This window comes from Pacificoceanicola algae (genome assembly GCF_049341065.1).
In the GTDB taxonomy this organism is placed as follows: domain Bacteria; phylum Pseudomonadota; class Alphaproteobacteria; order Rhodobacterales; family Rhodobacteraceae; genus Pacificoceanicola.
The window spans coordinates 1-51,722 of sequence record NZ_JBMPIX010000028.1 but is presented as its reverse complement, the minus strand read 5'-3'; the positions used below and the strand labels follow the sequence as shown (position 1 = coordinate 51,722).

Annotated in this window: 51 protein-coding genes and 1 pseudogene; 28 read left to right on the top strand and 24 right to left on the bottom strand. The window is 58.1% G+C overall.

Going from position 1 to position 51,722, the window contains the following annotated elements; translation table 11 throughout:
* Positions 1 to 99 precede the first annotated feature (99 nt).
* The 3 genes from ACOYQJ_RS23275 (at position 100) to ACOYQJ_RS23265 (ending at position 2,868) form a co-directional block, all read left to right on the top strand.
* On the top strand, positions 100 to 759 hold the full coding sequence (locus ACOYQJ_RS23275; protein WP_037239049.1) for a plasmid pRiA4b ORF-3 family protein: 660 nt from the start codon (positions 100 to 102) through the stop codon (positions 757 to 759).
* 120 nt (positions 760 to 879) lie between these two features.
* Positions 880 to 1,461, top strand: coding sequence for a recombinase family protein (locus ACOYQJ_RS23270; protein WP_037239051.1), 582 nt, complete (start codon positions 880 to 882; stop codon positions 1,459 to 1,461).
* A gap of 21 nt (positions 1,462 to 1,482) precedes the next feature.
* Positions 1,483 to 2,868, top strand: a complete 1,386-nt coding sequence (locus tag ACOYQJ_RS23265) for an ISKra4 family transposase (RefSeq protein WP_037239053.1) — start codon at positions 1,483 to 1,485, stop codon at positions 2,866 to 2,868.
* Between the two features lie 12 nt (positions 2,869 to 2,880).
* On the opposite strand, the gene ACOYQJ_RS23260 is transcribed toward ACOYQJ_RS23265, so the two are convergent.
* Both ACOYQJ_RS23260 and ACOYQJ_RS23255 read right to left on the bottom strand, forming a co-directional pair.
* Positions 2,881 to 3,414, bottom strand: coding sequence for an FAD:protein FMN transferase (locus ACOYQJ_RS23260; RefSeq protein ID WP_422908299.1), 534 nt, complete (start codon positions 3,412 to 3,414; stop codon positions 2,881 to 2,883).
* Entirely contained in the window at positions 3,411 to 5,474 is a 2,064-nt protein-coding gene (locus ACOYQJ_RS23255) for a 4Fe-4S binding protein (protein ID WP_422908298.1), read from the bottom strand. Before ACOYQJ_RS23255 ends, ACOYQJ_RS23260 begins: the two co-directional genes overlap by 4 nt.
* A 199-nt stretch (positions 5,475 to 5,673) precedes the next feature.
* On the opposite strand from ACOYQJ_RS23255, the gene pqqA (ACOYQJ_RS23250) reads away from it, so the two are divergent.
* The 8 genes from pqqA (ACOYQJ_RS23250) to ACOYQJ_RS23215 all read left to right on the top strand — a co-directional run bounded on the left by pqqA (ACOYQJ_RS23250) (position 5,674) and on the right by ACOYQJ_RS23215 (position 13,037).
* Complete coding sequence (gene pqqA / locus ACOYQJ_RS23250; RefSeq protein ID WP_170537497.1) at positions 5,674 to 5,781, top strand: pyrroloquinoline quinone precursor peptide PqqA; 108 nt, start codon at positions 5,674 to 5,676, stop codon at positions 5,779 to 5,781.
* Between the two features lie 26 nt (positions 5,782 to 5,807).
* Positions 5,808 to 6,695: a pyrroloquinoline quinone biosynthesis protein PqqB gene (gene pqqB, locus ACOYQJ_RS23245; RefSeq protein ID WP_303958681.1), complete on the top strand. Its 888-nt coding sequence runs from the start codon at positions 5,808 to 5,810 to the stop codon at positions 6,693 to 6,695.
* On the top strand, positions 6,692 to 7,420 hold the full coding sequence (pqqC, locus tag ACOYQJ_RS23240) for a pyrroloquinoline-quinone synthase PqqC (protein ID WP_303958683.1): 729 nt from the start codon (positions 6,692 to 6,694) through the stop codon (positions 7,418 to 7,420). Before pqqB ends, pqqC begins: the two co-directional genes overlap by 4 nt.
* A complete protein-coding gene (gene pqqD / locus ACOYQJ_RS23235; protein ID WP_303958685.1) occupies positions 7,417 to 7,704 on the top strand; it encodes a pyrroloquinoline quinone biosynthesis peptide chaperone PqqD in 288 nt (95 codons plus the stop codon). The genes pqqC and pqqD overlap by 4 nt, the downstream gene beginning before the upstream one ends.
* The gene (pqqE, locus tag ACOYQJ_RS23230; protein ID WP_303958687.1) at positions 7,701 to 8,777 is read left to right on the top strand and encodes a pyrroloquinoline quinone biosynthesis protein PqqE; all 1,077 of its coding nucleotides are present in this window, start codon (positions 7,701 to 7,703) and stop codon (positions 8,775 to 8,777) included. The genes pqqD and pqqE overlap by 4 nt, the downstream gene beginning before the upstream one ends.
* 115 nt (positions 8,778 to 8,892) lie before the next feature.
* Complete coding sequence (locus ACOYQJ_RS23225) at positions 8,893 to 10,959, top strand: 4Fe-4S binding protein (protein ID WP_303958689.1); 2,067 nt, start codon at positions 8,893 to 8,895, stop codon at positions 10,957 to 10,959.
* Positions 10,956 to 11,795, top strand: a complete 840-nt coding sequence (locus ACOYQJ_RS23220; RefSeq protein WP_303958691.1) for an FAD:protein FMN transferase — start codon at positions 10,956 to 10,958, stop codon at positions 11,793 to 11,795. The genes ACOYQJ_RS23225 and ACOYQJ_RS23220 overlap by 4 nt, the downstream gene beginning before the upstream one ends.
* A 315-nt stretch (positions 11,796 to 12,110) precedes the next feature.
* Positions 12,111 to 13,037 (top strand): LysR family transcriptional regulator, encoded by a 927-nt coding sequence (locus ACOYQJ_RS23215; protein WP_303958693.1) that lies wholly within the window; start codon positions 12,111 to 12,113, stop codon positions 13,035 to 13,037.
* 155 nt (positions 13,038 to 13,192) lie between these two features.
* Here the strand turns inward: ACOYQJ_RS23215 and pqqA (ACOYQJ_RS23210) are convergent, their stop codons facing one another.
* On the bottom strand, positions 13,193 to 13,294 hold the full coding sequence (gene pqqA / locus ACOYQJ_RS23210) for a pyrroloquinoline quinone precursor peptide PqqA (RefSeq protein ID WP_303958695.1): 102 nt from the start codon (positions 13,292 to 13,294) through the stop codon (positions 13,193 to 13,195).
* A gap of 395 nt (positions 13,295 to 13,689) precedes the next feature.
* On the opposite strand from pqqA (ACOYQJ_RS23210), the gene ACOYQJ_RS23205 reads away from it, so the two are divergent.
* The 11 genes from ACOYQJ_RS23205 to ACOYQJ_RS23155 all read left to right on the top strand — a co-directional run bounded on the left by ACOYQJ_RS23205 (position 13,690) and on the right by ACOYQJ_RS23155 (position 22,978).
* The gene (locus ACOYQJ_RS23205) at positions 13,690 to 14,142 is read left to right on the top strand and encodes a (2Fe-2S)-binding protein (RefSeq protein ID WP_422908297.1); all 453 of its coding nucleotides are present in this window, start codon (positions 13,690 to 13,692) and stop codon (positions 14,140 to 14,142) included.
* A gap of 4 nt (positions 14,143 to 14,146) precedes the next feature.
* Positions 14,147 to 16,447, top strand: coding sequence for a xanthine dehydrogenase family protein molybdopterin-binding subunit (locus ACOYQJ_RS23200; RefSeq protein ID WP_303958699.1), 2,301 nt, complete (start codon positions 14,147 to 14,149; stop codon positions 16,445 to 16,447).
* 76 nt (positions 16,448 to 16,523) lie between these two features.
* A complete protein-coding gene (locus ACOYQJ_RS23195; protein WP_303958701.1) occupies positions 16,524 to 18,185 on the top strand; it encodes a PQQ-dependent dehydrogenase, methanol/ethanol family in 1,662 nt (553 codons plus the stop codon).
* Positions 18,185 to 18,568 (top strand): c-type cytochrome, encoded by a 384-nt coding sequence (locus ACOYQJ_RS23190; protein ID WP_303958703.1) that lies wholly within the window; start codon positions 18,185 to 18,187, stop codon positions 18,566 to 18,568. The genes ACOYQJ_RS23195 and ACOYQJ_RS23190 overlap by 1 nt, the downstream gene beginning before the upstream one ends.
* Positions 18,489 to 19,448: a substrate-binding periplasmic protein gene (locus tag ACOYQJ_RS23185; RefSeq protein WP_303958704.1), complete on the top strand. Its 960-nt coding sequence runs from the start codon at positions 18,489 to 18,491 to the stop codon at positions 19,446 to 19,448. The genes ACOYQJ_RS23190 and ACOYQJ_RS23185 overlap by 80 nt, the downstream gene beginning before the upstream one ends.
* 61 nt (positions 19,449 to 19,509) lie before the next feature.
* Positions 19,510 to 20,070, top strand: a complete 561-nt coding sequence (locus ACOYQJ_RS23180) for a type 1 periplasmic-binding domain-containing protein (RefSeq protein ID WP_422908296.1) — start codon at positions 19,510 to 19,512, stop codon at positions 20,068 to 20,070.
* A 9-nt stretch (positions 20,071 to 20,079) separates the two neighbouring features.
* A complete protein-coding gene (locus ACOYQJ_RS23175) occupies positions 20,080 to 21,051 on the top strand; it encodes a YVTN family beta-propeller repeat protein (RefSeq protein WP_303958707.1) in 972 nt (323 codons plus the stop codon).
* Positions 21,052 to 21,072: 21 nt separating this feature from the next.
* On the top strand, positions 21,073 to 21,519 hold the full coding sequence (locus tag ACOYQJ_RS23170; protein WP_303958708.1) for a cupredoxin domain-containing protein: 447 nt from the start codon (positions 21,073 to 21,075) through the stop codon (positions 21,517 to 21,519).
* Positions 21,516 to 21,842, top strand: a complete 327-nt coding sequence (locus ACOYQJ_RS23165) for an ATP-binding cassette domain-containing protein (RefSeq protein WP_303958709.1) — start codon at positions 21,516 to 21,518, stop codon at positions 21,840 to 21,842. Before ACOYQJ_RS23170 ends, ACOYQJ_RS23165 begins: the two co-directional genes overlap by 4 nt.
* The gene (locus ACOYQJ_RS23160; protein ID WP_303958711.1) at positions 21,755 to 21,979 is read left to right on the top strand and encodes an ABC transporter permease subunit; all 225 of its coding nucleotides are present in this window, start codon (positions 21,755 to 21,757) and stop codon (positions 21,977 to 21,979) included. Before ACOYQJ_RS23165 ends, ACOYQJ_RS23160 begins: the two co-directional genes overlap by 88 nt.
* A gap of 177 nt (positions 21,980 to 22,156) precedes the next feature.
* A complete protein-coding gene (locus ACOYQJ_RS23155) occupies positions 22,157 to 22,978 on the top strand; it encodes a thiosulfate oxidation carrier protein SoxY (protein ID WP_303958713.1) in 822 nt (273 codons plus the stop codon).
* Positions 22,979 to 23,249: 271 nt separating this feature from the next.
* Here ACOYQJ_RS23155 and ACOYQJ_RS23150 read toward each other — a convergent pair whose 3' ends face one another.
* The 4 genes from ACOYQJ_RS23150 to argE form a co-directional block, all read right to left on the bottom strand.
* Positions 23,250 to 24,560, bottom strand: a complete 1,311-nt coding sequence (locus ACOYQJ_RS23150) for a TRAP transporter large permease (protein WP_422908295.1) — start codon at positions 24,558 to 24,560, stop codon at positions 23,250 to 23,252.
* Positions 24,557 to 25,054, bottom strand: coding sequence for a TRAP transporter small permease (locus tag ACOYQJ_RS23145; RefSeq protein WP_422908294.1), 498 nt, complete (start codon positions 25,052 to 25,054; stop codon positions 24,557 to 24,559). Before ACOYQJ_RS23145 ends, ACOYQJ_RS23150 begins: the two co-directional genes overlap by 4 nt.
* 127 nt (positions 25,055 to 25,181) lie before the next feature.
* Positions 25,182 to 26,219, bottom strand: coding sequence for a TRAP transporter substrate-binding protein (locus ACOYQJ_RS23140; protein ID WP_422908293.1), 1,038 nt, complete (start codon positions 26,217 to 26,219; stop codon positions 25,182 to 25,184).
* A gap of 40 nt (positions 26,220 to 26,259) precedes the next feature.
* Positions 26,260 to 27,405 (bottom strand): acetylornithine deacetylase, encoded by a 1,146-nt coding sequence (gene argE, locus ACOYQJ_RS23135; RefSeq protein ID WP_422908292.1) that lies wholly within the window; start codon positions 27,403 to 27,405, stop codon positions 26,260 to 26,262.
* A gap of 104 nt (positions 27,406 to 27,509) precedes the next feature.
* Here argE and ACOYQJ_RS23130 point away from each other — a divergent pair, with 104 nt between their 5' ends.
* On the top strand, positions 27,510 to 28,466 hold the full coding sequence (locus ACOYQJ_RS23130) for a LysR family transcriptional regulator (protein ID WP_422908291.1): 957 nt from the start codon (positions 27,510 to 27,512) through the stop codon (positions 28,464 to 28,466).
* Positions 28,467 to 28,779: 313 nt separating this feature from the next.
* Here ACOYQJ_RS23130 and ACOYQJ_RS23125 read toward each other — a convergent pair whose 3' ends face one another.
* Both ACOYQJ_RS23125 and ACOYQJ_RS23120 read right to left on the bottom strand, forming a co-directional pair.
* Entirely contained in the window at positions 28,780 to 29,733 is a 954-nt protein-coding gene (locus tag ACOYQJ_RS23125; RefSeq protein WP_422908290.1) for an arginase family protein, read from the bottom strand.
* A 15-nt stretch (positions 29,734 to 29,748) separates the two neighbouring features.
* Positions 29,749 to 30,519 carry a carbon-nitrogen hydrolase family protein gene (locus tag ACOYQJ_RS23120; RefSeq protein ID WP_422908289.1) on the bottom strand — a complete coding sequence of 257 codons (771 nt, stop codon included), beginning with the start codon at positions 30,517 to 30,519 and terminating at the stop codon, positions 29,749 to 29,751.
* Positions 30,520 to 30,666: 147 nt separating this feature from the next.
* Here ACOYQJ_RS23120 and ACOYQJ_RS23115 point away from each other — a divergent pair.
* Positions 30,667 to 31,180, top strand: a pseudogene (locus ACOYQJ_RS23115) (transposase domain-containing protein).
* Between the two features lie 69 nt (positions 31,181 to 31,249).
* Here ACOYQJ_RS23115 and ACOYQJ_RS23110 read toward each other — a convergent pair.
* From ACOYQJ_RS23110 to ACOYQJ_RS23050, 13 genes are all read right to left on the bottom strand, one after another.
* Complete coding sequence (locus ACOYQJ_RS23110; protein WP_422908288.1) at positions 31,250 to 32,866, bottom strand: ISL3 family transposase; 1,617 nt, start codon at positions 32,864 to 32,866, stop codon at positions 31,250 to 31,252.
* Entirely contained in the window at positions 32,811 to 33,356 is a 546-nt protein-coding gene (locus ACOYQJ_RS23105) for a nitroreductase family protein (protein ID WP_422908287.1), read from the bottom strand. The genes ACOYQJ_RS23110 and ACOYQJ_RS23105 overlap by 56 nt, the downstream gene beginning before the upstream one ends.
* Entirely contained in the window at positions 33,353 to 34,609 is a 1,257-nt protein-coding gene (locus ACOYQJ_RS23100) for a molybdopterin molybdotransferase MoeA (protein ID WP_422908286.1), read from the bottom strand. The genes ACOYQJ_RS23105 and ACOYQJ_RS23100 overlap by 4 nt, the downstream gene beginning before the upstream one ends.
* Before the next feature lie 66 nt (positions 34,610 to 34,675).
* Positions 34,676 to 37,141, bottom strand: a complete 2,466-nt coding sequence (locus tag ACOYQJ_RS23095; RefSeq protein WP_422908285.1) for an arsenate reductase (azurin) large subunit — start codon at positions 37,139 to 37,141, stop codon at positions 34,676 to 34,678.
* Between the two features lie 13 nt (positions 37,142 to 37,154).
* Positions 37,155 to 37,676: an arsenate reductase (azurin) small subunit gene (locus ACOYQJ_RS23090; protein ID WP_422908284.1), complete on the bottom strand. Its 522-nt coding sequence runs from the start codon at positions 37,674 to 37,676 to the stop codon at positions 37,155 to 37,157.
* Between the two features lie 168 nt (positions 37,677 to 37,844).
* Positions 37,845 to 39,092, bottom strand: coding sequence for a sigma-54-dependent transcriptional regulator (locus ACOYQJ_RS23085; protein ID WP_422908283.1), 1,248 nt, complete (start codon positions 39,090 to 39,092; stop codon positions 37,845 to 37,847).
* Entirely contained in the window at positions 39,079 to 40,509 is a 1,431-nt protein-coding gene (locus tag ACOYQJ_RS23080) for a sensor histidine kinase (protein ID WP_422908282.1), read from the bottom strand. Before ACOYQJ_RS23080 ends, ACOYQJ_RS23085 begins: the two co-directional genes overlap by 14 nt.
* Positions 40,510 to 40,512: 3 nt before the next feature.
* A complete protein-coding gene (locus ACOYQJ_RS23075) occupies positions 40,513 to 41,361 on the bottom strand; it encodes a substrate-binding domain-containing protein (protein ID WP_422908281.1) in 849 nt (282 codons plus the stop codon).
* 46 nt (positions 41,362 to 41,407) lie between these two features.
* A complete protein-coding gene (gene arsH, locus ACOYQJ_RS23070; RefSeq protein WP_422908280.1) occupies positions 41,408 to 42,139 on the bottom strand; it encodes an arsenical resistance protein ArsH in 732 nt (243 codons plus the stop codon).
* Positions 42,132 to 42,554 carry an arsenate reductase (glutaredoxin) gene (gene arsC / locus ACOYQJ_RS23065; protein WP_422908279.1) on the bottom strand — a complete coding sequence of 141 codons (423 nt, stop codon included), beginning with the start codon at positions 42,552 to 42,554 and terminating at the stop codon, positions 42,132 to 42,134. Before arsC ends, arsH begins: the two co-directional genes overlap by 8 nt.
* Positions 42,551 to 43,570 (bottom strand): ACR3 family arsenite efflux transporter, encoded by a 1,020-nt coding sequence (gene arsB / locus ACOYQJ_RS23060; RefSeq protein WP_422908278.1) that lies wholly within the window; start codon positions 43,568 to 43,570, stop codon positions 42,551 to 42,553. The genes arsC and arsB overlap by 4 nt, the downstream gene beginning before the upstream one ends.
* 3 nt (positions 43,571 to 43,573) lie before the next feature.
* A complete protein-coding gene (locus ACOYQJ_RS23055) occupies positions 43,574 to 43,915 on the bottom strand; it encodes an ArsR/SmtB family transcription factor (RefSeq protein WP_422908277.1) in 342 nt (113 codons plus the stop codon).
* 262 nt (positions 43,916 to 44,177) lie between these two features.
* Positions 44,178 to 45,137, bottom strand: a complete 960-nt coding sequence (locus tag ACOYQJ_RS23050) for a hypothetical protein (protein ID WP_244297780.1) — start codon at positions 45,135 to 45,137, stop codon at positions 44,178 to 44,180.
* A gap of 199 nt (positions 45,138 to 45,336) precedes the next feature.
* Here ACOYQJ_RS23050 and ACOYQJ_RS23045 point away from each other — a divergent pair, with 199 nt between their 5' ends.
* Genes ACOYQJ_RS23045 through ACOYQJ_RS23035 form a run of 3 tightly spaced genes read left to right on the top strand, consistent with a single transcriptional unit; the run spans position 45,337 to position 48,888 of the window.
* On the top strand, positions 45,337 to 46,971 hold the full coding sequence (locus ACOYQJ_RS23045) for a TnsB C-terminal domain-containing protein (RefSeq protein ID WP_422908276.1): 1,635 nt from the start codon (positions 45,337 to 45,339) through the stop codon (positions 46,969 to 46,971).
* A gap of 1 nt (position 46,972) precedes the next feature.
* Positions 46,973 to 47,854 carry a TniB family NTP-binding protein gene (locus ACOYQJ_RS23040; protein ID WP_422908275.1) on the top strand — a complete coding sequence of 294 codons (882 nt, stop codon included), beginning with the start codon at positions 46,973 to 46,975 and terminating at the stop codon, positions 47,852 to 47,854.
* Entirely contained in the window at positions 47,851 to 48,888 is a 1,038-nt protein-coding gene (locus tag ACOYQJ_RS23035) for a TniQ family protein (RefSeq protein WP_422908274.1), read from the top strand. Before ACOYQJ_RS23040 ends, ACOYQJ_RS23035 begins: the two co-directional genes overlap by 4 nt.
* On the opposite strand, the gene scpB is transcribed toward ACOYQJ_RS23035, so the two are convergent.
* Together scpB and ACOYQJ_RS23025 are read right to left on the bottom strand one after the other, a co-directional pair.
* Positions 48,869 to 49,468, bottom strand: coding sequence for an SMC-Scp complex subunit ScpB (gene scpB / locus ACOYQJ_RS23030; protein ID WP_422908273.1), 600 nt, complete (start codon positions 49,466 to 49,468; stop codon positions 48,869 to 48,871). The two genes, ACOYQJ_RS23035 and scpB, sit on opposite strands and share 20 nt — an antisense overlap.
* Before the next feature lie 3 nt (positions 49,469 to 49,471).
* The gene (locus tag ACOYQJ_RS23025) at positions 49,472 to 50,356 is read right to left on the bottom strand and encodes a DUF1403 family protein (RefSeq protein WP_422908272.1); all 885 of its coding nucleotides are present in this window, start codon (positions 50,354 to 50,356) and stop codon (positions 49,472 to 49,474) included.
* 126 nt (positions 50,357 to 50,482) lie between these two features.
* On the opposite strand from ACOYQJ_RS23025, the gene ACOYQJ_RS23020 reads away from it, so the two are divergent.
* Positions 50,483 to 51,622, top strand: coding sequence for a tyrosine-type recombinase/integrase (locus ACOYQJ_RS23020; protein ID WP_422908271.1), 1,140 nt, complete (start codon positions 50,483 to 50,485; stop codon positions 51,620 to 51,622).
* Positions 51,623 to 51,722: the final 100 nt, after the last annotated feature.

Below are 51,722 nucleotides of genomic sequence, written 5' to 3'. Positions count from 1 at the left end.
TAATGAAGTTTATGTTAAATACCATGATTGCTGGTCTGGGAGAGTACCGTAAAGTGTGGGGCAGTTGAATTTTGGGATTGATGCTGGCAAGGATTTTGGATGTCATCCGCTTCTCCAATCTATCAGCTAAAGGTACGCCTTCTTGGGTTGAGCCCGATGATCTGGCGGCGTGTTTTGGTATCGGATTCGACGACACTGCGTGAACTGCACGGCATTCTTCAGGTTGCGATGGGCTGGGAGGGCATTCATCTGTTCCTCTTCGAGGTTCACGCGGTACAATACGGCTCGTTGGAGTTGCATGCTGGAAACCCGGATGTATCCTTGCAGCAGTTTGGGTTCCGCGAGAACGAACGATTTTCCTACGTTTACGATATGGGGAATAACTGGGAACACGAAATTCGTGTTGAAGCGATTAATCCGCCACCAAAGAAAACCTATCCGGCCTGCATAGGCGGTTCCGGAGCCTGCCCGCCTGAAGATTGCGGTGGTGTATATGGGTATCTTGAACGGCGGGATGAGGCTGACGGCTATGATGCCTGGAATGACATGGGCGTCATGGTTGGTTTCCTTGAAGATGTTGTAGCAGCGAACGCCCCCAATCGGCCGGTATCTGATTTCATGTCTGACGAGGTGGAAGCTGCGATGGAACGGATGGTTGCTCGCAAGCCGTTCGTCGACGGGAAATTCTCACGGGGTGCTGTGAACAAGCGGTTTCGATCCGGAGATCATCGCGACCTGATGCGCCAGCAGATGTGGTAAGGGCCGTCCGAAATGGTTCGGTTCCGGACAGGGCGTAATGATCTGTCCATAAATTATCTTGAACCTGTATCGAACAGGCGTATTATTTTGGACAACATTTCCGGACAGAATTGCAATGCTGTGACCAGAACATTCGCCTACGCCAGAGTATCGACCGTCGAACAGGACCCCGAAAACCAGATCCGGGAGATCGCTGCCGCAGGATTTGCGGTGGAGCCACACCGGATCATTACCGAAACGGTTTCCGGCTCACAGGCCATCGCACAGCGGAAGGGATTTGCGCGTCTTCTGGACAAGATGGAGCGTGGCGATGTTCTTGTCGTGACTAAGCTGGACCGGCTGGGGCGCGATGCGATCGATGTCAGTACGACCGTGGCCAAGCTGGAAGTCTTGGGCATCCGTGTGCATTGCCTCGCCTTGGGCGGCGTGGATCTGACCAGTTCTGCGGGCAAGCTGACGATGGGTGTGATCAACGCAGTTGCCCAGTTCGAGCGAGACCTTCTGATCGAACGCACGCAATCGGGGCTGGCGCGTGCGAAAGCGCAAGGCAAAACACTGGGGCGCCCATCAACCCTTTCGGCTGATCAGCAGGCGCTGGTCCGCGAAAAGATTGCCAATGGCGCGACAGTTTCCTCCATCGCACGCGAAATGGGCACCAGTCGGCAGACAATCATGCGGGCGAGAGATTCAGAACCAATATAATCAAGCAGGCAGACCCCGAAGATGGATATCGAAATCAGCGTCACAATAACTGCGCCAGATGGCACCGCTCACACGGATAGGATCGCCGCATTCTCCAAGGGCATTGAGGCTGCTGGTGACATCGGCCTGTCCATAGAGGAAGGCAAAGCCGTTCTTTTGGGCATCCAGCGGAAAGTTGTTGCCGCGCAATGCGAAGCGTTTTGTATCCAACGTGCCCGCTGTACGTGCTGTGATCGAAAGCTTCGTGGCAAAGGGCGCCGGCAAATTCGATACCGGACGGTCTTCGGTGACATCGCCGTTGAAAGTCCGCGCTTCTATTCCTGCCAGTGCCACAATGGTCCAGCCAAAACTTTCAGTCCTCTGAACGAACTTTTGCCCGACCATATCGCCCCGGAGTTGCTCTGGCTTGAGACGAAATGGGCTTCGCTTGTATCTTTCGGGGTCACGACTAACCTGCTGAAAGATGTCCTGCCGATTGATATGAGGCTAAATCCAGACACCATCCGCAGACATCTGGGGCGTGTGGCCACGCGGATGGAGGCCGAACTTTCTGATGAGCGTTACAGTTTCATTGAAACCAGTCCCCACCAGCGCGCCCAGCTTCCCAACCCTGAGGGCCAAATCACCGTCGGTATCGACGGTGGCTATGTTCGGTCTCGCGACGCGGGTCAGTCGCATTTCGAGGTCACCGTCGGCAAATCCATCCCCACAGATCGCCCGAGCCGCTATCTTGGGCTTGTCCAAAGTCATGATGACAAGCCCAAGCGGCGACTGCATGAAGTTTTGAAGGATCAGGGTTGGCAGGAAAACCATCCAGTGACATTCATGACTGACGGTGGAGACACCGTCATCCACATGGCGCGACACATGGCACCTTCCTCTGAGCATATCCTGGATTGGTTCCACATCACCATGCGCATCACCGTCATGCAGCAATACGTCAAAGGGCTTGCGCATCACAATCCCGCAGAGGCCGAAGCCATTGCCCGCCTGCTGCGCCAGATCAAAGGGTTCCTTTGGAATGGCAACCTTCACAATGGTCAGGCAGCGATCGAAGACCTTGTCATCGATCTGGAAGTTGTCGAGACGGACTATGCCAGCATCAAGGCACTTCGGAAGGCGGCGTCCGAGTTCGAGACCTACATCGCCAACAACGCCTTGATGATCCCGAACTATGCGGAAAGACGACGGTACGGTGAACGCGTTTCAACCGGCTTTGTCGAAAGCACCGTCAACACCGTTGTTGGAAAGCGCTTCGGCAAGCGGCAGCAAATGCGCTGGTCAAAACGAGGCGCGCACCTCATGCTGCAAACCCGAACCAGAGCCCTCGATGGCACCCTGCGCGCCAAGTTCGAGCAATGGCATCCGGCGTTGAAGCCTTCGTCCGAAACCGAAATGGCTGCATGATTGCCCCACACTTTACGGTACTCTCCAACCCGCCTGACGCAGCACTTCTGTGACCAAATCTGTGGCATAGCCCTGTGCGATACCATTCAGCGTCAACGCCTGACCTGAATCCAAAGCAATATGATCAGGTGAAATCCGAACGCGGTCCCAACCAAGAGTTTTCCGAGCAGCTTCGAGATCTCCATTCTGTGCCGCTGCCTGCCATATGGGTTGAACGGTCGGATCAAAACGCCCGTCAGTCTGCCGGTATGCGCGATCGCAGGCCCGCAGCAACCTAAGCATTTCGGGCGCCGGTGCCTTCAGGTGACCAAAACGGTTCAACTGAGACAAATCGGATTCCGGGCGGTAGAGGCTGAACAGTGCCTCGCAGCGTCCAAGCTCGGCTCGGACGCGGGCAATGGCGGGTTCAGCAACCTCGGGAGGAGCGTCAAAGGTTAAGCTGACCTCCGCGCCCAAGGCGTAGCCGTACCATTTTGTGGGCTGGGCAACCGCCGGTGTGGTCAGCGCAGCAGCAGAGATGGCAAGGAAGCGGCGACGGTTTATCATTCGGCGGCGACCTCTCTGTCTCGGCGTCGGGCAGCGACAATCAAAGGCACGCATTTCGTGCTGTCGTCATGGATCGAAACGCAGTCAAGGCATTGAAAGCATTCGTCATATTGGATACGCCCACTTTTGGCGATGGCTCCGTATTTGCATTTGACCTTGCACAATTGGCAGGGAGAGCCGCATTCCGCACGCCGGTCGATCCAATCCCGACCGCGTACCAAGCCGCCAATCGCCATGAAAGCCCCAAGCGGGCAGACATAGCGGCAAAACCCCTTGAACAGCACCATGCCCAGAAAAACCCATCCCACCGCATAGGCCACGTAATACCATTCCCGCACAAAGAAGGTGGTGACCGCAGTCTTGAAAGGCTCGATCTCGGTGGCCTTGTCCACCTGATCGGGGGCGATAAGCACAACACCTACAAGGCCCGCGAGGATGACGTATTTCAACCATTTCAGACGCCTGTCCCAGGCCTCGGACGGTTCAATCTGCGGCAGGCGAAGGGTTTTGCCCAGGTGGTGCGCGAATTCCTGCAACGCGCCGAAAGGACAGAGCCATCCGCAGAACAGCCCTCGGCCCCATGCGATGAAACCGGCGATGGACACCGCCCAGATCAGCAGGGAAAACGGGTCATACAGCAGGAATGCGAAACTGCCGCCTTCGACTGCTGTTCTGAGTGTTCCAAGAACGGTGACGATGGAAAGCTGCCCCTGTCCCCACCATCCGACAAAACCGATAACAACGGCCAGCACGCCCAAGCGGATCGGGGTAAACAAAGGCTGTGCCGCCAGTGCATTCATGCGAAAGGTAAGCGCGACAACGAGGCCGGTCAGGAAAACCCCTAGAACGATCATGTCGCCCTGACGGTTGCGCAATGCCTCAAGCCACGGCGGGACCGGCGTGATCTGAACAGGGCGCGCAAAGAACCGCTCGGGCGTGACATGGGGCACGTCCAGAGTGACCGACCCCGTTTCGGGCTGGAACATGCCGTGTTCGCGCACAGCCAGCACCTTCAGAACCCAATCGCGTGAGGGGTCAAAGCCCAACCTGCGGTCCGTGCGCAGGATCATGGCGGTGCCGTCCGGCAGACCGTCGGCCAACTCCACGAAAAGATCGGCATCGCGCAGGGCAACCGGAAAGCCGTCCTGTTCCGCCGACAGCCAGTCAGGTGCTGTATTGCGCACGAATTCTTCGCTGACCAGACCGTGGCGCGCGGTTTCAATCACCAGGATCGGTTCATCATTGTCCGAAATTTCCAGAAAACTCTGGAGGTCATCGAAACTGTCCTCGGCAAGCGCGGCGCGGGCGATGGAGGTGGGGCCCAGATCGACGACCCAGATGTCCAAGTATGGTTCATCCGGAAATTCCTGCGCTTCTGGGTCGTCATCCGCCCACAAGGTGCCTGCGAACAGGGCGTCGACCTGCGCGTTGGTGTAGGTCTTGCGCGTGACGATTCCCTGATCGACCAGATCCTGCCAGGTCAAATCCTCTCGGTACTCGGGGTCGGGAAAGGCGGGCGGCCCGGTCGCCAGACCCTGCATCTTTTCACGGGCCACTGCCAGCGCAGCTCCCATAACGGATTCGTGGGCAATACGCACGCTGGCTGTCGCTTTGGTGACGCCATCCAGATAAACAAGCTGTGAACCCGCCGCCGCATCGCCATAGGGCGTTCCCACCACAATCGAATCCGAAATTGATAGCCCGCCGTATTGTTCAAAGAACTTGTGAAACGGGGCCTCACCCAGACCCGAGACAAAGATCGGCTCATTGTGTTCGATCAGTTGGACGTCCAGAAAGCGACCCTCAAGGTCCAGCACCACCAGCATGTTGATCGGTGCGCCCGAAAACCCTGGCAAGGGGGCTAAAGGCTCGGATTCAAATACATATCCAGCCTCACTGCCGCCGGAATTAAGCAGGCTGTAAACGCCATCATCGTTCAGCGCATCGCCTAGTGAAAACGGGGCGCGGATATAGGTTTCGATCTGCTCACGCGGGAAAGGCTCTGCCCGAACCGACAGGCAGTTGAGAAGCAAAAACACAAGTAGCAGGATCGCGCGCATGAGCGTGAGAGTATATTTCCCCCCGCAGCCGTGACATTCGACGAAAGTCCTAAGTCCCGCCTCTACGACCCCAAGACTATTGACGCAGCCATCCCGACCCTCAACATTGCATTCCATCCTTACGACCAAAGCAGCATTTTCTGAAAATCACGCCGGTTGTAGGTTTCAAACAACGCCAGTCAATCACCGGGAGGATACTATGACCTGGAGTACACCGAAGCTGAAGGAAGTGAATTGCGGCATGGAGATAAACATGTATTCTCCGTCCGAGGATGAAGGCCGCGAGCACGAGCGCGACCTGTTCTGATCACGTAAACTCAGCGGAGGCCCAAAGTGCACTTTCTAGTTCTTGGGGCTTCTGCAGGTGGCGGTTTGCCACAATGGAACTGTGGTTGCCGGAATTGCGAGGACGCCCGTAAGGGGAAAATCCCGCCCTCCGGCCAATCCTCTTTGGCAGTTTCCCCGGATGGCCTGAACTGGAGCATCCTGAACGCCTCGCCCGATATTCGCCAGCAGATGCTGGACAGCCCCAAAATGCACCCCCGCGCGCTGCGCGACACGCCTGTGGCCTCTGTCCTGCTGACCAACGGGGATATCGACCATATCGCCGGGCTGCTCAGCCTGCGTGAACAGACCCCGTTTACCCTGTTTGCCACGGGCGATATTTTGGATGTTCTGTCCGACAACCGGATATTCGATGCGGTCAATCGCGAGAAAGTGGGCCGTCGGCAGATTGCCCTCGGCGATGAATTCAAGCTTCAGGAAGGGTTGCGGGCGCAGCTTTTTGCGGTTCCTGGCAAGGTGCCGCTGTTCATGGAGGGCGACAGCGTCCAGACCGATCTGCTGGGCGAACAGACTGTCGGCGTCCGGCTGACCACCGCAGACAAGACCGCCTATTACATCCCTGGCTGCGCGCAGGTGACCGACGATCTGCTTGCCCGGATTGCAGATGCCGACCAGCTGTTTTTTGACGGCACGCTTTGGGACGATGATGAGATGATCCGCACCGGAACCGGCGTGAAAACCGGGCAGCGCATGGGGCATATCTCGATCAGCGGACCTGAGGGATCGATCGCGCGGCTGAAAGACATCCGCGCGGCCAAAACCTTTATCCACATCAACAACACCAACCCTGTTTTGCAACCTGACAGCTCTGAGCGCGCCTTTGTGGAAACCGCAGGCTGGACTATCGCCTATGACGGACAGGAGATCTCGATATGAGCCGCGACACCCTTGAGGCCCGCCTGCGCCAGATCGGGGCGGAGCGCTATCACGACAAACACCCGTTTCATCACCGGCTGCACAGTGGTCAGTGCACCCCCGATCAGGTGCGCGCTTGGGTGATCAATCGCTGGGCCTACCAAGCGGCAATTCCCATGAAGGATGCCGCCTTTATGTCACGCTGCACCGATCCCGATATCCGGCGTGAGTGGCGATCCCGCATAGAAGACCACGATGGCGGCGTGGCCGAGGGCGGTGGCATCCGGCGCTGGCTGAAACTGGCCGAGGCCGTGGGGCTGGACCCCGACTATGTCGCCTCGGGCCGCGGTATTCTTCCAGCGACCCAATTCGCCGTCGACGCCTATGTGCACTACGTGCGTGAAAAGCCCCTGCTGCAGGCGGTCGCGTCTTCTCTGACCGAGTTGTTTGCCCCGAAAATCCACGAACAGCGGATAGAGGGCCTGTTGCAGCATTACGATTTTGCCAATCCTGACAGCCTGTCCTATTTCCAAAAACGCCTGACCCAAGCGCCTAAGGACGTGGCATTCGGCCTGAACTGGGTTCTGGACCATGCCGACACAGCGGAGAAAGAGGACATGGCCTGCGAAGCGCTGATCTTCAAAACCAACGTGCTGTGGGCGCAGTTGGATGCGCTCTGGTCGGGATATGTGGAGCCGGGCCTGATCCCGCCCGGTGCGTGGAAACCGGGAGAGGGCCTGTTATGACGATTGAGCTGCACCAGACCGACCGTCCCTATCTGCCGCGCGGTGTGCGGGTTCAGCGTGACGCGGTGCGCGACCGCATGGTCCTGCAGGCTCCGGAAAAGGTGATCGAGCTGGACGATATCGGCGTTGCCATCCTGTCACGGGTCGATGGCCAGACCTCGTTTGGCCAGATCGTCACTGATCTTGCCACTACGTACGGCGCACCCGCCGATCAGGTCGAAACCGATGTTCAACGGTTTCTGCAGGCCCTGCGTAGCCGTCTCTATGTGTTGGTGCAGACATGACCGCCCCGCCGCCCATCGCGCTGTTGGCAGAACTCACTCACCGCTGCCCACTCAGCTGCCCCTATTGCAGCAACCCGGTCGAGCTTGAGCGCAAAGAGACCGAGCTGGACACCCAGACCTGGGTGGATGTGTTCCAACAGGCCTTCGATCTCGGCGTTCTGCAACTGCACCTGTCGGGGGGCGAGCCTGCGTCACGCCGCGATCTTGAAGAACTGACAGCCCAGGCCGCCCGCATCGGGCTCTACACCAATCTGATCACGTCGGGCATTGGACTGACGCCCAAGCGGTTGGATCGGCTTGAGGCGGCCGGGCTGGACCATATTCAATTGTCCCTTCAAGGCACCAACCAAGAGTTGGCAGACCGGATTGGCGGCTATCGCGGAGGCTTTGAGCGCAAAATGGCCATCGCCAAAGAGATCGGCGCGCGCGGCATCCCGCTAACACTGAATGCGGTCATGCACCGACAGAATCTGGATGATCTGGACCGCACCATCGAAATGGCGGTTGAGCTTGGCGCCCGGCGGCTTGAAGTTGCGTGTGTCCAATTTCACGGCTGGGCTCTGTCCAACCGCGCTGCCTTGCTGCCGACGCGTGAACAAACACAGGCTGTAAAGGAATCCGTCGCCGAGGCCAGTCGCCGGCTAAGAGGGGTTCTTGCCTTTGATTTCGTACCGCCGGATTACTACTCGGACTATCCCAAGGCCTGTATGGGCGGCTGGGGATCGACCGGTTTGAATGTCACACCAAATGGAACCGTTTTACCTTGCCATGCCGCACAAACGATCACCCATCTGAAGTTTGCAAACGTGCGGGATGAACATTTGTCCGATATTTGGTACAACAGCACCGCCTTTAACGCGTACCGAGGCACTGACTGGATGCCCGAGCCCTGTCAGAGTTGTGACCGTAAGGAAATAGACTTCGGAGGCTGCCGGTGTCAGGCCATGGCTTTGGCCCATGATGCCGAAGCAACAGACCCCGTATGCAAAAAGTCACCTGTGCATGATCGAGTCCGAGAAGTGCTGGACACTTTGCCCGGAACCACTGACCAGGATTTTATCTACCGCAAGTAACCGATCGCCGTATGGCGGCACCCAGCAGACCAGATCAGCCGGTTTGGTATAGGTTCGAGCAATAGCCAAACACCTCGCGGTTCTCAGTATTGAGTCAGCCCTATACGATCCTCGTATGCGGCGATTCCTGTTTGTTCTTCTAATTGCTTCTGTACTGACGCCCGCCTTCGGTCTCAATGCCGAACCGATGAAACGGCCGGAGCTATCTGCTTTGGTGATACCACCTTACAAGCTGGGTCAGCCAGTGAACGACAAAGGTGTCTATACAATCGTCAATACAGCGGGTGTGGATGCGGGGTACATCTTTGAGACCTTTCCGCTGGCTCCGATTCCAGGCTTTTCCGGCGCGCCGATCAATATGTTGGTGACGTTGGACTTGGAAACGAACATCTTAGATGTGCGCCTGCTTGATCATAGCGAACCGATTTTCAAGTCGGGTATCGGAGAAGCGGCATTCCACAAGTATTTCGAACAATATAAGGGCCGTTCGATAACCACTCCAATGGTTGTCGGGGCGCCGTTTGACGATCAAGGGACAGCGCCGGGGCAAGTGAAGCTCCACGGGATTGCACGGGCTACAGCCTCGGTCAGGATTGCCCATGAAAGCCTTATGGGTGCGGCGATGTCAGTGGCACGGGAAAAGATGCAGGGTGTTCGCCTGGGACCGCCCCCAGTTGCCGTTGAAACCGACGACGTGTTGAGTTGGGCTCAATTGGTGGAGCAAGGGATTGTCCAGCGATTCCAAGTAACAAATGGACAATTGCAAGAGGCATTTGCGGGAACGATCTGGGCCGAGAGCGATAGCCAGGCAGAGGCAGCGCTTGATGCCTTGTTTATTGATCTCTGGATCGTCGATATCAGTCCACCCGCCATAGCAAGGGCAGCTTTGTCCCAGATCACGCAGTCTGAATTGGCACGGCTCTCTGAATTATTCGAAAACGATGAACTTCTACTTGTCATCGAAGCAGGACGCCACGGGTTGGTCGGCGACGGGTTTGTACCCAGCGGTGCGCCCGATCTGTTGAAATTGTCACAAGGTGGGTTTCCTGTCTCAGTGAAAGACGCCGATATCACGCTTGTTCCCCATGCGGACGCACCGGCTGGAAAGGGGATGATCCTGCGTGTCGACCGGCGGTTGGGTTTCGATCCGACCGAAGATTGGAAGCTCGAGTTGCTGGCGATCCGCGAGAGCCGGTCGATCATGCCTCAAATCGGTGAGGCTGCGTTTTCCGTCACCCACAAGACCCCGGAACGGTTCTTTGAAAGGCCCGAGATAGTTCGCCCCACTCCGCCCTGGTTAGAAGCACTCATTACCCGCAAAGAGGACCTTATTGGTCTAAGCCTGTTCCTCGTTGGGTTGATCGCAGTCTTGGCCTTGAAGCAAAACCGTTTGGCAGGGCTGCGAACCTTTACACCGATCCGGTTAACGGTGCTGGCGGGAATGACCGGGTTTGTAGGTTGGTGGGGACAAGGGCAACTATCCATTGTCACACCTTTGGCGGTGATACGGGCGGCCGTCGACGAAGGGTCTTTTGCGTTTCTGCTGTACGACCCATTTTCGCTGCTGGTCTGGATTGCTGCCATTGGCGGCTTTGTCTGGTGGGGAAGGGGATTGTTTTGTGGCTGGCTCTGCCCGTTTGGGGCTCTTCAGGAATTTGCGGCCAAGATTGCAGCGCCGCTGAAGCTGCCGCAAGTCACGCCCTCTCCGGTATGGGACAAGCGCTTGCGAAAACTCAAATACTGGGTCCTTGCAAGTATGGTTGTCGTCGTGATCTATGACCCCGCACAGGTGGACGTCGTGTCCGAGATTGAACCGTTCAAGACCGCAATCACCGTCTATTTCGACCGCGAATGGTGGTTTGTCGCCTATGCTGTGTTCTGGTTGGTTTTGTCTATGGTGCTGTTCAAAGGCTTCTGCCGTTACGTCTGTCCTCTGGGGGCGGTGATGGCCATTGGTGGTCTCTTACGCCAAAGGGACTGGATCGCACGGCGGGTAGAATGCGGTAGCCCATGTCAACTTTGCCGCGTGAAGTGCCGCTATGGGGCAATACAGAAATCTGGCGAGATCCTCTATGATGAGTGTTTTCAGTGTTTGGATTGCGTGAAAATCCATGACGACGATGCTCAATGTGTGCCTCTGGTCCTTGCGGCCCGCGCCCGCGACCGCATTGAAGCAGCATGAAAAGGAGGCGTTTTATTGCGATTGCTGCTGCAGCCGTTGCAGCCCCGGCAACATCGGTCGCGCAGACCCGTTGGCAGGGATTGGCATTGGGAGCCGAAGCTCAGATCACGCTGCGGGGACCAGGCGGCGACGCGGCATTGGATTACGCTCTTTCAGTTCTGCGTGCGGCTGAGTCCGAATTCAGTCTCTATCGAACTGACAGTTCACTCTCACGTTTGAACAATGCCGGAACTCTGCGACCTTCAAGCCAGTTTAGAGCGTTGATCGAGCTGTGTGACCGCCTTTATCGTGGTACAAATGGTTTGTTTGACCCGACTGTACAGACGCTCTGGGCTGCACTGGCAAAAGGGAGCGATAGTGCAGCGGCGGCGAAACAAGTCGGTTGGGACCGTGTGAAGATGGGTGGCGTTGTTTCATTGGGCCCAGGTCAGAGCCTGACGTTGAACGGGATCGCCCAGGGTTATGTCACAGATCTGGTAAGTGCAGCCCTGGCCAAAGCTGGATTCGGCGAAACACTTGTTAATATAGGCGAATTCCGTGCCGGGAATGCTGATTGGGAAATCGGCGTCAGCACTCCTGATGGTGCGATGCTCGACAAAGTTACTCTGTCGCAAAGGGCGCTTGCAGTGTCATCGACAAACGGCACGATGATTGGTGGGCGTAGCCATATCCTGAACGCGAGGGGCCGCAAACCGCAATGGGACACTGTTGCGGTGTTAGCCCCCACAGCAGCTTTGGCAGATGGGTTATCAACCGCGCTATGCCTTGCAGAAGAGGCTGAGATGTCTCAGATCGCCGCTGCATTTCCCATGATTGAAATCCGCCGCTGGCGATAATCTTAAGCTCCGGGTCACGACACTTTGCCACGCCGAATGCGGGGATCTGGTGATGGGAGTCAGTTTGAACCCATCGCAAAAGGATTGGTAATACCAAAATGGTTGACCACTCCGTATTTGACAGCTTATAATCTGCGTTCCGGAAGTTGACTGAAGCGAACCATGAAACTTGACCACAATAAGCGATCAAGGGGCCGACTCCTGACGTTCAATACCGGGGCCGTGCATTCTCTGGTGGGGCCAATGAATGTGCCCATGCAAGAGCAACGGGGTGATCCTGAGTCAAGCGTTCCTGACCCGACATAAGACATTGATATGGACATCAAACAGTTCACTTATTTTTCGGTTATTGCAAAGTCTTCGTCCTTGTCCGAAGCATCTCAGATCCTTGGCGTTTCTCAGCCGTCTTTGTCGCAGATCGTCCAGAGGATGGAAAATGAACTGAACGTCACATTGGTGGTCCGTTCACCGCGGGGAATCTCGCTGACAGAAGAGGGCGAAGTTTTGCTGAGGCACGCCCATCGGATATGCCGCGAATTCGAACGCTGTATGGGCTCGATGAAGGATTTGGCAAGTGCAGCCGCTGGTCAGGTTAGTTTCGGCATGCCGCCTTCCGTCACGATGGTATTGGCGACCCCTCTGGTTGAAACAGTGCGCCTCGAATTGTCGGATGTGCAGTTGAAAGTCATCGAAGCAATCAGCGGGTATTTTGTGCCTTGGCTCGAAGAGGGCATTGTTGACGTGGCGATGCTCTACCACACTGATGGAATTGAACATCTGGAAACAAGGCACATTTTAGACGAACAGCTGTATTTTTGTTCGGCACCAGATGCCTGGCCATTCGACTTTACGCCGGAGAACGGAGTCGCGTTCAAACAGCTTGAAAATGTCGACATGGTTCTACCGTCAATTGGATTCCGAAAGACGATCCAAAACTACGAAAGAGAATTTGGCGTCAAGCTAAACGTGGTGCAGGAAATGGACGCGCTGCGACAGCTTATCGAACTTGTCACCCGAGGATCAGCCTATGGGATTTTTACAGCCTCCGCCGTCAACACTTTTTACAATCGCGGTGAGTTGATCCGGGCACCGATCATTGATCCCTTATTGGTGCTTCCGGTCTATCTCGTTTGGCCAAAAGATGGAAAGAAAACACGCGCCTGCCGCGCCGTGGAAGAGCTTACACTTGAAATCATTCGGGAACTGGTTGATCGAGGTTTTTGGGAGGCCAAACTGATCTGATCCCCCCTTTGCACTACCCAACCTAGGAGAGCCGCTTACCCTTCCGTTTTGGTGCGGCCTTTGGTTGTTTGCCAAACTCTCTGCGGGATCTGCAATCGGAGGCGCGCAAACGTCATGTTGGCCCGAGTTTCTTCCTGCTCCCAAACTCGCTTAGCTTAGAACAGGTCGTGATCCCGTTCATTATCATCTGCCGGGGCGTACATATTGATTTCCATGCCGCAAGCAACTTCCTTCAGTATGGGTTTTTGCCAAGCCATTTTTCATTCTCCTTGTAAGCCTTCTCACCGGAAACAGTAGCGAGTGTTCCTTGGTTGGGAAGGGTAAAAAATAGGGTATAGACCTTTTGGAGGCGACCCGCATCCGTAGCCTATACCCACTATAGGTCGCCGCAATACATCCCATTGATCAAACGAATATCCCAAGGGCTTCATAAAGATAAGTCTTTGAATTGAAGCCCGGTTGTTCAACCATCCTCTGTGTTCACGGGAATGCGTGCAATGGAGGAGCGGCGCAACTTGGGGACCTGTGATCGCGTTTCCGGTTTCCAAGTACTGAGGGGTCTGTGAGCTGTGACTTGGAACCATCGCTTATTTAGTCACTGAATTGGCGCCCAGCCCGAACAGTATATCCGGGCGGCGTGGGAGGAGCGAAGATGAAAAGCCTAACGATAAATGGGGCTGAGTCCGAATTGGACGCGCCCGACGATATGCCGCTGCTGTGGGCGATCCGCGATATCGCGGGACTTAACGGCACTAAATATGGCTGCGGGGTCGGTTTGTGCGGAGCCTGCACGGTGCATGTGGATGGCGTAGCGCAGCGGTCGTGCCAGATGACAGTGGGTGAGGCTGTTGGCAAGTCGATCACCACCATTGAAGGTCTGGACAGTAACGGCGATCACCCCGTGCAGGAAGCTTGGCGGGACTTGAACGTACCGCAATGCGGCTTCTGTCAATCCGGTCAGATCATGCAGGCAGCATCACTGCTGAAGGAAAACCCCAAACCAACGGATGATGAAATCCTTGCCGCGATGTCGGGCAACGTCTGTCGTTGTGGCTGCTACCAGCGCATCGTCGATGCAGTCCGTCTTGCCAGTTCGGGGGCTTGAGATCATGCTGAAATATATCACACATGCCAAATCCAAGGCGATTGAAACTATCGCCGTTAAAAAAACCAGCCGCCGGGCCTTCTTGGGGGGCACTGCTGTTTTTACCTTGGCAGCTTTTGCCACGAAAGGTCACGCCTTTACCAAATGGGAGCACGGCGGATCTGAAATGCCGGGCGGCGCGGTTGAAGACCCGCTGATCTTTGTCAGCATTGACACCGACGGCACCGTCACTCTGGTCGCACATCGATCAGAAATGGGACAGGGCGCGCGTACCTCGATCCCGATGGTGATGGCCGATGAGATGGAGGCCGACTGGAGCCGCGTAAAGATCGTGCAAGCGGAAGGCGACGAAGCCCGCTACGGCAACCAAAATACCGACGGGTCGCGGTCCTTGCGCCACAACATCCAGGCTGCGCGCAAGATCGGCGGCTCAATTCGCCATATGCTGCAGACGGCGGCGGCTGAAAAATGGGGCGTCGATCCCTCTGCTGTGGTGATCGAGAACCACAAAGCCAGATCGGGTAGCAATTCCGCCGACTTTGGCGAGTTGGCCGAAGCCGCAATGGAAGTTCCGGTGCCTGCGCACGAGGACATACAATATAAGTCTGAGGACCAGTTCAGATATATCGGCAAAGGTGAAGTCCAGATTGTGGATCTGAAAGACATCACCACTGGAGCAGCGGTCTACGGAGCGGATGTCTCGTTGCCTGGAATGAAGGTGGCAGTGGCACTGCGACCACCGGTGGTCGGTGGTAAGATAGTGTCGCACAACGGCGAAGAGGTGGCGGCGAGACCCGGCGTCGTTGGAGTTTACGAGTTGCCGCATTCCATTCCACCCGCAGGGTTTGCGCCTTTGGGTGGAGTAGCTGTTGTTGCAGACAACACCTGGGCCGCGCTTGACGCCAGAGATGCGCTTCAGGTCGAATGGGACGATGGTCCGCACGGTGGCTACAATACAAATAGCTACATGGACGAGATGAAGGCCACGGCGCTGGAGAAAGGTACCGTTCTACGAACCAAGGGCGATCAGGAAAGTGCATTCGCAAACGCTGCTAAAATCGTCGGGCAGACCTATAGCCAGGACCATGTCGCCCACATCCCGATGGAGCCACCGGTGGCTTTGGCCAATTTTTCCGATAACAAATTGGAAGTCTGGGCTCCCGTTCAGCACCCACAGCAGGCCCGCGACGATCTGGCAGCCGCTATGGGTATGGAAGCGACGGATGTCCGGGTCAATGTCACCTTGCTGGGCGGTGGCTTTGGCCGCAAATCCAAAGCCGATTTTGCCACCGAAGCTGCATTGCTGAGTAAAATGGCCGGTGTGCCTGTACGCATGCAATGGACACGTGAAGATGACATCCGTCACTCGTTTTATCATACCGTTTCGGCCGAACGGATTGAGGTTTCGGTGGATGAGAGCAACAAGGTGACCGGCTGGCGGCATAACTCGGTCGCACCTTCACTGATGACGACCTTTGCACCGGATACCGGATACCAGCAGTTCGGGATCGAGCCGGGCATGGGGCTGATCGACGTGCCCTTTGATATTGCCAACATCAGTTGCGAGAACGGACAGGCCATGGCGCATACCCGTTTGGGCTGGTTCCGCTCGGTGTCCAATAACCCACGCGCCTGGGCCATCGGGTCTTTCGTATCCGAACTTGCCAGTGAATTGGGCAAGGATGAACTGACCATGTGGAAAGAACTGATCGGGGCACCACGCACGCTCGATCCGGCGGCCGAGGGTCTGCCGGACGGGTGGTTCAACTACGGCGAGCCGGTAAAAGGGTTCGAAATAAAAACCGGACGGCTGTTGAACTGTCTAGAACAAGCAGCGGATTCGATCGGCTACGGAAAGCCATTGCCCGAAGGTGAAGGGATCGGACTGGCCGCACATCGCAGCTTTGTCAGCTATTGCGGCGCGGCGGCAAGGGTCACGGTTGTAGATGGTGAAATTCGTGTCCCCGAAGTGCACGTGGTACTGGATGCGGGCTTCGTCGCCAATCCCGAACGGGTAGAAAGCCAAATCCAGGGTGCAGTCATCCAGGGTATGTCCAACGCGCTGCATTCGGGGATCACATTCACCGACGGTGCGGTCGATCAAACTAACTACAACGATTACGATGTCGTGCGATCGCCCAACTTCCCCGTCGTGACGACAATCCTTGTCGAGCACCCGTTCTCGGAGCCGCCGACAGGTGTAGGCGAACCTTGCATGCCGCCGATATCGCCTGCCATTGCCAATGGATTGTTTCACGCAACCGGAAAGCGCAACCGGCACATCCCAATGGGACCAAACGCATAAGGCAAGCACCCCACCGACGATCGAAGTTGGAAAATTGGGGTGCTGCACAACTAATTGAAATCGGAGGAAAAGTAACATGAAACGCATGCTGTTGGCCGGTGCCTTAACCGTCAGCTTTGCAGGAGGGGTCTGGGCCCAAACTGCGGAGGAACTGGCAAATGATACGGCGACACCCGGCGATGTCCTGACTTACGGGATGGGCCAGGACCAGAAACGCTTTAGCCCGCTGGACCAGATCAACGTGGACAATGTTTCGTCCCTGACGCCGGTCTGGGCCTACAGCCTGGCCGATACGCGCGGGCAGGAAAACTTTCCGCTGATCCGCAACGGGGTCATGTATGTGACCACGCACAAGGCAACGATTGCACTGGACGCAAAAACCGGCAAACAACTGTGGAAGGCAGAAATCGAATATCCTGCCGAGACCCCTCGCGTGGCCTGTTGCGGCATACTCAATCGCGGCGCCGCGCTTTATGATGACAAGCTATTCCGCACAACACTAGATGCGCATGTGATCGCGCTGAACCCGGAAAATGGCGAGGAAATCTGGCGCACAAAAGCAGCAGATTACAAGCCGGGCTATTCTTTTACCGTTGCGCCGCTGGTCGTGAACGGTGTTGTGATTGTCGGCTCTTCTGGAGCCGAATATGGTACGCGCGGCTTTATCGACGGCTATGATGCACAGACCGGTGAACGCTTGTGGCGCCGCCACACCATCGCGGCTCCGGGTGAGCCTGGTGGCGATACTTGGCCCGAGGGCGACGCGTGGCAGAAGGGCGGCGGCTCGGCTTGGTTGACCGGAACCTATGATCCAGAACTGGATACGGTCTATTGGGGCACCGGAAACGCTGGCCCTTGGAACGCGATGGTCCGCCCCGGAGATAACCTCTATGTCACGAGCCTGCTGGCCCTGAACCCCAAAACCGGCGATATCAAGTGGCACTATCAGTTCACTCCGAACGACCCGTTCGACTATGATGGTGTAAACGAGCTGGTTCTTGCCGAGATCGACGGCAAAAAGGTTGTCATGCAAGCCAACCGCAACGGGTTCTTCTACGTGCTGGACAGGACCAATGGCGAACTCCTGGCCGCCAACGGCTTTGTCGAAGACATCAACTGGGCTGAGAAAATCGACTTGGAAACAGGTCGGCCGGTTCTGACCGAAGTCTATCATAAGGCCGTCTCCGGCGAGGAATATAACCTCTGGCCGGGCCCCTATGGTGGTAAGAACTGGTCGCCCATGTCCTATAGCCCCGACAGCAATACGGTTTTCATCAACACCAACCGCTATGGTGCAACGATGAAGGCGATTGAGCCAGAATATCGGGCGGGAACCTTCTATCTGGCGATAGAATTGGCTTGGGACTACCCCGAAGACCACCGCGGCGAACTGCGTGCGATTGACCCGATGACCGGTGATCTCAAGTGGTCCAGCCCAACCGATATCCCACGATATTCCGGTGTCATGTCGACGGGCGGCAATCTGGTGTTTACTGGCAGTCTGACCGGCGAGTTCGAGGCGTTTAACGCCGAGACTGGTGACAAGCTGTGGGAGTTTAACACCGGCTCAGGCATCATCGGCCAGCCAATGACCTGGGAGATGGACGGGAAACAGTATGTGACCGTCGTTAACGGTCTGGGTGGCGTTTACGCCATCTGGGGTGGTGACGAGCGCCTGTCCAACGTCTCAGCCGGAGGCAGCGTATGGACCTTTGCGTTGCCAGGGAGCGACTCGTAATGAAGACACTGCCATTTACGGTAGCAATGATGGCGCTCGTCGGAGCGCCATTGTTTGCCGGTGAAAGCGACGACCCGCTTCTGACCAAAGGAAAGAAGGCCTACAAAAGCCTGTGTTCTAAATGCCATGGCGTTGACATGGTGAATGCAGGCACCTCAACCTACGACCTAAGAAAGTTCCCCAAAGAGCAGCAGGACCGGTTTTACAACAGCGTCAACAACGGCAAGGGGGCGATGCCCGCTTGGGCTGATCTGCTGGAAGAAGGCGAACTGGACGCGCTGTGGCGATACGTTGTGACGCGCGGTGGCAAAGATCCCTTGCTTTCTGATGTGCAAAAGTCGGACGCCAGCGCGGATCAAAAAAAAAATAAAGCTGACGGCTGAAGGAATTTTGACCGTGTGTCTGGCGCGGAATTCCGGCGTTATGTCTGGGCTTCGCGCAAACGGTGGCAGCGGTTTCGACTACCGCATCAGCCAAGCTATCGCGGATCGGCTGAACCTCGAACTGGACCCTGTCTGGTTCGAGGTTGACATAGACAAGGAAGTGAACGCGACCGAGACCACCTACGCCATGTTGTCCTATGGACTGTGTGATCTGGTCCCGGCACATCCTCTGTATGAAAACGCAGTCGGGGCACCCAGCGAACCGCATGGGCTTTTGCCGAGATGGGTTGGCCTGCATGAAGAGCAGGACCCGGAAACGGGACACCGCCGAACAAAGAAAACGCCGCTGGTCAAGTTACAGGATGTCGCCGTTAGTCATCCCTATTACAGAACGGAAATTGGTTTAGTTTTTTCAGAGGGCACCCCTGAGCCGCAAGACCTGCAAAGTCTGGGCGATCGTCGGCTGGCGATACAAAGCACCACACTGTCAGGGGTCATAGTGCATATGCAAGCCCCGGAAGAAACCCGTGCAGGTTCAGTCACCTTTACGCCGGGCAAGAAATTCCTGTGGGAACTGGAGGCTGGCAAAGCCGACATTGCCATTGTTGATGTGGCTGATTACGACGCGCATCTGAAACAGAACCCCATCAGCCGTCTGAAACTCGCAGGCTGGCGTCATCCCATCGGCTTTGACATCGGGATCGCGGCCCTGGCTGAGAACGCCGCGCTACTGCAACGGGTCAATGACATCCTGGATACACTGCTGGAGGACGGCACAATCGAGGCCTTGGCCGAAGCTGAAGGGTTACACTACAGTGCGCCGAAGTCGGCTGAAATCGCGCCGTTGATGACGATGAAAATGTTGCGCGAGATCAGATAGGCTCATGACGAGGTTTCTGATAAATACTGCCGCCTCTTCTGTGCGCATCGCGGCAGGATTCTTGGCCGCTGCTACCATGGGGCTGATGTTCTTCTGCGGCACGGCAATGGCCGCAGAAAGCAAAATTGTTTTAGCCTATATCGAGCTGGTGCGGGATCGGCCTCCGACACTTTCGAACCTGGACGAAATTCCCTCCGACGAAGGTCTGGCGGGTGCCAGATTAGGCATTGCAGATAACAATACGACGGGACAGTTCCTGAACCAGAAATACGAATTACTGGAGTATGTGGTTCAAGAGGCCGAAGGACGGGCCATGCGCCCGATCGACTATGCGACTTGGCTGGCAATTCGATCGGTCGGCGAGGCGGTCACCCGGTCGCAATCGGTGCAGGTCGGCGACGTACGGACATACCTTCTTTCAGACGAATTTAACCTGGCTGGTTTCAAGGGGCGCGGGCTGTCCTTTCGGTCCTGGAACGGGCAGATGCGGCAACCGATCCCGCTGACCCACCCCGAGGCGATAGTGGCCTTGGCTCCACTGGAGGGGTTTCTGCACCAGTTCAGCGAACTTGACACATTGGGATTGGACCGGGGCGAGACCCAATGCATGGAATTTGAATAGGAGCAATGGATGCAACGACCACTTTTGCTGGCCGCACTGATGGGCTTGTCGCTGGCTGGCAAGGCCCAGAGTGACGAGATCTGGGTGTCGAATGAAAAGGATGACACAATCTCGGTGATTGACGTGGAGACTTTGGAAGTGGTTCGTACCGTGCAGGTTGGTGAAAGACCACGCGGCATTACCTTTTCTAAAGACCATTCGGTTTTATACCTGTGCGCCTCGGACAGCGATACGGTTCAGGTGATTGACCCCGACAGCGGAGACATCCTGCGCGAATTGCCCTCGGGTGATGACCCTGAGCAATTTGTGCTGCACCCGGACAACCGCCATCTTTATATTGCCAACGAAGACGACGCCATCACCACCGTAGTGGATACCGAAACGCAAAGCGTGATCGCCGAGATCAATGTGGGGATCGAACCCGAAGGCATGGCAGTATCGCCCGATGGCAAAATAGCGATTACCACCTCGGAAACCACAAACATGGCGCATTGGATCGACACCGAGGCGCAGGTGATCTTTGCCAACACGCTGGTCGATCAACGCCCCAGACATGCTGAATTCACACCGGACGGTAGCCGGTTGTGGGTTAGTTCCGAAATTGGTGGAACAATCATCATTTTTGACACTGCCACGCAGGGCGAGCTTGCCAAAATCAGCTTTGAGATTCCGGGCATTCATGCTGACCGCATTCAGCCTGTCGGGTTTGAAATGACGCAGGACGGCAGCCTTGTGTTTGTCGCGCTGGGTCCGGCGAACCATGTGGCTGTGGTTGACGCCGCAACTTTTGAGGTACTCGACTACATCCTTGTGGGGCGCCGGGTGTGGCATCTGGCGTTCAATCGTGACGACAGCCTGATCTTTTCGACCAATGGCGTGTCGGGCGATGTAACCGTGATCGACGTGGCCAGCCTGAAACCGATCAAAACGATCAAGGTTGGCCGGTTTCCCTGGGGCGCGGCCCTGCGGGAAACGAACTGAATTCATACAGGGAGCAAGACGATGAAAACCGCAATTACCGCAGCGTTGATGATGTGCATGGCTGTCACGGCCTGGGCGGATGATGATAACGATGATGCCGGGTTCGGTGCGGCGGGGATCCTGTCGCGGCAGAACGCGGGTGAGATCCCGGGAATGATCCTGTCTGCCGGCATGCCTCTGCTGGAGGCCGGGAGCGAGATTACCCTGCAGTCGGGCAAGCATTACGAGCTGGAGATCACCGCCGATGGCAGTCAGGAACTGGCCCTGCACGGCGCCGGGTTTTTTCGGGCGATCTGGATCGACGAGATCGTCATCGAGGGTATCGAACTGCGTCCTCTGGGCGTCGATAGTCTAGAGTTTGACGAGGCAGGTAGCGCCGAAATCAGCTTTCTTGCCGTCAAGCCGGGCACTTATACTCTGGGTGTTCCAGGGAATGAGCTGCAGACGGTGAAGATCAAGATCGAATGAAAGATGTGCTGACGGTCGAGGGGCTGAATTTCAACTATGGTGCCAAAACGACCCTCGATAATTTTTCGCTTTCGCTTTCGGTTCCGGAGGGGACGTTCCGCGCCTTGCTAGGGCCGAATGGCGCAGGGAAATCGAGGCTGTTTTTGCTGTTGTGGCGGTTGCTTATGGCCCGGTCCGGGCGCATCCATCTTGGGGGGCATGACCTGTCGGTCGCGCCGAGCCGAGATCGCCCAGCATGCAATCCGCCTTTGGGCTGGTTTTTGACCGCGAACTGGGCTCGCTCAAGATTCTGCTTACCAGCCCGATCCCACGCTATTCGCTGATCTTTTGCAAGATGATGGCCAGCACGGTTGTCTCGATCCTGCAGGTGTATGCGTTCCTGTTGGTAACGGCGCTGTATGGGATCACCTTTCCGGTGCTGATTGGGTTCGACCCGTCTGTCGGGCTGTCCAGGGTATGACGAAGATGAGAACGTCGGGCGTTAAGCGTTGTGAGCGCTTTTTCCGGAGCTATAGGCTAATCCAATATCAATCACAGAAATCGCTCTACCGATGATTGGCTAGGTAATAATGCGAGGGCATGTCTGGTAACAAGGTCACCATCCGAACGTAACGCCCCACATCAGGAGTCTGCCGTCATGTCTCGTCTAATTCCCCGGTTTGGGCTTGCATTTGTATTGGCATCGCTGCCATTGGCGGCAAAACCCGGCGGCATGCCGAATGTGGTGCCGAGCTATATGAAAGACGCCCCTTCCTCTTCGGCGAGCGAGCCCTGGAACCCTGCGTTTTCAATGGCGTACCTAGAAGGCGCAACCCCAAAGGATGGCAGCGAGATCTTTGCTTTCGGTGTCGAGCAAGACGTGCCCGCCCTCTCAGACACCTCGTTCTTTTTTCGCCAATCCGAACAGGATGATCACCAAATTGAACGGCTGAGGATTCTCATCGACAACAACGTGCAGCCGCTGGTTGCCGAGTTTAAGCTTGGTCCGAATATGGGGCGAATTGATCTGCTGGGACAGGTCTGCCTTGAAAAATTCTCGCCTGTTCGGGCGGTGGCTACGGTGGCAGATGGTTCTCATTTCGCAGCGGGGCGATACATCGAGTCTTCTCAAGTTTGCCGCAACTTGAAAGGCAGCCCTTCGGAAACCGGAGCCGCCGAAATTTCAGTATCCTTCCTGGATTTGGATACACCGACAGGTGGAATGCGCAGCGCGCGCTTAGAATTTGCAATGCCGACAGATATGCAGGCGTTGACTAACCAAAGCGAAGGCACCTGCCGTGTTTACGCGATGATTGATGAAACTTTACTCTTTGACATGTTAGGAGAGAGCAACAGCGTTTGTGGAAAATCCATCGGGTTTAATTTCGTCGGTTCAGCAGGCAAAACGCTGACCATCAGCGCTGAATTTGGTGGAGACGTGGCAGTTGAACGCGTGATCGCATTGGACGACACGAACTAACACGGCCTTGACTGTGCCCCGCCCAAGCGGTTGAGAACAGCCCGCTGCCGGACCGTTGGATTGGGAAAAATATTGGCTGTGCCTCCTCTCGAAACTCCGCCATCGGATCAACTGCATCTGTCCTGGCAGGCATGGAATTGATCAACATGATCCGCAAAGGACAATTCACGCCAGGACTCGATCCGGTTCAGCAGTTCACCCAACGAGTAGGGACACCCGGCCTCTAATTCCATTGATGCTCTGCCATCCAAAAATTTTGCGACGGAACCTGCTAACCTCCCCGCATAAGAAGCGGCAGGTAAAGCGCGATCATCGGAAAGGCCAGGAGAATGACCAGCCTCAGGACGTCTGCGAGGATGAAGGGAAGGATACCCCGCATGATGTCAGACTGCCGGATTTCGCCGCCTGCTACATTCTGGATGATGAACAGGTTCATTCCTATGGGCGGTGTGATCAATCCGATCTCGACCACCGATACAATGACGATCCCGAACCAAACCGCGTCATATCCCAGAGACAACACAATCGGAAAGACGATTGGTATTGTCAGCAGGATCATCGAAAGCGCATCCATGAAGCAACCAAGGATGACATAGAACAGCAGGATTATCATCATGATGACCACCGGCGGTAGGGTCGAGCCATCAACCCAAGACGCCAGAAAGTGAGTCAGCCCGGTTCCTTCGAGGAAGAAATTGAACAATGCCGCCCCGATCAAAATCATGAAGATCATGGCCGATGTGTGGGCTGTCTCAAGCGCGGCAGCAATCAGGCCGGACCGGGTAATTCCCATCATCAAAGACAGAAGAAATGCACCAATCGCACCGACGGCCGCAGCCTCGGTCGGGGAAAAGAACCCGGCATAAAGACCGCCAATGACAAGGACGAACAGACCAATGACCGGAAGCACGGCTTTGAAGGCTGTGACACCATCAAGAGCTTCGGCCTCAGATGGGCGCGCGACAAGATCGGGCTTTGACCGGATCATGATCAGGACAGCGCCGACATAAAGCACGGTTGCCAACAAACCCGGCAACAGCGCCCCGGCAAAAAGCTGACCAATGGATGTCTCGGTCAACAGCGCATAGATGACCAATGTGACAGAGGGCGGAATAAGGACCCCGAGTGTTCCGGCGGCGGCAACTGTCGCCGCGCTTATTCCCTTGGCATAGCCCGCCCTGAGCATCTCGGGAACCGCAATTCGGCCCATGGTCGCCGCCGTTGCAAGTGATGAACCACAGATCGCGCCAAAAATGGCGCACGTTCCAATCGTGGCGATGGCAAGCCCGCCGCGGAAACGGCCAACCAGCAGATTGACTGCGTCGAACAGGCTTCTGGACAGTCCGGCATGTGCCGCGAACACACCCATTGCTATGAACAGCGGCACCACGGATAGACCATATGGAAAAACGGCTTCGAAAGGGGCGGAGCTCATCACGAACCCGGCGGCGAACCAACCGTTCATGATCGCAAAGCCGACGATGCCCACCGCAGCCATCGAGATGCTTACGGAAACACCTAGCAGCGTCAGCACGAGCGCGCAGACAAATCCCAGGATGCCGATGACTTGAGGCTCTGTCATTGTGGGAGGCTTTCATTTGTATTTGTGGAACCGCGAAGGAGCGGCTTGAGCAGCAAGACGACGAGGGCGACGCAGGAAAGAACAAGCCCCAGAACCATTGGCAGCCAATAAAGCCACATCGGAAGTGCTATGTTCATCGAAATATCACCGCGGTCGACGACACCCAGCATCCCTTTCCAACTGTACCAGGACAGGCCGCAAACTACGGCAAGGGTAATGAGTATCGTGACGATCCAAAGACGCCGTCGCCACTTTGCCCGCAGCAGGTCGAGCACCAGTTCGACGCGCACATGTTTTTGTTCGAAAAACGTGTAAGGCATACCAAGAAATGCCCCACTGACGACAAACAGTTGTACGTAGTCAACCACGCCGTTGACGCCTGTATTGCTGAATATCCGAAGAAGAATATCAGTCACAGTGATAAGACCCGCCAATCCAAAGGCCAGGGTACCCATCAAAGCAAGAAATTTCAGGCTGCTGCGGAAGAGAGTCATAGTTTCGACTTTCTGTTTGAATAAGCGGGCGGCGTTCGGAAAATGCACCGTGCAGACGTTCTGTGACTGCGGGTGCGCCTCCCGAACGCGCGGCTTGCCGGAAAGATGGCGAACGAACCGTCGTTTGTTACTGTGCCCGGTTTTCGTACTCGGCCTGATACTCGGTGACCAAATCCTTGGCGCGGGCGTAGATGTCGTCAATATTTTCGACACCCTGTTCTTTCAGGCTCGCCAAGTAGGTGCCGATCACCGGCTCCAGCGCTTCTTCCCACAATGCCATCTCGCTCTCGGAAATGGTCACGATTTCGTTGCCGCCCTTGATTGCCAGATCGCGGCCGGGTCTGTCCCACTCATCCCAATAGGTTCCAAACCGATCGACCAGAGGGGCATAGGAGGCCTGATCAATACAGGCGCGGTGTTCTTCAGACAGTGAATTATACTTGTTTTCGTTCATGGCGAAGAAGAAAGAGCTCGCGATCAGCGGAACCTCGGTGTGGTAGTCTAGAACTTCGGCGATTTTGAATGCAAACACGGCTTCCCAAGGGAAGAAGGTGCCAGCGGCTGTTCCTTTGGCCAACGCTTCGTATGTTTCGGTGGCCGGCAAACCAACCGGAACCGCGCCAAGCGCTTCTAGCGCCAAACCGGTCGACTCGGATGCCGATCGAAAGCGAAGCCCTTCCATGTCTTCGGGCACGCGAATTTGTTTGGAGTCGTTTGTGTGAAGGATGGATGCATTGTGAGAATGAATAGCCAACACCTGAAGACCTTCATACGGCGCTGAAATCAGCCCTTCTTCATAGAGTGTCCACAGCATCTTCGAGTTCGCATACGCACTGCGGCCTAGCAATGGCGTATCCATGACAGTCGCGTGTGGAAACCGCCCGCGCGGAACATGATTGAGGCCATGAGCGATATCGACAAGCCCCGCTCTGGTGAACTCTTCCAGCTTGGTTATTTTCCCAAGCTGCGAACCGCCGGTGTGAAATTCGAACTGAATATCGCCGTTGGAACATTCGGTAACCTGATTTGTCCAGTCGGTCGCAAAATCAGTATGAGCCGCGGCTGTCGTCGGCCAGAAATGGGCAAATTTCAAGGTGACGGGCTCGGCTTGTGCGGCGGCCCCCATCACGAGCGAAAGCGAAACACTTGCGATCCATTTATTCATTTTTTCCTCCGGTTTCTGTTGGTTTTGTTTGACGCCACCGTCATGTCTTCATCGTTTCGATAAGGCGGTTCAAAAACTCATCTTGCTGCCGCAGTTGATCCACCTCGATAAATTCGTTGGGCATATGAGCTTGGTCGATACATCCCGGACCCAGGATCGCCGTCGAATACCCGGCCTCCTGAAACTGACCGGCTTCGGTGCCATAGCTTACACTTTTGGCAATGTTCCGGCCGGACAACGCGTTACACAAACGAACGGCATTGCCGTCTTCCTCGGGCCGGAGCGGTGGAATTTCATGCGTCTTCACCAGTTCAGCCTGACTGCCGTCAAACTTCTCGCGCATATCGTGCAGCTGTTCTGCAACAAGCGTCTGAAGTGCATTCAAGTGATCCGCCGCAGTCTCATCCGGCATAAAGCGGACAGACATGTCGATGCGACATTCTTCGGCAACGATATTCGTCGCCGTTCCACCCGAAATGGTGCCCATGTTGATCGTTGTATAACCGGGGTTCAGACCGAAATCCTGACCCCGTTTGGCCTCCAACCGGTCTGCATAGGCGTTCGCGCCCTCCATGAACCGGGATGCATATGTAATAGCGCTGACGCCCAGAGATGGTTTGCTGGAATGGGCGCTTTTCCCTCTGAACCGGGCAATCGCGCCAACCGAACCCTTGTGTTGAGCAACGGTTTCCATTTGCGTCGGCTCGCCGACGATGACCGCGTCAATGGGTGGTAGTTTCTTAACCATTTCCCGGATCATGTCCGGCGCGCCCAAACAGCCGACTTCCTCATCATAAGAAAGTGCCAGATGGATCGGACGCTGCATACCCGCTTCTTTCATTTGCGGAACAGCGGCCAGGCAGGACGCGACAAATCCTTTCATATCGCAAGTGCCCCGCCCATAGAGCCTGCCATCCTGCTGATGAAGCCTGAACGGATCCGTGTTCCAATCCTGATCGGCCACCGGCACAACGTCTGTATGACCGCTTAGAACAACCCCGCCGGCAACATCCGGACCGACAGACGCAACCAGATTGGCTTTCTGCTGTTTGGCGTCAAACACGGTCCAGTAGCGGATTCCATGTTGATCCAGATAGTCCTGTATCCAGCCCAGGATTTCCAGGTTCGACCGGTCGCTCACCGAGTTAAACCGCACCAGCTCAGACAGGATTTCGATTGTTCTCATTTTAAAGTCCGCTTGTTTCCGGAGACAATATCAAGCGCATATTTGTTGATTCAATGGATAATGAAGTATAAAGTTATACAAAAAAGGCATATAGGAAAAAACACATGCGCATGCGTCAGTTAGAGGTCTTCCGCGCAACGATCCTGAATGGGACGCTGTCTGCGGCGGCAAGATCCCTCAACATGACGCAGCCGACCGTCAGCCGAATGTTGGCTGATCTTGAACACTCTCTTAATTTTCCGCTGTTCCTCAGACGCAAGGGGCGTGTTGTACCCACGCCCGAGGGGATGGAGTTCTATCAGCGTCTGGACGATGTCTTTTCCGCCTTTGTACAGCTTCGGCACGCAGCCGATGATATTTCCCGCAACCGGGAAAAAGAGTTGAAAATTGTCTCGCTTCCTGCGCTGTCTGCAAGCGTGGTCCCCGAAACGCTGGCCCGGTTTGCGCTCAACTATCCGGACATCAAGGCACAGCTGATCACGGCCGATATTCCCACCTATTTCAACCTTGCACGCGACCCGAGCGTCGACATCTGCATCGGCAATCAACTTGGTGATCAGCCCGGAGTAGAACAGATTACGCTGGCCAAAGTGGATTACGTCTGCGCTTTGCCGCCGGACCATCATTTGACGGCGCGGACCATTGTGACAGCAGACGATCTGAATGGGGAAAATGTTATTGCCCTGTTGGATGACACCAATCGCGGTTTTGACAAGCACGAGGACCTGTTTCAGTCGATTGATACCCGGCAGCAATTTCAGACGCAGAATTCCGGCAATGCCTATGCCATGGTTTTGCGGGGGCTTGGTATTGCGATTCTGGAACCGTTTTCCGCACCGTTTTGGGCGGCAAATGGCGTCGCCATTCGACCATTTCGACCCAGATTGTCCTATAAATACGCGGCCTGTTATTCTGGCAAGAAAATCCGCAGCTCGGCGGTGGACGCATTGGTGAAAACCGCTAAAGACGTGTTCAAGCAATACGAAAGCGGCCTAGGCCCCTCGAACTCATCTAAAAAGAAGGGCGTTCAATCTGAGTTTCCCGCCAAGCTCAAATCGTGACGCGCCCGAAAGTCCGAGGCGAACTCGCGCTGCCCAACCCGTTAACATTTGCGCAAGGATACCAGACAGGTATGCGCCGTTGGGCCTTGCGCAAGTTGTGAGGTTCCTTTGTCGCACGTCAGGACATTCGGGTTACCGTTCAGGCATTTCGTCGGATCAGATTTGTCAGGCAGAAACCACGCGCCAGTGCTCATTTGGACAACGCCGGGACGACGTCGTCATTCAGAATTGAGGCGCCAACATTAACGCCAGACGCATTGTCTGCTGTGCGGGAAACGTCCTATTGGTCATACTAATAAACGCAGACGCAGTTCTAGCTTTCCTGCCGCGCAATCATCCCCATTGTTGCGGCCACCAGCCGGGACACCGTCAACGCACCAATCCCGTCGATATCGACCTCTGGCATAATCTCCACAAAATCCACCGCCGCAATGCGGCCGCGATCAGCGACGGCTGCGATCAACTCCAGGACCTGATAGTAGCCCAGCCCACCCGGAGCGCGGCCGATGGTGTTGGGGGCAATGGACGGGTCAAGCGCGTCAATGTCGATGCATAAGATCACCTCGGCACCAGGATCAATCTGATCCATCGCGGGCTGCAGCCCGTTGCGATGGATGTCCGGCCCTGTGAAAAACTTGGCGCCCCAGGCAACCGCATCGTCAAAATCCGATGAGTGACCTGATCCGATGCCACGTGCACCCACCTGAATGATCTTGCGAATATGATCCATCTCAGAGGCCCGACGCATGGTAGAGGACAACCCGTAGGTTTCGCCCATGTGACTGTCGCGCCAGTCAATATGCGCATCAATTTGCAAAACGGTATAGGATTTTCCCGTGTCCCCCATAGCGTCCAGCATCGGGATAGGCACCGAGTCGTCGCCCCCGATCAGAATGGGCACCGTACCTCGCCCCGCAATGGTGGAAATGGCATCTCGAATGGTTTGCCGATTGGTGGCAAAATCGCTGTCGCTCCAGGGCAGATCACCACAATCTACAGCGCGGCGGCAGCCTTCGGGAAACGTCGGCCCGCCCAGATCGAAATTGTGCCGATCAATGTTGGCCGTCAATGAGGCAATAGCCTTGCGCAATGACGCAGGCCCATTCTGGGCGTAAGCCCCGACAGAGCCATAGGGCGTAGCACAGGGCGCGCCGATAAAGGCGGATGAGGCATCAATCGCTGCCAGGTCGTCGCATTTTTCGAGGCCCAGAAAGGTCGTGGCTTCGGTCGCACCGAAAAGGGCCGCGAGATCGGGTTTCCGTGTCATTGCGTAGTCCTATCCTTATTCGCCGTAACGGTTGATCATCGTCACAGGGTAATCCTGCTTGGCGGCTTTCGCACGAGAAAGATCAATCTCGACCGAGACAACAGGCCGGTCCGCCGACGTTTCCGCCAACAGATCACCCTGGGGTGAATACACCCAACTGCCGCCGGTGAACCAATCCCGCGCGACCGAGCGGCGGTTTGCCCCGATCACAAAGGCCCCCGACGTGCCCGCGCCCAGGATCGAAGCCGCCCGCCAGCGTGGTGCGTCCCCAGTCGCGCGCGACTGAACGATAATCTCTGCCCCGTTTTGGCCCAGCTTGCGTGGGGTTTCTGCGTACATCAGCTCACTGCACAGCTGTACGCCGATTTGGCGCCCGCCCAGGTCAAACACCTCACCGGGCGCATCCCCGCGATCAAACCAGGGCGCTTCAACTGCCGGGTAGTCGTCGGGCAGATAATACTTGCTGCGCAGGGGGTGAATCTGGCCCTGATCATCAAGATAGATGGCCTGATTCAACCGTTTTCCATCCACATTGACCGGACGAGACGTGATCAGCGAAGCGCTTACGTCTTTTGCGAAACGCTCAAGCCAAATGGCATGAGCTTCAACTGCCTTCTCCCACTGTCCGGCATCAAACTCATCAACGCAGAAAATCCACGGGGTGAACGGCATCTCGGACAGAACGACCAAATCCGGCTTCTCGGCCGCAACGTGCTGCGCAATACCTACAAGCGCGGCCTCATAGCGGTCTGTTTCATCGGGAAATTCGGCTGTTGTGACTTTCATCAGGTGATCCTGTTCTATGTGGGTGTTTCAAGACGGGCGGCGCGCCAGATGGATACCTGCAAGGTTCCTTTGCAAACTTTCGGCCATTGACGCTTTCTGAATTAACGAGTGAATGACGGTCGGTCGTATCAAGTCGAAAGCCAGCTCATGATTTCCTTTAAAGGCTGTCATTATCCCAAGGAAGCGGTTTTGCCCACCGTTGACTTCTACCTGCGGTACAAGGCTTCTTGTCGCGACTTGGAAGAGATCATGGTTGAGCGCTGTGTGCGAGTTGGCCATGTCACATTGAGTAGGTGGGTTGTGAAAGACTCGCCGATCGCCGCAGTTCGTGCACAACCAAAAACGTGTCCAACGCTGAGTTCATGGCGCATGAACTCAGCCTATAATCGCGTGCACGGTAAGTGGATGTTTCTTTTTGAGAAATGAACTGAAGCTTGGAGCGGTTCGGTTGTCCAGCCAAAGTACAGTCGATCAAGTCCAAATATTTGAACAGGATCACAGAATCATCAAACGGTGCGTGCGGAACATGTGCGGGATTAAGCCTTTCAGATCGGCTGAAGCCACATTGGATGGGATAGAGGAAGCCAACATGATCCGAAAGAAACAACTCTCTGGCGATACGGCTTCCTGCATTCAGCAATTTACCCAACTGGCAGGATAAGCGTGCCTTGTCGGGGGCGGCTTTAACTTTTTTCAAAGTTTGCGACACAGCCACTAAAGGGGCTCTGCCTCAATCTGTGTGGTGGAACGGTAGCATTCTCGCCCGCAACAATTCTGGACCGGCTCGGCCGTACATGGCGCGTTTGAGGGTCTTCAGGCGATTGATCTGACCTTCTGCTTGGCCGTTGCTCCAGGGCATCTCGATGGCGTTTTTGACGGCTTCGTAGTCCCGGTTCACTGTGCGGGCAAAGCGCACGATGGGCGCCAGGTCGGTTTCGATCGCGTCGTCGATCCATGCAGGGAGCGGGTCTGCCACGCGGCCGCGCAGGATACCATTGAACCGCATGGCGAGGCTGCGCATCGATACGAAGGCGGGAGAGCGGGTCTTGAGCGCATCGACTTTACGCGCCTGATCCGAGGTGAGCTTGCCGCGCGGTTTGATGCACAGCGCGGCCGCGATGACCGGGGAGATCGCGTGCCCCGTTTCCGGGTCCCGAACCGGCTCCAGGATCTTGTGTTCTACCTTGGGATCGCTCGCTTGCTGTTCGGCTCTGCGCCAACCCGCCAGCAGCCGCTGCAAATGCGACTGGCTCCCCTCGTAACCACGCTCTTGGATCAGACTGAAAAGGGCGCTGCCAGTTCGAATGCCCTCCTTCCAGCTTTGGCTCAGGAACTCTTCAAAATACCATGGCGAACTCGGCTTCAAAGCGGCCCGCCTGCGGTCCGGTGGTGTTTCGAACTGCAGCCATTTCGCGATGCTGCGACGCGGAAACCCTGTTCGCCGCCCGATCTCGCTGCAGGAAAGTCCCTGATTTCGGAGCGCATGGATGGTGGTGAAAATCTCTTCCCGGGACGTCCTGTGCGCAAGGCGGGACTTCAGAAGGCTTCCGGCTGCGGTGATGTTGTCGGCGTCGGACAGCAGCGCCCTGCCGGTGGCACGGCCGTGAAGGTTCATCTGTTCCTCAATGGCCTGCCGCAGGTTTTGCACGATATGGAACCGGTCGGCGACCTGCTTTGCCTGCGGTGCCCCTTGCCGGGCAGCCTTGGCGTAGAGACCGCACCGATCTCTGCTGATCACTTCCACCTCGGGGTGTCGCTTTAGCCAGTTGGTGCAGGTGACGACATCTCGATCCTCGAGGATGTCGATGACCACGCGACGCTCCAGATCCACGATGATCGTGCCGTAGGTTTGCGATTTCCGCCAGCTCCAATCGTCGATCCCGATGATTGTCGGCGCCTCGGTGGTGCCTTGAGCACACCTTTTCAGCTGCCTGAGCACCGTGTCATCGCTGACCCCAAGGCCCAAACGATGCAACAACCGCTCCGCAGGCCGTCCGCCTGTCGCATGCCCAAGATGGCCGACAATCTCCCCTACACGCGAAGTACGACGTGCAAATGGACGCGCAATCGAGCTGATCTGGTCCGAGAAAGTCCGGCGCGGGCAAGCAGGCGCCAAACATCGCCAACGGCAAACTGCGAGATCAACCGTTACCGCGTCTCCATGCGCGGGATAATCCTGCAGCCACCGACGCCGCCAGCCATGACGTCGGCGTGAATGCAATCCACAGTCTGGGCAAATGCCGTTGGGTGCCAAGACGCCAGATACAATCCACCCGCCGGATTCACTTCGTTCAACGCTTTGAACTGCAACATCGCTGCCCGGCGACCAGTGCTTCTTCGAACTCACAACTATCCCTCCTGAATTTTCCAGTTTCAGGATAGTTGCGCCACACAAAGTGAGGCAGAGCCCAATTAAGGGCTACGCGACACTTGGCATGCAGGTCGAGTGACAAAGCGGCCAGCAGCAGGTTCTGCAACCCCGCCCCGACGCTGATCCATTGCTCCTCTACGGGGACGACGGGGTGGTCTGGCGTCAGACTCGCCAGAATCGCGATAAGACACGGCCCCGCCATCGCGCGATCCCGCGCAGATTGTAGTGTCGCAGCATCGGCGGCAGGATCAGCCTCAAGTGCCGCATTCGCAAAAATCTCGCCCAAGGCCGCCCGCTGATGGGCGGGGACATGAACGAGTTGCAAAGGGTATAGACCACCATGATCGGGCGCTGCGGCCGCAGCACTCGCCAAGACTGCAAGTTCTTCAGGCGAAAGGTCCGGTCCGGTCAGATGCCGTGGCCCGACGGATCGGCGGGACAGGATTTGCCCCAGTATATCCGTCATTCGCACAATGGCTCGACAGTCAGCGACTGGCCCGGTCTGACCACCTCGATTTCCGGAGGGATGACGGCGATCCCCATGGCCAGTGCAATGGGCGACATCGAGGCTGAGGCACCCTGTCCAAGCCGAACTAAGACCGGGCGCCCGAAGGCGTCGCGGGAATCCCACCTGACGGGCACATATTCCCGCCGTCCCGTCGCCCGAACATAGTTGAAGCCTGCGACGGCGGGTAGCCAGGTGTCCGGTTCTTCCGTCAGCCCTGCAGCCCGGCGCAAGGCGGGCTTGGCGATCTGGGAAAAGGTGATGGCGGCAGCGTAAGGGTTGCCGGGCAGTCCGAAATACAGCGCCTGACCAAGCCGACCGACGGTCAGCGGCTTGCCGGGGCGGATCGCGACCTTGAGCACGTCAAGCTCGGCGGCCTCGAGACGTAACGCGTCAAGGATGTGATCTTCTTCACCCGCCGATACGCCGCCCGAGGAAATTACCACGTCATTGGTCTGTGCGGCATGGCGGATGGCAACACGGATGCTTGCGGGGTCGTCCGGAAGGATGCCGAGATCGGTCAGCTCGACCCACGGGAGACGAGACAGCTTCGCCCGCAGAAGCACACGGTTGGAATTATAGATTTGCCCCGGCCCAAGGGCGCTACCCGGCTCGGACAACTCGTCGCCGGTGGACAGGATGGCGACGCGCAGGAGGGGCCGCACGGTGACGGACGCGACACCACAACCCGCCAGCAGCGCCAGCCTGGGCGGGGTCAGCGCCAGCCCGGCGGCCAAGGCCTGGGCACCATCGGCCACATCCTCACCGCAGCGACGGATGTTCTGGCCGGAGCGGGGCGCGTTCGTCAGAGAAATCTTGTCTCCGTCGCGTGAGACCTGTTCCTGCATAACGACGGCATCAGCCCCGAATGGCACCGGCGCGCCGGTGAAGATGCGGGCCGCGGTGCCGGACGCAAGGGTGAGGGCGCGCGCGTCGCCTGCCGCGATGCGGACAGACACGGGCAGGTGCCATGGGCCTTCGCCGGTCAGATCTGACAGGCGCAAAGCATAGCCATCCATGGCGGAATTGTCGAAGGGTGGCAGCGCGTGAGCCGCCATGATCGGAGTGGCCGTCACGCGACCGACCGCTTGATCAAGCGGCAGCATCTCTTGCCCGGTAACTGGGCAGGCCGCAGCGATGGCACGTAGGCGTGCAGCGTCGACGGAAAGCGTTGGCCCGGATTTGCCTGCTGAACAGACCGCAAGACTCGACATGGCTTTTCCCCCTCCCAAAGGAAAAAAGCCCGCCCCGAGTGTCTGGGGCGGGCCGCTGTAGTCAGATCAGAGCATGATCTCGTGGGACTTGAACGAGATGCCCCGGGTCTGGGCAGTCGCATCCGAGATCTTGCGGATGTCGCCCCAGCAGTGCTTGTAATCCGGCAGCACCAACTCGTTCACGCCCGGGTTCACCACATTGCCCTGGCTGCCCGCAGGCGAGCCGAATACCATCGCTACGGTGTTCCGCTTCAGCGTCGGCATCGGATAGGCCATGCCCTGCGTCACGCCGTTGTCGTTGATGATCTCGAGCAGATCTCCCGGGTTCAGGCCCAGATCGACCATGTCATCGGGATGCATCTCGACGAACGGATGCGGATAGCGGTCCTGAACGAAGTCGTTGTCCTGGTCGAGGAACTGGTTCTGCCAGAAGATGTTGGCACGAACGTTGTTGATCCAGAACCGGTGCGCGGCCTGTTCGCGGGCCTTGCCCGGTGCCTGCCAGCCTCGCCAGCCCGCCGCACAGAACAGCGCCTTGCCGTCCTCGCGACCATGCCGGGTGAACACGCCATCGGTGTAAAGGCGCGTTGTACCGACAAGCTGGCCGTTCTCGTAACCAACGACCGGTTCCTGCACACCGTTGTTACCCGCAGCGCGCAGATGCTCGTAGGTCACTGCCGTATGAGCGGCGCCGTAGCCATCCATGAAGGCGTCTTCCTCGGTTTCCCAATCGTAGCCCTGGAACTGGTCGGCATAGGCATCTTCACCCATCTCGCGCAGAACGCGTTCCATGTGCTGGGCGATCCGTGCTGCAATCAGCGCATCGGGCAGGGAGTTGCCGAACGGGTCCATGTACTTCTCGGACAACCGCAAGCGCCGTTCGCCGTTCATCGAGGTGAGGTTCATCTCGTTGGCTTCGCAGGCGGGCAAAATGACATGGGCATTCTGGCCGATCTGGCTGTGAATGATGTCGACGTCCACAACGAAGAGGCCACCGGCGTTGATCGCCGAGACGATGGCATCGACCACCTGCTCGCGTGTGCCGCCAGCGGCCATGTCGATCGCATCCTTGACCATGTCCGAGCGCCGCTTGTGGACCCGCTTGAACTCGGACGCGTTGAGCGTGGTCTTGTAGTGATCGCAGGCCCAGATGTGATGCACGCCGCCAAGCCCTCGGATCAGGAACTGGTCCACATATTCTGAGGGTCGGCCGACATGCGCCTCGGACGGACGGAAGTAGCCTTCTTGGTGGCCGCCCAGACGGCAGACCCCACCGCCGATCCGGCCCACATTTCCTGTCGCCAGCGCGATATTCACAAGCGCGCCGATGGTGCGGTAGTTGTCGTTGCCCCAGATGATGCCTTTTTCGTAGCAGGTCACACATTTGCGGCGGCTGCCATCATCATGGGGCTGGGCAATCCACTCGGCAGCCTTCTGAATATCAGCCGCTGATACGCCGCAGATTTCCGCCGCCTCTTCCAGAGTGGTGCGGCAGGTCTGCATTGCGTATTCGAGGCTGCCGAGGCCCGCCGGGTGGGCGGAATCCTGTGCCACCGCTTCGCCGCCTTGAAAGGTCGATGCAGCGATGAAGTCGGCATCGACCCAGCCCTGATCCACGATGTGCGTCAGCAGCGCATTGAACAGGACCATGTCCGTGCCTTCAGCAATCGCGAGATGAAGCACGTTTTCCGGCCCGGCATATTGTTCGGACGAGGCGATGGTCAGCGTGCGGCGCGGATCGACCACGATCATCTTCGCGCCACCCTGAAGGCCCGGGACCATGTGGTTCAGGTAGAGATTGGTCTGGGTCTCCATCGAGTTCGCGCCGACCATGAAGATCGTGTCGGTCAGCGTGTAGTCCTCGTAGGCGTAATTCAACTCATCCACGCCCATGTCACGTGAGGAATGGACCTCGGAATTATAGGCTGGGCGGTTGTGGATCCGGCAGTTCTTGATCTTCATGCTCTCGAAGTAGAGCTTTCCGGTGCCCCAGGTGTTTTCATAGCCTCCGGCGGAACCGCCGTGGTCGAACATCGACACCACGATGTCGTCCTCGGACCCCTCCACGGCTACTTTCGCCGTCACCCGTGCCACGAGGTCAAGTGCATCGTCCCAAGACGTCGGTTGCCAGACACCGTTGCGCCAGACCATCGGATCAGAGAGACGTTGCTGCTGTGTGCCGGTCACCTTGGATGGCCGGTTTTCGGCCATGCGTGCTCCGCGGATTGACCCCAGGCCCGAGTTGACGACGCAATTGGCATCAGGCTTGACCACCAGATGCACGTCGCGGCCGTTCTGGCGGACTACGTTATACATCGAGGGGGCATACCATGCCTCCGTCTCCATGAACTGCTGTTCGCTGAGGTCGACTCCGAACTTGTTCTGGTTCGGGGCCGTGCCGCCCTGACGGTTCATCGGCCACGTATAGGCCTTGTAGCCACAACCCACGATGCAGTAGTGGCAGGTGACGTTGAATTCGTCTGCGTCTGCGGGGATGATCGGCAGACGATCAATTTGTCTCTTGTAAGCCATTGATCTCTCTCCCTTATGCCAGAACGTTCGAAAGACGACCGTAAATGAGCTCATCCACGCCCTCGGCAAAGATGTCGCCCTGGTTGTCGACACGAAGCAGGAACTGAGCGAGGTTGCTTGTCGCATGTCCCCAGATCTGCTGTCCGCCAGCTTCGCAATCGAAGCGGGAATGGTGGCCGGGGCAGTTGAGCGTCTTGTCTCCGGCCGAATAGCTCATCAGCCAGCCCTTGTGCGGGCATAGAACGGAGAACGCCACGATATCACCATCCGGGCCGACGCCACCCTCGACTGCCTGGCCGAGCTTGAGCAACACACCCGGGCTGTCGGCATCGGGATAGGCAACCTCAAGTGGTTCGTTCACCACCAGATCGGCGATGTTGGCAAGGCGGTTTGCCGGGTAATCGACGCGGGCCAGTGCCTGCGCCTTGGCCTGTTCCGGTGTCATCACAGTGGCTGCAACGGCGCCTGCCGTCGCCATCACGCCGCCTCTCAGAAACTGTCGACGTCCTGCGTCGACCAACTTGTTGCACTTCATTGGCTAGATTCCTCCCTGGCTCATCAAGTGTCGGATGATTGCCATGAGCCTAACGCGTGCTTTCAGGGCGCGCGATGGCACAGAGAGGCATGCCGCGCTGCGGCTATCCCATGATTTTAAAATGGAAAATTCGATGTTCGGAAATCCGAACACATGCAACGGGATTTATCAGGATCCTGACAGCCCAAGTTTCTGCATTTTCTCCCAAAGTGTTGTGCGGGCAATCCGCAAGAGCTTTGCCGCCTCGCCGATCTGGCCATCGGTCCGGTCGAGGGCAGCAATGATCTGTGCCTTTTCCGCAGCTTCGCGGGCTTGGGCCAAGGACATCATGTCGTCCGGTCCTGCAAGACGTTCGGGGAAGAGATCTGAAGGCTGCAACAGTGGCCCTGTCGCCATGGCCAGCCCACGATGCAATCTTGCCCGAAGTTCCCGGCCACCGCCTGTCCAGTCATGGGTGCGCACCGCCTCTTCGCAAAGCGCTCCGATACCGGTGAGCTCGGGTGCATGACGAGGAGCCAGCTTTCGAAAAAGCTGCTGAAGCAGCCAGACGGCATCTTCGGGTCGTGTGCCGAGCGGCGGTATTGGGATTTCGATCCGTGCTAACCTGTAGAAAAGTTCAGAATTGAAAGCACCCTGCCCAATCAGCGCCTCGAGATCGTTTCCACAGGCTACGATGAGTCTGCCGTCGAAGTCTTTATCCAGCCGCTCCAACAGGTGCGCCTGGACCTGTGCGGTCATCTTGCTGATAGAGTTGATGAACAAGGTTCCTTCACCCACGGTATCAACTCCACCGCCTGGGCGGAACAAGGCCGCCTCCGCGTCGGCTTCGCGCGCGAGATTGACCAAAACGAATGGGGCAGCAGACCGGTCTGACAGGTCATGGATACGTCGCGCCACAAGGTCCTTGCCAGTTCCCGGCCCGCCCCGGATCAGCACGGGATCGCTTGCCTTTGCAGCCTTGACGATCAGCGCTTCAACCCGGCGCGCCGCGACAGAGACCCCCATCAAGGGCGGAAAGTCATCATCCTGAAACGGCTTCTCGCGGTTTCCGACGAGCAGGCTGAGGCGCTCGAGGAAGACAGACATTTCGAACGGTTTGGTCACGTAGTCCGCGGCCCCCGATTTGATCAGCCGGACCGCCTGACCGATCCCACCTTGCCCGGTGATGAACAGGAAAGGTGGGGGTGTCCCGGTGCGCAGAAGCGTTGAAAACAGCTCCTCTCCCGACCCGTCCGGCAGGCCGATATCACAGATCACTGCGTCGATTGGCTTCTTGGGGGTGCGGATTGCGCCGAGCGCCCGCACCATCTGCTTCAGCCAGAGAACCTTCGCCCCTTCCAGTTCCAACCGCTGCAGCAGCGACCCGCCCATGATCTCGTCGTCCTCGACAAGAACGATGTATCTATCCTTTAGCATCGCGCGCCTCCCATGACGCAGGCAGGGTGACAGTCACGCGCGTTACGCCATTTTCTTGCGCATGGCAGACAGCGCCACCCATTGTTTTCGCGAGGTCGCGGACCAGTCGCAGCCCGACGCCGCCACCGGGCAAGAGCGGACCGTCCCCGAGCAAGCGATCCAACGCTGCCTGCGGCATGGACGCGCCCGTGTTCGTGATCTTAAGGCTGAGGTTGCCGTCCGTTGTACGGGCCATCAGGCCGACGCAGCCGTTTTGGCCTGCCGCCGAGCAGGCGTTCAGCAGCAGGTTGAGCGCAATCTGCCGCACAGGCCCGGCGGACAGGCTGCACCCTATGACCTCTGCCGGATCGACAGACCACTCCAGATCCAATGCCAGTCGCGAGACCTCGGGTTGGATCAACAGCTTGATGTCCTCGAAGTCATCGGATGTCAGCGCGCGGGTCTCGGGGTCCATGCGGTTCTGGTCAAGGGTTGCTCGGGTCACATCACGCAAATGGCGCAGGCCCCTGTCGAGCAGATCTGCCGACTGACGCACCACCTCGGGACGATCAGGATAGCTGCGGATCGTATCTGTCGCGTTCAGTAGCCCGCCGAGTGGGTTGTTGATCTCATGCGCCAGTGACGAGGACAGACGGCCAAGGGCAACGAACCGTTCCCGTTCCGCCAACCGCCGCTCGGCTTCGGCCTTGGCGGCTACGGCGCCGACCATCGAGTTGTAGGTACGTGCCAGCCGTGCCAGTTCGCCATCGCCGCGCGGGATGTCCGCGGCCGGGATGGGATGCGGCTCTCCCTTCGTCTCGGTCATCTGGCGTGCCAGCGTCGTGACCGGCTTCAGCATCCTTCGTATCGCCAAAAACCCCGCCATCGACAGAAAGCCGATGGCAACCGCATTGCCCATGATCAAATAGAGCAGCGCCTGCCTGCGTTCCGACAGAAGGTCAGCAACATCTAGCTCAGTCGCGATCTGCCCGACGGTGCGTCCCTGGTAGGTCAACGGCGCAAGCAGGCTGAGGATGTTTGACGCGCCATCCACCGACAGGTCATCCAGCGCCACCGCATCACTGGCAAGGGCTGCGATATCGCTGTCCATGGGAACTCGTCTCGGGTCAGTCGCTGCCAGAACCTTTCCACGCTCATCGGCCACGGCCGTCAGGACCATCCGCCGCCCCTCGCTCCCCTGGGCCGCCCGGTCGAGAGTGTCGTAGACCTCCCAGATATCATGACGCAGGACAAGTGGGCCAAGGGCCACCGACAATCCCTCGACATGCATCCGTGCCAGTTCCTGAATCCGCGCGTCCTGAACCTGCGCCAGCGACCGCAGGACCTGTTGGGACGCCACCGTGCCCACAAGGACCATCATCGCCGCCGCAAGAAGCGGGAGCTTGATCGACAGGGGGATGGGGGCAAACCACTTCATGCTTCAGGGTTCCAGATCGGCCATGCGGACGGCGATTCCATCGAACAGCGCAGGGTCAGCTTGCTGAAACCCGTCCAGTTGCAGCGACGCCAGCGCCTGTCGGCCTTCCTCCGTCTCGGCGAGGTTCATCAAAGCGGTTTGCAGAGCCTGAACCGGCTCAGAAGCCAGGCTGTCGCGCCGCGCGCAAACAGGGGGAAACCCCAGCCATTCCGACCGGGCGATCACGCGTGTACGCGCGGTCAGACCCGGTTCGATCACGGCCAGCGCTTCCCAGACATAGCCATCGACGCTGCCGGATCGCACCAGGCCATCCGCGACCGCGCGCACCACGTTACGGTGGCCAAAGGTGAAAATGGATCGACTGAAGAAGCCCTCGACCTGTTCCCCCATCCGGCGCAGATCGGTCGCGGTCACAAGATAGCCAGAGTTCGAATCCGGGTCGGAAAATGCATGCGTGCCCCCTTGCAGGTCGGACAGCGCTTCCGCTCCATCTTCAGCCCCGACAATGAGGTAAGACTGGTATCGCGGGCCACCGCGCCACACAGGCACAGCAACAAGATCCAGCAAATCGGCGTGCTGGAGATAGGGATAGCCGCAAAGCCAAGCCGCATCGACACTACGTTCCAGCAGAAGGCCAGTGATTTCCTGATAGGTGCGACGCTGAACCAGTTCGATCTCGCGCCCCATCCCGCGCGACAAGGCGCGCCGCAGGCCGTCTATGATGGCTGCATCGTTGTCGAGAAACACCGGCGTCAGTCCAAGGCGAAAGACGGGCTGCGCCGCCGCATGACGAGCGATGAAGACTGCAAGTCCCGCTCCGACGAAAGTGCGGCGACCGATTAAATACTCCATGATCTCAGGCCCCTCCCCTGGCCGGGATCCAGTCCCTTGGTGCCGATCACAGTCCGGATTGATTGACCCGCGCCGACAGTTGAGCCGCGCTTTCGCGGCGTTCAGAATAGCGGTCCACAAGATAGTCCGCAGAGTCACGCGTCAGAAGCGTGAACTTCATAAGCTCCTCCATGACATCGACGATGCGGTCGTAATAAGCTGACGGTTTCATGCGGCCAGCTTCGTCAAATTCGAGAAATGCCTTTGCGACCGAGGATTGGTTGGGAATGGTTAGCATCCGCATCCAACGCCCGAGCAGCCGCATCTGGTTCACGGCGTTGAAGCTCTGCGATCCGCCCGAGACCTGCATCACTGCCAGCGTCTTTCCCTGCGTCGGGCGCACGGCGCCCTCGGACAGCGGGATCCAGTCGATCTGCGTCTTCATCAACCCGGTCATCGCGCCGTGACGCTCAGGGCTTGACCAGACCATGCCCTCGCTCCATGCGACTAGATCGCGTAGCTCGCGGACTTTCGGGTGGCTGGCATCGACCCCGTCATCAACCAGCGGGAGGCCGGATGGATGGAAAAAAAGCACTTCCGCCCCCAGGCGCGTAAGGATGCGCCCGGCCTCTTCCGCGGACAGCCGGCTAAATGAGCGGACCCGCAGCGAGCCATAGAGGATCAGAATACGCGGTGGATGCGTTCGGACGATCGTAGGCCGCAGTCGTTCGCGGTCGATTGAAGCGAAGTGCTGCTCATCAAGCTGAGGGGTGGTCAGGTTCGTCAGGTCGTCAGGCAATTCGTTTTCCCCGATCATCAATAATGAGCTGACCGTCTTCCTTCGCAAGCGGCCCCGGCGGCAGCGTTTCAAGCAGGTCTAGAACGGTTTCAGATGGGCGGCAGAGCCGAACGCCCTTATGCGTGCAGACGAAGGGGCGGTTGACGAGGATCGGCTGTTCCACCATCGCAGAGAGGAGAACCTCGTCCGACACACCGGGCACGGTAAGCCCCATTGCTTCTGCCGGGCTTCGCGCAACGCGCAGTGCCTCCCGTGGGGTTACGCCGGCCGCAGCGAACAGACCTAAGAGCTGTGCACGCGTCCAACCCGTTTCCAAGTAGTTGATCACCGTTGGCAGGGTGCCCGCAGCGTGCAGAATCGCCAAAGTGTTGCGCGATGTCCCGCAGTCCGGATTGTGGTAGATGACGACACTCATGCCGGAAAGCGCTCCCTTGTGCGGTTGGCGAACCAGACGAGTGAAAGCATCACGGGAACCTCCACCAGAACGCCGACCACCGTCGCCAGCGCAGCCCCGGAATTGAGACCGAACAGGCCAATGGCCACAGCAACGGCCAGCTCGAAGAAATTCGATGTGCCGATCAGCGCGCAGGGGGCGGCCACCTTGTGCGGCACTTTCCAGCGCCACGCCCAGAAATAGGCGATGGCAAAGATCCCGTAGGACTGGATCAGGATCGGCGTGGCAAGCAGGACGATCAGGAACGGGTTTTCCGTGATGACGCTGCCCTGAAACCCAAACAACAGCACCACCGTCAGGAGCAACCCCAGAACCGAGGCGGGCTTGATCCGCGCGGTAAAGGCAGAAACTGCTGTTTCTCCGCCCCGGGTCATCAGTCTGGACCGAGTGAAAATGCCCGCAGCAAGCGGCAGAACGACATAGAGAACCACGGAAAGAACCAGCGTTTCCCAAGGAACGGCGATATCGGTCACGCCAAGCAGCAGAGCCACGATGGGCGCAAAGGCGAAAACCATGATCACATCGTTCAGTGACACCTGGACCAGCGTGTAATTCGGATCCCCCTTGGTCAGTTGCGACCAGACGAATACCATCGCCGTACAGGGTGCCGCGCCTAGCAGGATCAGCCCGGCGATGTACTGGCCTGCATCCGACGGGTCGATCAGGTCCGCAAAGACGTACTCGAAGAACAGGACGCCGAGGGCGGCCATGGTGAACGGCTTGATCAGCCAATTCACGACCACGGTGATGATCAGGCCTTTGGGGCGCTTGCCCACGCCTTTCAGCGCGCTCAGATCCACGGCGACCATCATCGGGTAGACCATCGCCCAGATCAGGACGGCGACAACGAGATTTACCGAGGCGTACTCGAGCGCTGCCAGCGCTGCAAACAGGCCGGGCAGTAACGAGGCCAGCACGATGCCCGCGACGATGCACAACAGCACCCAGACAGACAGATAGCGTTCAAAAAGGGACATTGATCAACCTTGGGCTCTAGCAGGGTTTACGCAGCAGGCGGATTCGCTGCGAATGATGTCGAGTTCTTCAATCAGCGCCGAGAGAGGCTGCAAGGCCCCAGGGCTGAGCGAATAGCAGACCCGCGGCGGGTCGATCTGCCCTTCGATCACGCCAGCATCTTTCAGAATGCGGAGATGTTCGGACACCGTGGACTGCGCGAGGCCGACGGCCTCGACGATATCACCGCCGATACAGCCCGGTGTTCGCGCCAGCAGCCGCAAGATCCGCAATCGCGCCGGATGGCCCAGGGCCTTGGCTGTTGCCGCCATTCTCATGTCCTCAAGGTCTTGCTGGAATTCTGTCATCTTGGCCTCATCTAAAATCGGCTATCGTCGTTTACCGATATGTTTTCGTAACTGCCGACGCAAGCGAATTCATTGGCGAGTGGCTGGGGAGCTCGGTACGCGGATAGTCAATCACCGCAGTTTCCGTGGCAGAGTGCCCTTGCCGGCACCTTATCCTCTACCGCATCGGTGCTATCCGGATCACCAACTTGCACAGCTTGAGCAAAGTCTTGAATGTCGGGGCGATCCTGTAACCCACCAAGTGAAGGACCGTTCAGAGCCGTCAGTTCGTGGCGCGCCACATCCTGTACCGCCCCTGCCCTGTCACTTCGCGGATCAGCCCATGCGCTTCCATCCAGGCAAGGTTGCGCTGGACTGCGGCGCGACTGGCGCCGGTCATCGCCTCGGCCATCGGAGCGGATACAAGGGGCCATTCGGTCACCACAGCGCGCAAGGCACGCGGGGTCTTGCCCGAGAGTGGGGTCATCTCCGTTTCCGCCCTCGCTGACCATGCCTCGATATCGTCAAGGTGCCGCATTGCGGTCAGGCAGGCGGTCTCCAACCCGTCAAGCCATCGCGCCAGACGATCAGCGGGTGGGCCGCCCGCGCGCAGTCCCCCTGCCCCGCCCATGGCCAGAGGTGCAAAGACTGCTCCCTTGCCCTCGCTGGCCGCGATCCGCGCAGCTGTGACGGCCGCCTCCATTCGATCGCTTTGCTGCCCGAGTCCCGCGAGGCTCCAGAGGTGAAAGCCCAAGCAAGCACGGGTGATCGGGTGCAACTCGGAAGCTTGCGCCGTAAGGTCCAGCCAACCGCCTGCGCGATCCGCAAAAGGTTCGGCCTCATCCGCGAGGTTCTCGGGGTCGCGGCGGTCAAGGAAGGCGGAAAGGTCTACCTCCGGTCCTGGCCCACCGGATAGCCGCCGCACCGCCCAACCGACACGCGCGAGCGCGGCAGTGTCGTCCTGTACGCCGGACAAGCGCATGGAGATCCAGAGCGCCAGCCGATCTGGGCCAATGCGGTCACCCGCGAACCAGCTGAGGTCGGCAGCCTCGAACAGGGCAAGCCTGTGCCGCCATCCTTCCGGGCCGCGCTTCAGCCGGTCGTCCAGCGCACCGACTCGACCGGCCACACGGGCAAGACGCGCAGCATGACCCGCCTCTGCTTTGCGCCAATCGTCGAGGACCTCGGCGTCACGCGGCTCGGCCCGTGGTCCCGGCGGCAGATAATCCGGCTCCTCTTCCATGGGACCGGGCAGGAACCAAAGATCGTCCTCTGTCGCAATTGCTTTGCCGTTTCATCAAAAAGTTCTTACAGGATTCCAGTAGTATGAAGCGTAATCCGACGTGGTTTTTTACGTTTCGATTTCAATTTTTAGCTCGCGTTTCAACAAGCGAGAGAATGGGGCAGAAGATGGGTTTTAGAAACCGTGGAGCGGCGGGTTCATGACGCTACGCGAAAACGAAGCGTCTGACGACGCTTGGACCAAGGCAACGCGTATCGCGCGAGAGCTGGATCGCATTCTGGACGGGCAAGAGCCTGTGCGCACCGCAGTTTCTCGGGCCGCATCCGAATTGCGTCTCTCGACGCGCCAAGTCTACAACCACCTGCGCCGATATCGCACCGAACGTCGGGTGTCTTCACTGTTGCCAAAGACAGGTGGGGCGAGGCGCGCAAGGATCAGCCCGGCTGTTGAGGAGATCATTTCGGCAACACTTCGGGAGATGTGGCTTCGGCCCGAGCAACCGGACCTTGCGCCGATCGTCGATGAAATCCGCACCCGTTGTGTCAGCGAGGGTCTTGATCCGCCCGCCTATGTCACCGTTTCCAAGCGTATCCCACGACTGTTCACGCCCGAGGACATTGCACGACGACGACATTCAGGAGGGAAAAGCCTACGGCGCCTGAAACCCCGCCCAGGCTATATCCGGGCCAACCACGCACTCGATGTCGTCCAGATAGACCACACCCCCGCCGACATCCAGTTTGTAGAAGTCATCGATGGTCAGGGCATCTATGTCGGACGCCCCTATCTCACTATCGCAGCCGATGTTGCAACAAGCGCGCTTGTTGGCTTCTGCCTGACCCTCGAGAAGCCCTCACGCCTGTCGGTCGCCCTCTGTCTTGCGCAGGCGATGTGCCGCAAGGAGGACTGGCTGGCAGCGCGCGACATCAATCATTCCTGGCCGATGTTTGGTCGCCCGAAGAAGGTCGTCGTGGATTCCGCTATGGAATTCAGAAGCACCAGTTTCATCCGGGGATGTGCTGATTACGGCATTGCAATTGAAAGCCGGAACAAGGGGACCGTCCATCGTGGCGGGGTTGTCGAACGGCTTCTCGGCAAGGTGAATTCGGTGCTACGCTCCCTGCCTGGCAAGACCGGGCGTTCCATCGCGGATCGGGGTGAGTACCTGTCTGCAGACCTTGCGAGGCTCAACTTTGCAGACCTCGAACGCTGTATCGCGCTGGCGATTATCGATCACAATCTTAGCCAGAATGAACGCAAGCTGACGGTCCCGACCAAGGAATGGGAACGAAAATGCCGTCAGCCGGATGGCCCGGAAGACAACCCTTTCGACGTACTGCTCAGCTTTCTCCCGCACAAGACACGCAGGATTTCACCTCAGGGTGTCAGCCTGTTTGCCAACGACTATTTCGATCCATGGTTGGGCCCATTGGTCGCCCGCCGTGATCGATTGGATGCTCTCGATGTTCGTTATGATCCTCGGGACATGAGCCACATCTACCTCAAGGATCCCGATACAGGAACTTGGCGCCCTGTGGCGCGGCGGGATGGACTGCTTGAGGCGGTCACCCTCTGGCAGCACAGGGCCGAGAGAAACCGAGCGCGCGAAACCGGCCGACGTCCGATCGAGGAGAAGACCGCGATCCGCCGCGAAATCGCGGCGACCGTGGAAGCCTCGGCAACGAAGAAGCAACGGCTGAAGGACGTCGCACGGGCCAGGCATGCGGCTCATGCGCCGAAACCCTACCAGAGCCTCACTCCTGCCCCGACACCAATCCGAAAAGCCCCTGACCCTGAGCGCCCGCGCCGCGTCTTTCCGGTGGAGGATTGGTGAAATGACGGATCACCTCCTGGACTCCGCTGCATCACTTCTCGATGCCGATGACGCGTGCCGCATCGCCCATATCCGGACGGCCCGTTGGATCAGCCATCCGGTTGCAAGTCGCGCCCATAACGCCATGCGTCTGCTGCTTGATCGGCCAGTAACATTGCGCCCCAGAGGGCTCTTGCTGACGGGCCCCTATCATAATGGCAAGACGATGATCGCCGAACGCTTCGCGATTGAACATTTGCGTCAGTCAGAACGTCAAAGGATCTGGGTGATCCAGACCCGAGAAGGTGCCGGGCTGTCTCACTTCTATGCCAGCATTCTTGCCGGGTTGCGCGCGCCTCAGGCATCTGGTTGGCGCAGCCTGTCGCGCGCGGGCGAGCAGGTGGATCATTTGCTGGACAACTTGAAACCCCGACTGCTCATCTTCGATGAGTTTCACAGCGCCCTTCGAGGGCGCCGACAGGACGTGAAAGCTATCTTTTCGTTCCTGCGCCGTATCGCACGTGTCCACGATATCTCGCCCGTACTGGTCGGCGAGGTTGCGGTCTATGATGCGGTACACGATACCGAGGAAATGGGGTCGCGGTTCGATACGATCCCTGTTCCCAGATGGTCGTATGACGAGGATTTCGCGACGCTCCTCGACAGTCTTGAGAACAGCATGCCTCTCGCCCGCGCCTCGGACCTGTCGCGACCGTCACTGGCTGAGATCATCCATGAATTGTCAGAGGGCTTGATCGGAGAGGTCGTCGATATTGTGAGCAACGCGGCTATCAAAGCGATAAGGAAGGGCGAGGAACACATTTCCGAAGCGACCATCACCTCGCTTGGTTACACGCCTCTGTCGAAACGCCGAAGTGCGCCTTTGCGCCGCGAAATGATGTGACCCAGTCTGCGTCCGAGATCACAGTCACACCTGCGCGCGACTACGGCAATGAGGTAGGGCAATGCTGGCCCGTCGTCGTTGCACCGGCACCCGGAGAGCTGCTGTCGAGCTGGCTACATCGGCTGGCGATGGCCAATGGAATTCCACCTCAATATTTTGGGCGGGTCTTGGGTGTCACAGGTGCAGATTGGTCTGCGAAGCTTGACCGAGACCTTCCCGGGCGAATCCTCAGATTGCTGGTCGATCGAACCCGGTTGCCTGCCGAGGATATTGATGGCCTGGCTTTGCACCGCGACCCACTAGGCCGGTTGCGATTGCGGCAGATCACAGGATCAGGAGATGCCCGCACATCGACTGCTCGGGTCAATCGCCTGCAATATTGCCCGGCATGCCTGAAAGAGGATCGCGCACCGTTCTTCCGGCGCGGCTGGAGCCTGGCGACGCGCGTTTCCTGCTTTCGGCATGGATGCCGCTTGCGCGATCGCTGCCCTGCCTGCGGCGGCGGCATTGCGCCTGCTCGACAAAACCGGCTTCTGCCGCATCATTTCTGCGTCTGGTGTGATGCTGATCTCCGAAAACCCACCCTGCCCGCCGAGTACGATGTGCAGCGTCTCGAACGGCTCATCGACGATCTGCTTCGACTGCATGTTGCGGGACATGGACGGCATGGAAAGGCATCCCTGACCGCAATGCTTGGGGCGGCTTGTTTCACGTTCAATGGCGAGCCGACGTCGATTGCGCGCTTGCCGCAGTGGGTCCGCTACGCATTGTTCCGCCAGTTTGCCGACGGAATGACGCTCCTCCAAAAACATTCCAAGCATCCTGCAATTGATCTCTGGATGCGCATTGCGCTGGCTGCGCCCAAGCATTCCGACCCGGTGGCGTCATTGAGTGCAGAGATTACGTCACAGATAACACCGCGAGAAAAGACGCGCTCCAGACTTCCTGAATTGGCGGACTTACAGCTGGTCATCAACCGCCTTCATTCAAACCGCCGCACATCATTGGCAACGGCTATGCCTGCGAATGAATGACTCCTGCATCCTCCAACTGCTCCCGATCGGGCAGGTCCTGCAGCGACTCCAGATCGAACGCGACCAGGAACTGCTCCGTCGTCACATAGGTATAGGGTGCTCCACGCCGCGGCGACCGTGGGCCGGTTCCGATCAGGTCGCGCGCATGCAGTCGCCCGATCAGATCGCGGCTGATCTCCTTGCCGAAGATGTCCTTCAGCCCGTCGCGAGTAATCGGCTGGTGGTAGGCGATGGCGGCCAGGACAACGACGTCGAATTCGCTCAGATCGAGTAGCTGGTCCCCGACATCTGCCGCCGTGCGGATTGCGGGCGCGTAGCAGGGTCGTGTCCGGAATAACCAGCCGCCAGCGACCTGCGCAACTTCAAAAGCCCGTCCCTCCAGCTCGGCGGCGAGGTCTTCAACCAACAGGTCAACCGAGGCCCCCTGCCCCACCACGCGCGCGAGGTCGTCGCGCGGCACTGGGGAAGCAGAGGCGAAGAGCACCGCCTCGATCCGCCGTATCCATTCCCGCCAGCGCAAGTCGGTTGGCAGATCGTCCAATTCCCGATCGAAGTCAGTTTCGACGTGTTCCGTTGCCATCGCTCAGATCCCGTAGAGCCGGAACGTGTCGCGGCCGGTCAGCTCGCGCACCGCGCCGAGATCGACCAACCGGTCACAGAGCCGCCGTGCGGACCGGTCCGGTAGTGGCAGGGCCGCAGGCGCGACGGCATCTTGGGTCAGGAACATCGCGACGGCGGCCTGTGCGCCTTTGGCGCGCAGCTTCGGCGAGACCGCCTTCAGGTGTGCAGCCCGGCGCGCAAGGTCGGCGGCCTGCCGCACAGCCTCGGCTGCCGACGACAGGAGTGCTCGATGACAAGCCGAGCGTAGGTCTTCGCCGCGCTTGCGCATGTCGGCGCGTTTCAGGCCTGCGGCCAGAAGCGGCACGACATGACCCCAACCAAACGCCTGAGCGAGGGTCGCGTCAGCAAGGACGAGCGCGGGCAGCTCGGCACGGGGGGCATCGTTGAGTACCGTCTCCAGCACCATTGCAGCGCGACTGACCGGTGCCCCCTGCCCGGCATCGAGCCAACGCGCGATCTGATCACCCTGAAGTTCAGGCAGCGCTTGGACTAGAGCTTTCACGGTCACCGGCTTTTCCGTGGCGCGATGCCACGCCAGACAGATTTCGCCTGCCGGGCCGGGCAGGTCGCCGGGGCGCAGAAGATGGACCACGTCGCGCAGCTCCCCTGCCCCGTCCAGACGACCCGAAAATGCGACACAAGCCTCCGCTGCGCGCAGCGCTAGCCGATCCCGTAACAAGGCTTGGGGGACCGTCTGTCGCCCCAACACAAGATGCAGGTGGCTCAGTGCTGCGCCCGACGAAAACGCCACATCTTCAAGGGTTTCGGCGCGTGCCGAGGTGACCCAGGGCGGCATCCTGGGTACGCTGTCAGGGTCGCTGTCGAAGGTCGGGTGGGCATATGTCATGCCACAACACTATCTCGCTGCGGCGCTTTTGACTACCATATAGTGTAGAAACCGCCCCTCTTTGCCGAGCCTTTATATGTCCAATAACCTTGTGTTATTGGACATATAAATGATATGCTCAAAATCATGGATAGTCTCACGAATAACGGCACCAAAATCGAGGGTTCGGGCGGGTCCGAAGCTGAGATTTCGAGCTCAGCGCCCGATACCGCGCCGAACAGTGACAAGCGCGACGAGAGAACTTCTCGGGACGGAGCCTCAATCGCTCTGCCCGCACATATCGCCGGTTCCGGCGCGCTCGACCGGCTGGTCGACACCGCCCGCGATTACGCTGAGGCTTCGACAGCCGAGAATACCAACAAGGCCTACGCCGCTGACTGGAAACACTTCACCCGCTGGTGCCGGTTGAAAGGGACTGATCCCCTGCCCCCCTCGCCCGAGATGGTCGGGCTCTATGTGGCTGATTTGGCCGCACCAACCGGGAAGGCACCCGCACTTTCGGTCTCCACGATCGAGCGCCGTCTCTCCGGCCTCGCTTGGAACTACAGGCAGCGCGGGTTCACTCTTGATCGCAAGGACCGCCACATCGCCACCGTTCTGGCCGGGATCAAGCGCAAGCATGCGCGCCCGCCGGTTCAGAAAGAAGCAATCCTGCCTGAGGACATCCAGGCCATGGTGGCCACCCTGCCCTATGATCTCCGCGGGCTCCGAGACCGGGCGATCTTGCTCTTGGGCTATGCAGGTGGCCTGCGCCGTTCGGAGGTGGTCTGCCTTGATGTGCATAAGGACGATACACCGGACTCCGGCGGCTGGGTCGAGGTCGTCGACGGCGGCGCCCTGCTCACCCTCAATGCCAAGACCGGCTGGCGCGAGGTCGAGGTCGGGCGTGGCTCAAGCGACCAGACCTGTCCCGTCCACGCGCTGGAGCAATGGCTTCACTTTGCCAAGATAGACTTTGGCCCGGTCTTCGTGCGCACCTCACGGGACGGCAAACGTACCCTAGAGACCCGCCTCTCCGATAAGCACGTCGCCCGGCTGATCAAGGCGACCGTTCTGAAGAGTGGCGTCAGATCTGATCTGCCAGAGGCAAAACGGCTGGCAATGTTCTCCGGCCATTCCTTACGTGCCGGGCTCGCCTCGTCGGCAGAGGTCGATGAGCGCTATGTCCAAAAGCAGCTCGGGCACGCATCGGCTGAAATGACCCGGCGCTACCAGCGCAGGCGCGACAGGTTCCGAGTGAACCTGACGAAGGCCGCGGGGCTTTGAAGCTCCCAAAACTTGACGCGTTGGTGAAGCGCTAAGGTGAAATTCCAGCGCTTCAGTTTCAGCTTACTGCTTCAATTGAAATCGGGAACTAAACGCGACA

Coding starts and splice junctions, on each gene's coding strand:
- ACOYQJ_RS23275 (WP_037239049.1), top strand. CDS start 100: ATGTCATCCGCTTCTCCAATCTATCAGCTAAAGGTACGCCTTCTTGGG.
- ACOYQJ_RS23265 (WP_037239053.1), top strand. CDS start 1,483: ATGGATATCGAAATCAGCGTCACAATAACTGCGCCAGATGGCACCGCT.
- ACOYQJ_RS23260 (WP_422908299.1), bottom strand. CDS start 3,414: ATGATAAACCGTCGCCGCTTCCTTGCCATCTCTGCTGCTGCGCTGACC.
- ACOYQJ_RS23255 (WP_422908298.1), bottom strand. CDS start 5,474: ATGCGCGCGATCCTGCTACTTGTGTTTTTGCTTCTCAACTGCCTGTCG.
- pqqA (WP_170537497.1), top strand. CDS start 5,674: ATGACCTGGAGTACACCGAAGCTGAAGGAAGTGAATTGCGGCATGGAG.
- pqqC (WP_303958683.1), top strand. CDS start 6,692: ATGAGCCGCGACACCCTTGAGGCCCGCCTGCGCCAGATCGGGGCGGAG.
- pqqD (WP_303958685.1), top strand. CDS start 7,417: ATGACGATTGAGCTGCACCAGACCGACCGTCCCTATCTGCCGCGCGGT.
- pqqE (WP_303958687.1), top strand. CDS start 7,701: ATGACCGCCCCGCCGCCCATCGCGCTGTTGGCAGAACTCACTCACCGC.
- ACOYQJ_RS23225 (WP_303958689.1), top strand. CDS start 8,893: ATGCGGCGATTCCTGTTTGTTCTTCTAATTGCTTCTGTACTGACGCCC.
- ACOYQJ_RS23220 (WP_303958691.1), top strand. CDS start 10,956: ATGAAAAGGAGGCGTTTTATTGCGATTGCTGCTGCAGCCGTTGCAGCC.
- ACOYQJ_RS23215 (WP_303958693.1), top strand. CDS start 12,111: ATGGACATCAAACAGTTCACTTATTTTTCGGTTATTGCAAAGTCTTCG.
- pqqA (WP_303958695.1), bottom strand. CDS start 13,294: ATGGCTTGGCAAAAACCCATACTGAAGGAAGTTGCTTGCGGCATGGAA.
- ACOYQJ_RS23205 (WP_422908297.1), top strand. CDS start 13,690: ATGAAAAGCCTAACGATAAATGGGGCTGAGTCCGAATTGGACGCGCCC.
- ACOYQJ_RS23200 (WP_303958699.1), top strand. CDS start 14,147: ATGCTGAAATATATCACACATGCCAAATCCAAGGCGATTGAAACTATC.
- ACOYQJ_RS23195 (WP_303958701.1), top strand. CDS start 16,524: ATGAAACGCATGCTGTTGGCCGGTGCCTTAACCGTCAGCTTTGCAGGA.
- ACOYQJ_RS23190 (WP_303958703.1), top strand. CDS start 18,185: ATGAAGACACTGCCATTTACGGTAGCAATGATGGCGCTCGTCGGAGCG.
- ACOYQJ_RS23175 (WP_303958707.1), top strand. CDS start 20,080: ATGCAACGACCACTTTTGCTGGCCGCACTGATGGGCTTGTCGCTGGCT.
- ACOYQJ_RS23170 (WP_303958708.1), top strand. CDS start 21,073: ATGAAAACCGCAATTACCGCAGCGTTGATGATGTGCATGGCTGTCACG.
- ACOYQJ_RS23165 (WP_303958709.1), top strand. CDS start 21,516: ATGAAAGATGTGCTGACGGTCGAGGGGCTGAATTTCAACTATGGTGCC.
- ACOYQJ_RS23160 (WP_303958711.1), top strand. CDS start 21,755: ATGCAATCCGCCTTTGGGCTGGTTTTTGACCGCGAACTGGGCTCGCTC.
- ACOYQJ_RS23155 (WP_303958713.1), top strand. CDS start 22,157: ATGTCTCGTCTAATTCCCCGGTTTGGGCTTGCATTTGTATTGGCATCG.
- ACOYQJ_RS23150 (WP_422908295.1), bottom strand. CDS start 24,560: ATGACAGAGCCTCAAGTCATCGGCATCCTGGGATTTGTCTGCGCGCTC.
- ACOYQJ_RS23145 (WP_422908294.1), bottom strand. CDS start 25,054: ATGACTCTCTTCCGCAGCAGCCTGAAATTTCTTGCTTTGATGGGTACC.
- ACOYQJ_RS23140 (WP_422908293.1), bottom strand. CDS start 26,219: ATGAATAAATGGATCGCAAGTGTTTCGCTTTCGCTCGTGATGGGGGCC.
- argE (WP_422908292.1), bottom strand. CDS start 27,405: ATGAGAACAATCGAAATCCTGTCTGAGCTGGTGCGGTTTAACTCGGTG.
- ACOYQJ_RS23130 (WP_422908291.1), top strand. CDS start 27,510: ATGCGCATGCGTCAGTTAGAGGTCTTCCGCGCAACGATCCTGAATGGG.
- ACOYQJ_RS23125 (WP_422908290.1), bottom strand. CDS start 29,733: ATGACACGGAAACCCGATCTCGCGGCCCTTTTCGGTGCGACCGAAGCC.
- ACOYQJ_RS23120 (WP_422908289.1), bottom strand. CDS start 30,519: ATGAAAGTCACAACAGCCGAATTTCCCGATGAAACAGACCGCTATGAG.
- ACOYQJ_RS23105 (WP_422908287.1), bottom strand. CDS start 33,356: ATGACGGATATACTGGGGCAAATCCTGTCCCGCCGATCCGTCGGGCCA.
- ACOYQJ_RS23100 (WP_422908286.1), bottom strand. CDS start 34,609: ATGTCGAGTCTTGCGGTCTGTTCAGCAGGCAAATCCGGGCCAACGCTT.
- ACOYQJ_RS23095 (WP_422908285.1), bottom strand. CDS start 37,141: ATGGCTTACAAGAGACAAATTGATCGTCTGCCGATCATCCCCGCAGAC.
- ACOYQJ_RS23090 (WP_422908284.1), bottom strand. CDS start 37,676: ATGAAGTGCAACAAGTTGGTCGACGCAGGACGTCGACAGTTTCTGAGA.
- ACOYQJ_RS23085 (WP_422908283.1), bottom strand. CDS start 39,092: ATGCTAAAGGATAGATACATCGTTCTTGTCGAGGACGACGAGATCATG.
- ACOYQJ_RS23080 (WP_422908282.1), bottom strand. CDS start 40,509: ATGAAGTGGTTTGCCCCCATCCCCCTGTCGATCAAGCTCCCGCTTCTT.
- ACOYQJ_RS23075 (WP_422908281.1), bottom strand. CDS start 41,361: ATGGAGTATTTAATCGGTCGCCGCACTTTCGTCGGAGCGGGACTTGCA.
- arsC (WP_422908279.1), bottom strand. CDS start 42,554: ATGAGTGTCGTCATCTACCACAATCCGGACTGCGGGACATCGCGCAAC.
- arsB (WP_422908278.1), bottom strand. CDS start 43,570: ATGTCCCTTTTTGAACGCTATCTGTCTGTCTGGGTGCTGTTGTGCATC.
- ACOYQJ_RS23055 (WP_422908277.1), bottom strand. CDS start 43,915: ATGACAGAATTCCAGCAAGACCTTGAGGACATGAGAATGGCGGCAACA.
- ACOYQJ_RS23050 (WP_244297780.1), bottom strand. CDS start 45,137: ATGGAAGAGGAGCCGGATTATCTGCCGCCGGGACCACGGGCCGAGCCG.
- ACOYQJ_RS23045 (WP_422908276.1), top strand. CDS start 45,337: ATGACGCTACGCGAAAACGAAGCGTCTGACGACGCTTGGACCAAGGCA.
- ACOYQJ_RS23040 (WP_422908275.1), top strand. CDS start 46,973: ATGACGGATCACCTCCTGGACTCCGCTGCATCACTTCTCGATGCCGAT.
- scpB (WP_422908273.1), bottom strand. CDS start 49,468: ATGGCAACGGAACACGTCGAAACTGACTTCGATCGGGAATTGGACGAT.
- ACOYQJ_RS23025 (WP_422908272.1), bottom strand. CDS start 50,356: ATGACATATGCCCACCCGACCTTCGACAGCGACCCTGACAGCGTACCC.
- ACOYQJ_RS23020 (WP_422908271.1), top strand. CDS start 50,483: ATGGATAGTCTCACGAATAACGGCACCAAAATCGAGGGTTCGGGCGGG.